This window comes from Kitasatospora sp. NPDC028961 (assembly GCF_055564815.1).
Window position 1 is genome coordinate 367,784 of the sequence record NZ_JBVHVO010000003.1, and the last position, 55,431, is coordinate 423,214.

General features: G+C 72.7%; 48 protein-coding genes, 1 tRNA gene and 4 pseudogenes (1 of these 53 running past the window's edge). 18 read left to right on the forward strand and 35 right to left on the reverse strand.

Features of this window, described 5'->3' with window-relative positions; all coding sequences use genetic code 11:
* Positions 1–244: 244 nt before the first annotated feature.
* Positions 245–595, reverse strand: coding sequence for a DoxX family protein (locus tag ACZ4UX_RS09095; protein ID WP_465706159.1), 351 nt, complete (start codon positions 593–595; stop codon positions 245–247).
* A gap of 92 nt (positions 596–687) precedes the next feature.
* On the opposite strand from ACZ4UX_RS09095, the gene ACZ4UX_RS09100 reads away from it, so the two are divergent.
* Positions 688–1,119, forward strand: coding sequence for a winged helix-turn-helix transcriptional regulator (locus tag ACZ4UX_RS09100; RefSeq protein WP_465706160.1), 432 nt, complete (start codon positions 688–690; stop codon positions 1,117–1,119).
* A gap of 200 nt (positions 1,120–1,319) precedes the next feature.
* Here ACZ4UX_RS09100 and ACZ4UX_RS09105 read toward each other — a convergent pair whose 3' ends face one another.
* Together ACZ4UX_RS09105 and ACZ4UX_RS09110 are read right to left on the reverse strand one after the other, a co-directional pair.
* Positions 1,320–1,652 (reverse strand): antibiotic biosynthesis monooxygenase family protein, encoded by a 333-nt coding sequence (locus ACZ4UX_RS09105; RefSeq protein ID WP_465706161.1) that lies wholly within the window; start codon positions 1,650–1,652, stop codon positions 1,320–1,322.
* Between the two features lie 246 nt (positions 1,653–1,898).
* A complete protein-coding gene (locus ACZ4UX_RS09110; protein ID WP_465706162.1) occupies positions 1,899–2,276 on the reverse strand; it encodes a cupin domain-containing protein in 378 nt (125 codons plus the stop codon).
* A 60-nt stretch (positions 2,277–2,336) separates the two neighbouring features.
* Here ACZ4UX_RS09110 and ACZ4UX_RS09115 point away from each other — a divergent pair, with 60 nt between their 5' ends.
* Complete coding sequence (locus ACZ4UX_RS09115; RefSeq protein WP_465706163.1) at positions 2,337–2,813, forward strand: MarR family winged helix-turn-helix transcriptional regulator; 477 nt, start codon at positions 2,337–2,339, stop codon at positions 2,811–2,813.
* Positions 2,814–2,878: 65 nt separating this feature from the next.
* On the opposite strand, the gene ACZ4UX_RS09120 is transcribed toward ACZ4UX_RS09115, so the two are convergent.
* Positions 2,879–4,945: an MDR family MFS transporter gene (locus ACZ4UX_RS09120; RefSeq protein WP_465706164.1), complete on the reverse strand. Its 2,067-nt coding sequence runs from the start codon at positions 4,943–4,945 to the stop codon at positions 2,879–2,881.
* A gap of 317 nt (positions 4,946–5,262) precedes the next feature.
* Here ACZ4UX_RS09120 and ACZ4UX_RS09125 point away from each other — a divergent pair, with 317 nt between their 5' ends.
* Positions 5,263–6,351 (forward strand): hypothetical protein, encoded by a 1,089-nt coding sequence (locus ACZ4UX_RS09125; RefSeq protein WP_465706165.1) that lies wholly within the window; start codon positions 5,263–5,265, stop codon positions 6,349–6,351.
* Positions 6,352–6,358: 7 nt separating this feature from the next.
* Here ACZ4UX_RS09125 and ACZ4UX_RS09130 read toward each other — a convergent pair whose 3' ends face one another.
* The 4 genes from ACZ4UX_RS09130 to ACZ4UX_RS09145 all read right to left on the reverse strand — a co-directional run bounded on the left by ACZ4UX_RS09130 (position 6,359) and on the right by ACZ4UX_RS09145 (position 11,012).
* Positions 6,359–6,946, reverse strand: coding sequence for a TMEM165/GDT1 family protein (locus ACZ4UX_RS09130; protein WP_465706166.1), 588 nt, complete (start codon positions 6,944–6,946; stop codon positions 6,359–6,361).
* A 210-nt stretch (positions 6,947–7,156) separates the two neighbouring features.
* The gene (locus tag ACZ4UX_RS09135; RefSeq protein WP_465706167.1) at positions 7,157–7,936 is read right to left on the reverse strand and encodes an ABC transporter permease; all 780 of its coding nucleotides are present in this window, start codon (positions 7,934–7,936) and stop codon (positions 7,157–7,159) included.
* A 3-nt stretch (positions 7,937–7,939) separates the two neighbouring features.
* Positions 7,940–9,565, reverse strand: coding sequence for a dolichyl-phosphate-mannose--protein mannosyltransferase (locus ACZ4UX_RS09140; protein WP_465706168.1), 1,626 nt, complete (start codon positions 9,563–9,565; stop codon positions 7,940–7,942).
* Between the two features lie 151 nt (positions 9,566–9,716).
* Positions 9,717–11,012 carry an MFS transporter gene (locus tag ACZ4UX_RS09145; protein WP_465706169.1) on the reverse strand — a complete coding sequence of 432 codons (1,296 nt, stop codon included), beginning with the start codon at positions 11,010–11,012 and terminating at the stop codon, positions 9,717–9,719.
* 158 nt (positions 11,013–11,170) lie between these two features.
* On the opposite strand from ACZ4UX_RS09145, the gene ACZ4UX_RS09150 reads away from it, so the two are divergent.
* Complete coding sequence (locus tag ACZ4UX_RS09150; RefSeq protein WP_329487432.1) at positions 11,171–11,731, forward strand: MarR family winged helix-turn-helix transcriptional regulator; 561 nt, start codon at positions 11,171–11,173, stop codon at positions 11,729–11,731.
* 206 nt (positions 11,732–11,937) lie between these two features.
* On the opposite strand, the gene ACZ4UX_RS09155 is transcribed toward ACZ4UX_RS09150, so the two are convergent.
* From ACZ4UX_RS09155 to ACZ4UX_RS09165, 3 genes are all read right to left on the reverse strand, one after another.
* Entirely contained in the window at positions 11,938–13,746 is a 1,809-nt protein-coding gene (locus ACZ4UX_RS09155; RefSeq protein ID WP_465706170.1) for a glycosyl hydrolase family 18 protein, read from the reverse strand.
* 298 nt (positions 13,747–14,044) lie between these two features.
* Positions 14,045–14,686: a hypothetical protein gene (locus tag ACZ4UX_RS09160; protein ID WP_465706171.1), complete on the reverse strand. Its 642-nt coding sequence runs from the start codon at positions 14,684–14,686 to the stop codon at positions 14,045–14,047.
* 223 nt (positions 14,687–14,909) lie between these two features.
* A complete protein-coding gene (locus ACZ4UX_RS09165; RefSeq protein WP_465706172.1) occupies positions 14,910–15,470 on the reverse strand; it encodes a DoxX family protein in 561 nt (186 codons plus the stop codon).
* A 117-nt stretch (positions 15,471–15,587) separates the two neighbouring features.
* On the opposite strand from ACZ4UX_RS09165, the gene ACZ4UX_RS09170 reads away from it, so the two are divergent.
* Complete coding sequence (locus ACZ4UX_RS09170) at positions 15,588–15,908, forward strand: barstar family protein (RefSeq protein ID WP_329487437.1); 321 nt, start codon at positions 15,588–15,590, stop codon at positions 15,906–15,908.
* 22 nt (positions 15,909–15,930) lie between these two features.
* Complete coding sequence (locus ACZ4UX_RS09175) at positions 15,931–16,566, forward strand: MarC family protein (protein ID WP_352289604.1); 636 nt, start codon at positions 15,931–15,933, stop codon at positions 16,564–16,566.
* Positions 16,567–16,591: 25 nt separating this feature from the next.
* Here ACZ4UX_RS09175 and ACZ4UX_RS09180 read toward each other — a convergent pair whose 3' ends face one another.
* Complete coding sequence (locus ACZ4UX_RS09180) at positions 16,592–17,026, reverse strand: Lrp/AsnC family transcriptional regulator (RefSeq protein WP_329487439.1); 435 nt, start codon at positions 17,024–17,026, stop codon at positions 16,592–16,594.
* Between the two features lie 234 nt (positions 17,027–17,260).
* On the opposite strand from ACZ4UX_RS09180, the gene ACZ4UX_RS09185 reads away from it, so the two are divergent.
* From ACZ4UX_RS09185 to ACZ4UX_RS09195, 3 genes are all read left to right on the forward strand, one after another.
* Positions 17,261–18,091: a tryptophan 2,3-dioxygenase gene (locus ACZ4UX_RS09185; protein ID WP_329487440.1), complete on the forward strand. Its 831-nt coding sequence runs from the start codon at positions 17,261–17,263 to the stop codon at positions 18,089–18,091.
* A 29-nt stretch (positions 18,092–18,120) separates the two neighbouring features.
* Complete coding sequence (gene kynU, locus ACZ4UX_RS09190; protein ID WP_465706173.1) at positions 18,121–19,344, forward strand: kynureninase; 1,224 nt, start codon at positions 18,121–18,123, stop codon at positions 19,342–19,344.
* 154 nt (positions 19,345–19,498) lie between these two features.
* Positions 19,499–19,996, forward strand: a complete 498-nt coding sequence (locus ACZ4UX_RS09195; protein ID WP_465706174.1) for a F0F1 ATP synthase subunit B family protein — start codon at positions 19,499–19,501, stop codon at positions 19,994–19,996.
* A 275-nt stretch (positions 19,997–20,271) separates the two neighbouring features.
* Here ACZ4UX_RS09195 and ACZ4UX_RS09200 read toward each other — a convergent pair whose 3' ends face one another.
* On the reverse strand, positions 20,272–21,759 hold the full coding sequence (locus ACZ4UX_RS09200; protein ID WP_465706175.1) for a choice-of-anchor A family protein: 1,488 nt from the start codon (positions 21,757–21,759) through the stop codon (positions 20,272–20,274).
* A 214-nt stretch (positions 21,760–21,973) separates the two neighbouring features.
* On the opposite strand from ACZ4UX_RS09200, the gene ACZ4UX_RS09205 reads away from it, so the two are divergent.
* Both ACZ4UX_RS09205 and ACZ4UX_RS09210 read left to right on the forward strand, forming a co-directional pair.
* On the forward strand, positions 21,974–22,684 hold the full coding sequence (locus ACZ4UX_RS09205; RefSeq protein WP_465706176.1) for a 4'-phosphopantetheinyl transferase family protein: 711 nt from the start codon (positions 21,974–21,976) through the stop codon (positions 22,682–22,684).
* Positions 22,685–22,847: 163 nt separating this feature from the next.
* Positions 22,848–23,330, forward strand: coding sequence for a DUF2269 family protein (locus ACZ4UX_RS09210; RefSeq protein WP_329487445.1), 483 nt, complete (start codon positions 22,848–22,850; stop codon positions 23,328–23,330).
* A 69-nt stretch (positions 23,331–23,399) separates the two neighbouring features.
* On the opposite strand, the gene ACZ4UX_RS09215 is transcribed toward ACZ4UX_RS09210, so the two are convergent.
* The gene (locus ACZ4UX_RS09215) at positions 23,400–24,392 is read right to left on the reverse strand and encodes an Lrp/AsnC family transcriptional regulator (RefSeq protein ID WP_465706177.1); all 993 of its coding nucleotides are present in this window, start codon (positions 24,390–24,392) and stop codon (positions 23,400–23,402) included.
* A gap of 119 nt (positions 24,393–24,511) precedes the next feature.
* On the opposite strand from ACZ4UX_RS09215, the gene ACZ4UX_RS09220 reads away from it, so the two are divergent.
* A complete protein-coding gene (locus ACZ4UX_RS09220; protein ID WP_465706178.1) occupies positions 24,512–25,321 on the forward strand; it encodes an inositol monophosphatase family protein in 810 nt (269 codons plus the stop codon).
* Positions 25,322–25,369: 48 nt separating this feature from the next.
* Here ACZ4UX_RS09220 and ACZ4UX_RS09225 read toward each other — a convergent pair whose 3' ends face one another.
* The 8 genes and pseudogenes from ACZ4UX_RS09225 to ACZ4UX_RS09260 all read right to left on the reverse strand — a co-directional run bounded on the left by ACZ4UX_RS09225 (position 25,370) and on the right by ACZ4UX_RS09260 (position 32,409).
* Positions 25,370–26,338 (reverse strand): amidohydrolase family protein, encoded by a 969-nt coding sequence (locus ACZ4UX_RS09225; RefSeq protein WP_465706179.1) that lies wholly within the window; start codon positions 26,336–26,338, stop codon positions 25,370–25,372.
* Entirely contained in the window at positions 26,335–26,505 is a 171-nt protein-coding gene (locus ACZ4UX_RS09230; RefSeq protein ID WP_465706180.1) for a hypothetical protein, read from the reverse strand. The genes ACZ4UX_RS09225 and ACZ4UX_RS09230 overlap by 4 nt, the downstream gene beginning before the upstream one ends.
* A 5-nt stretch (positions 26,506–26,510) precedes the next feature.
* Positions 26,511–26,598, reverse strand: a pseudogene (locus tag ACZ4UX_RS09235) (aminoglycoside O-phosphotransferase APH(3')-Va); the annotation flags it as partial.
* A gap of 75 nt (positions 26,599–26,673) precedes the next feature.
* Positions 26,674–28,089: pseudogene (locus ACZ4UX_RS09240) on the reverse strand (acyl-CoA dehydrogenase family protein); the annotation flags it as partial.
* Positions 28,073–28,702, reverse strand: a complete 630-nt coding sequence (locus ACZ4UX_RS09245) for a TetR/AcrR family transcriptional regulator (protein WP_352289629.1) — start codon at positions 28,700–28,702, stop codon at positions 28,073–28,075. The gene ACZ4UX_RS09245 and the pseudogene ACZ4UX_RS09240, both read right to left, overlap by 17 nt.
* A 250-nt stretch (positions 28,703–28,952) precedes the next feature.
* A complete protein-coding gene (locus ACZ4UX_RS09250; RefSeq protein ID WP_465706181.1) occupies positions 28,953–30,419 on the reverse strand; it encodes a S28 family serine protease in 1,467 nt (488 codons plus the stop codon).
* A 140-nt stretch (positions 30,420–30,559) separates the two neighbouring features.
* Positions 30,560–31,492 carry a S1 family peptidase gene (locus tag ACZ4UX_RS09255; protein WP_465706182.1) on the reverse strand — a complete coding sequence of 311 codons (933 nt, stop codon included), beginning with the start codon at positions 31,490–31,492 and terminating at the stop codon, positions 30,560–30,562.
* 287 nt (positions 31,493–31,779) lie between these two features.
* Positions 31,780–32,409, reverse strand: coding sequence for a TetR family transcriptional regulator (locus ACZ4UX_RS09260; RefSeq protein ID WP_465706183.1), 630 nt, complete (start codon positions 32,407–32,409; stop codon positions 31,780–31,782).
* A gap of 111 nt (positions 32,410–32,520) precedes the next feature.
* Between ACZ4UX_RS09260 and ACZ4UX_RS09265 the strand changes: the two genes are divergently transcribed.
* From ACZ4UX_RS09265 to ACZ4UX_RS09275, 3 genes are all read left to right on the forward strand, one after another.
* Positions 32,521–32,676: a hypothetical protein gene (locus tag ACZ4UX_RS09265; protein WP_329487454.1), complete on the forward strand. Its 156-nt coding sequence runs from the start codon at positions 32,521–32,523 to the stop codon at positions 32,674–32,676.
* Between the two features lie 41 nt (positions 32,677–32,717).
* On the forward strand, positions 32,718–33,005 hold the full coding sequence (locus ACZ4UX_RS09270; RefSeq protein WP_465706184.1) for a DUF4190 domain-containing protein: 288 nt from the start codon (positions 32,718–32,720) through the stop codon (positions 33,003–33,005).
* Positions 33,006–33,277: 272 nt separating this feature from the next.
* On the forward strand, positions 33,278–34,156 hold the full coding sequence (locus ACZ4UX_RS09275) for a metallophosphoesterase family protein (protein WP_329487456.1): 879 nt from the start codon (positions 33,278–33,280) through the stop codon (positions 34,154–34,156).
* 260 nt (positions 34,157–34,416) lie between these two features.
* Here ACZ4UX_RS09275 and ACZ4UX_RS09280 read toward each other — a convergent pair whose 3' ends face one another.
* The 9 genes and pseudogenes from ACZ4UX_RS09280 to ACZ4UX_RS09320 form a co-directional block, all read right to left on the reverse strand.
* Positions 34,417–36,999, reverse strand: coding sequence for an ABC transporter permease (locus ACZ4UX_RS09280; RefSeq protein ID WP_465706303.1), 2,583 nt, complete (start codon positions 36,997–36,999; stop codon positions 34,417–34,419).
* A gap of 5 nt (positions 37,000–37,004) precedes the next feature.
* Positions 37,005–37,760, reverse strand: a complete 756-nt coding sequence (locus ACZ4UX_RS09285; RefSeq protein ID WP_329487458.1) for an ABC transporter ATP-binding protein — start codon at positions 37,758–37,760, stop codon at positions 37,005–37,007.
* Positions 37,757–38,035, reverse strand: coding sequence for an SHOCT domain-containing protein (locus tag ACZ4UX_RS09290; protein ID WP_352289648.1), 279 nt, complete (start codon positions 38,033–38,035; stop codon positions 37,757–37,759). The genes ACZ4UX_RS09285 and ACZ4UX_RS09290 overlap by 4 nt, the downstream gene beginning before the upstream one ends.
* A gap of 288 nt (positions 38,036–38,323) precedes the next feature.
* Positions 38,324–39,001, reverse strand: coding sequence for a response regulator (locus tag ACZ4UX_RS09295; protein WP_465706185.1), 678 nt, complete (start codon positions 38,999–39,001; stop codon positions 38,324–38,326).
* Positions 38,998–40,239: a sensor histidine kinase gene (locus tag ACZ4UX_RS09300; RefSeq protein WP_465706304.1), complete on the reverse strand. Its 1,242-nt coding sequence runs from the start codon at positions 40,237–40,239 to the stop codon at positions 38,998–39,000. The genes ACZ4UX_RS09295 and ACZ4UX_RS09300 overlap by 4 nt, the downstream gene beginning before the upstream one ends.
* Positions 40,240–40,445: 206 nt before the next feature.
* On the reverse strand, positions 40,446–42,977 hold the full coding sequence (locus ACZ4UX_RS09305; protein WP_465706305.1) for an ATP-dependent Clp protease ATP-binding subunit: 2,532 nt from the start codon (positions 42,975–42,977) through the stop codon (positions 40,446–40,448).
* A gap of 93 nt (positions 42,978–43,070) precedes the next feature.
* Positions 43,071–43,817: a VIT1/CCC1 transporter family protein gene (locus ACZ4UX_RS09310; protein WP_329487463.1), complete on the reverse strand. Its 747-nt coding sequence runs from the start codon at positions 43,815–43,817 to the stop codon at positions 43,071–43,073.
* Positions 43,818–44,192: 375 nt separating this feature from the next.
* Positions 44,193–45,206: an ATP-binding protein gene (locus tag ACZ4UX_RS09315; RefSeq protein WP_465706306.1), complete on the reverse strand. Its 1,014-nt coding sequence runs from the start codon at positions 45,204–45,206 to the stop codon at positions 44,193–44,195.
* A gap of 3 nt (positions 45,207–45,209) precedes the next feature.
* Positions 45,210–45,536: pseudogene (locus ACZ4UX_RS09320) on the reverse strand (ATP-binding protein); the annotation flags it as partial.
* A gap of 975 nt (positions 45,537–46,511) precedes the next feature.
* Between ACZ4UX_RS09320 and ACZ4UX_RS09325 the strand changes: the two are divergent.
* Entirely contained in the window at positions 46,512–47,045 is a 534-nt protein-coding gene (locus ACZ4UX_RS09325; RefSeq protein WP_465706186.1) for a nuclease-related domain-containing protein, read from the forward strand.
* 1,521 nt (positions 47,046–48,566) lie between these two features.
* On the opposite strand, the gene ACZ4UX_RS09330 is transcribed toward ACZ4UX_RS09325, so the two are convergent.
* Positions 48,567–48,638: transfer RNA gene (locus tag ACZ4UX_RS09330), tRNA-Val, on the reverse strand.
* Between the two features lie 210 nt (positions 48,639–48,848).
* Between ACZ4UX_RS09330 and ACZ4UX_RS09335 the strand changes: the two genes are divergently transcribed.
* Together ACZ4UX_RS09335 and ACZ4UX_RS09340 are read left to right on the forward strand one after the other, a co-directional pair.
* Positions 48,849–50,168 (forward strand): hypothetical protein, encoded by a 1,320-nt coding sequence (locus ACZ4UX_RS09335; RefSeq protein WP_465706187.1) that lies wholly within the window; start codon positions 48,849–48,851, stop codon positions 50,166–50,168.
* 143 nt (positions 50,169–50,311) lie between these two features.
* The gene (locus ACZ4UX_RS09340) at positions 50,312–50,533 is read left to right on the forward strand and encodes an FmdB family zinc ribbon protein (protein ID WP_329487465.1); all 222 of its coding nucleotides are present in this window, start codon (positions 50,312–50,314) and stop codon (positions 50,531–50,533) included.
* 219 nt (positions 50,534–50,752) lie between these two features.
* Here the strand turns inward: ACZ4UX_RS09340 and ACZ4UX_RS09345 are convergent.
* From ACZ4UX_RS09345 to ACZ4UX_RS09355, 3 genes and pseudogenes are all read right to left on the reverse strand, one after another.
* Positions 50,753–51,589, reverse strand: a pseudogene (locus ACZ4UX_RS09345) (HAD family hydrolase); the annotation flags it as partial.
* A gap of 5 nt (positions 51,590–51,594) precedes the next feature.
* Positions 51,595–54,111 carry a phosphoribosyltransferase gene (locus ACZ4UX_RS09350; protein WP_465706188.1) on the reverse strand — a complete coding sequence of 839 codons (2,517 nt, stop codon included), beginning with the start codon at positions 54,109–54,111 and terminating at the stop codon, positions 51,595–51,597.
* A gap of 169 nt (positions 54,112–54,280) precedes the next feature.
* A protein-coding gene (locus tag ACZ4UX_RS09355; protein WP_465706189.1) for an HpcH/HpaI aldolase/citrate lyase family protein crosses the window boundary here: on the reverse strand, positions 54,281–55,431 show its 3' portion. 196 nt of this gene lie beyond the right edge of the window; the window shows 1,151 of its 1,347 coding nt (coding positions 197–1,347); the start codon falls outside the window, past its right edge; its stop codon occupies positions 54,281–54,283.

Below are 55,431 nucleotides of genomic sequence, written 5' to 3' on the forward strand. Positions count from 1 at the left end.
CCCCGCCCACCACCCACCTACCCGCCCCCCCCCCTCCCCTTCCCTCCCCCCCTCCCCCCCCCCCCCCCCCCCCCCCCCCCCCGGGTTTTCCCCCCCCCCCCCCCCCCCCCCCCCCCACCACCTCGATGGGCAGGGCGGCCGAAACCCGCGAGAAGGACCGGGGGCAATTCGGCCGAACTGTGACCAGGCGCTTGGCGGCCTGGAACGTGCCCCCACGGCCCCGACGGCAGCCCGCCGTCCGCTGTCAGAGGGTGGCGGCGCGCAGCACGACCAGGGCGACGGAGACGATGGTGAGGACCGCCGCCGGAGACGCGCCCCTGCGGTCGCCGACGCGCAGGTGGAAGGCGACCGCCCCGGCGAAGTAGAGCGTGAGGCCTATCGCGGCGGCGATCCCGACGGGTCCCCACCGGAGTCCGGCGATCGCCCCGGCCGCTCCCGCGATCTGAGCGCCGATCAGGAAGGCCATCATGCTCTGCGACAGTCCGAGTGTGGACATCTGCTCGGTGATGTGCCGCGTCCGCAGAGCCTTGGCCCCGGCCGATGCCAGGAGAAGCGCCGACATGACCACGGTGACGACGGCGAGTGAGACGAACATGGCTGAACCTCAATCATGCGATGCGAGTAAGAGGCGTGCGCACCTCCACGACGATAGGCGGCCGTCAGGTACCTCCAGGTAACCTTCGGGTCATGAGCCTGCGACCGGGAATCGCCTTCCTCGCCGACTGTCCCGCTCTCCTGGCCATGGAGATCATCGCCAGTAAGTGGTCCATGGTCACGCTCTTCGCGCTGACCGACGGCCCGTTGCGTCACGGCGAGTTGGTCGAGCTGAGCGGCGGCGTCTCGCGCAAGGTGCTGACCCAGACGTTGCGCCGGCTCCAGGCCAACGGGCTGGTCGAGCGGCGCGCGTACGCCGAGGCGCCGCCGCGCGTGGAGTACGGTCTGACCGATCTCGGGCGAACCCTGGAGGAGCCCATCAGGATGCTCACCGCATGGGCGCGGGAGAACGGCGAGGCGGTCGTCACCTTTCGGGAAGCAGCCGAGGCGGCCGGCGCCATCGAGGCGGATCGGGCAACCCCGACGCAGACCCCTCCTGTTGATGGGGAGCCGAACCGCTTCTGATCAAGCGAAGAGGCCGGACCTGGAGACCCTGGCGTCGCCTCGGGCAGCCTTCTCTCGGAACGGCGGCGAAGGGCAAGGCGCTCCTCGACAGCCCGTCCCGGTCAGCCGCCGCCCACCTCGCGGTCATCGCGGGCGGCTGAGAACGCGGTTCGGGCCCTCCCCCGCGAAACCCGTGCGAGGAGAGGGCCCGAGGGAAGCGATCAGCCCTTCGGGCCGGCCGACTGGACGACCTCGAAGGACCAGAGGGTCGAGCCGGAGGCCGCCGGGCGCTGCGGCGCCTCACCCTCGGCGGGCGGCGGGCCCTGGCGGTGGGCAGCCTGCATGGGGCCCTCCATCCAGGCCTTGAAGGACTCCTCGTCGGCCCACCGGGTGTAGACGAGGTAGCTGTCGGTGCCCTCGACCGGGCGGAGCAGTTCGAACCACTCGAAGCCGTCGGAGTTCTCCACGGAGCCCGCGCGGGAGGCGAAGCGCTTCTCCAGCACCTCGCGCTGCTCGGCGGGGACGGTCAGTACGTTGATCTTGACTACGCTCATGGCTCCATCCTGCCCCACAAGCGGGTGGCGGCAGGCGCGGAACGTCTCCCCGACCGAGCGGTGGCGCGTTCCGAAGTCGCGGCAGCCTGACCCCGAACCCGCGCAACAACGGGGCCTCCTGGGGCATGGTCGACCAGCTGGACCGCGGCGGCCACCTCCGCCCGGCCTGACCTCCGGCAGCCGCCGAACCTCCACTGGCCCCCGCACCGCTCCGGAAGGGGCGGTGCGGGGGCCAGTGCCCGTGGATCAGGCGATCCAGCCGGGGACGAAGGGCTCCTCCTCGGGCCGGCCGGCGACGGACACCCGGGCCCCGCCCGGCGCGGCGACCAGCGCGGTGACGGCGTCCCCGGCGGAGATCCGGCGCGCCACACCGGCGGGCAGCACGGCCGTGTCGCCGGCCGCCAGCGCGAAGGCGTCCTCACCCAGTTCGACGGACAGGGCGCCGGCCAGGACGGTCCAGACCTGCTCGACGTCGAAGACGTGCAGCGGGCCCTGGCCGCCGGCGGCCATCTCCACGCGCCACATCGCGAGCGCGCTGCCGCCCTGGGTGGGCGAGGCGAGGGTGGTCATGACGGCGTTGGGCGTCTCGGTACGACGGGCTTCGGTACGGCGGATGACGGACATGGGTGTGGCCCCCTAGAATGGTCAATGACGTTGTCTATATGGTCAATGAGGTTGTCTATCGTGTCAAGCGACTCCGCTCCCCCCGGCTTCGAGCTGCCGCTGCGGCTGCTGCTCGCCTTCCGCTTGATCATCGACGAGCTGCACGAGCGGATCGCCCATGAGGGCCACCCCGACCTGCGGCCGATGCACGGCTTCGTGTTCCAGGCGATCGGGCCGGACGGCACCACCGCCGTCGAACTCGGCCGCCGCCTCGGCGTCTCCAAGCAGGCCGCCGGCAAGACCGTCGAACAGCTCGAACAGCTCGGCTACGTCGAGCGCGGCAGCGACCCCGCCGACGCCCGCCGCAAGGTGGTCCGGCTCACCGCCCGGGGCGTGGACTGCCTGGTCCGGTCCGCCCGGATCTTCGACGAACTGCGCGCCCAGTGGTCCGACACCCTCGGTGAGGAGCGACTGCGCGCCCTGGAGACGGACCTGCGCGCCCTCGCCCCCGGCGACCCGTTCCGGCTCGACACGCCCCGGTGGTTCGGGACCCCCTGACGCACCACCAAGCCACCCCGAGGCACCCCCCGGCACGCCCGACGCACCACCGAGGCACCCACCCCCTACCCCGATCGCCGCTCCGCGGGCTCCGCCCCGGCCCGGTCCGGCCGGTCGCGCTCGTCCGCGCAGAGCGCGGCGGAGAGCTTGGTCAGCAGCTCCGCCAGGTCCGCGTACTGCTTCTCGTCCCAGTCCCCGAGCAGTTCGGAGAGCTGCTCACGGCGGGCCGCCACCAGCCGGACCGCCGCCGCCTCCCCCGGCTCGGTGAGCCGCAGCGGCAGGCCGCCGGTGCGCGCGGCCAGCCCCCGGTCCTCGACCTCCCGGGCGGCCTCCTCGACGACCGCGAGCGGCACGATCCGGCGCTCCGCCAGTTCGGCGGGCTCGGCCGACCCGTGGTGGTGCATCTGCAGCAGCAGCCAGCTGGAGGCCGGCTTGAGGTCGAGCCCGGCGCCCTCCGTGATCCGCCGGAACAGGTCGCGCCGGGCCTCCCGGGTGCTCAGCACCGAAAGGGAGCGGGCGATCTCGTCCAGCGAGGAGCGCTCCACCGGATTGAGGCCGATCGACTCGCTCAGGTCGGGAGCGGTCACCGTCGAGCGCAGCTTCTGCTCCCGCAGGAAGAGCGACAGCACGAAGGCGATCAGCGCCACCGGTACCGCGTACAGGAAGACCCGGGTGATCGACTCGGAGTACGCGTGGTAGATCGCGTCCTGCGTGGCGGCCGGCAGGGCGGCGATCACCCGGGGGTCGGAGGTGATCGCGCCGGGGTCGAAGCCGGCCGGCACCGGGACCCCGGAGGCGAGCGCGTCGGAGAGCCGACTGTTGAGCCCGGAGGCGAACACGGTGCCGAAGATGGAGACGCCGAACGACGCCCCGATCGACCGGAAGAAGGTGGCGCCGGCGGTGGCCACGCCCAGGTCCTGGTAGCCGACGGAGTTCTGCACGATCAGCACCAGCACCTGCATCACCAGGCCGAGGCCCAGGCCGAAGACCAGGAAGTAGCAGCTCATCTCGAAGGTGCTGCTGTGCTCGTCCAGGCCGGAGAGCAGTAGCAGGCCCACCGTGGTGACGGCCGTTCCGGCGATCGGGAAGGCCCGGTAGTGGCCGGTCCGGGCGACGATCTGGCCGGAGCCGATCGAGGTGAACAGCATCCCCAGCACCATCGGCAGCATGTGGATGCCGGACATGGTCGGCGAGACCTGCATGACCACCTGGAGGAACGTCGGCAGGTAGGTGAGCGCGCCGAACATCGCGAAGCCGACCACGAACGAGATCACCGCGACCAGGCTGAACGTCCGGGAGCGGAACAGCCGCAGCGGCAGCACCGGCTCGGCCGCGGTCCGCTCGACCAGGACGAAGGCGACCAGCAGGACGACGCCCAGCACGCCGAGCCCGACGATCTGCCAGGAGCTCCAGGCCCAGGTCGTCCCGCCGAGCGAGGTCATCAGCACCAGGCAGGTGGCCACCGAGGCGATCAGGACCGTGCCCAGGTAGTCGATCCGGTGCCGGCGCTTCACCTCCGTCCCGTGCAGGACGGCGGCGATCACCACCAGGGCGACCACCCCGACCGGCAGGTTGATGTAGAAGACCCAGCGCCAGCTGAGGTTGTCCACGAAGAGTCCGCCGAGCAGCGGTCCGAGCACGCTGGTGACGCCGAAGACCGCGCCGAACAGGCCCTGGTACTTGCCGCGGTCCCGGGGTGAGACCAGGTCACCGACGATCGCCTGGGAGAGCACCATCAACCCGCCCCCGCCGAGGCCCTGGAGGGCCCGGAAGGCGATCAGCTCGCCCATGTTCTGGGCGATGCCGCAGAGCACCGAGCCCACCAGGAAGATCACGATCGAGGCCTGGAAGAAGCGCTTCCGGCCGTACATGTCGCCGAGCTTGCCCCAGAGCGGGGTGGCCGCCGTGGAGGCCAGCATGTAGGCGGTGACCACCCAGGAGAGGTGTTCCAGGCCACCGAGGTCGCTGACGATGGTCGGCAGTGCGGTGGAGACGATGGTCTGGTCGAGCGCGGCCAGCAGCATCGCCAGCAGCAGCGCGCCGATCGGCACCCAGAGGTTCGGGGCGGTGACCTCCGGCGGCCCGGGCTCGCCGGCCGGGCTGCGGTCGGACGCGGCGATCGGATCCGTCATGGAGACTCCAGGGGTCGCGGATCCCGGTCGGCGGGGTCCGTGCGGATGATCACTCCCAGCCACCATGCTGTCAGAAATGCCCCGGTCTGCGCCGTTCAGTTGAGCCGAACGTAAGAACGGCGGCCATTCGGGGGATGTCGCCGACCGGCCGGCCGTTCATCGGGTCACAACCACCACCAACCGTCACAACACCCCCGCGGTGGCCCGGACGCCCCTGTCCACCCCTGGGACCGTCCTGCATAATCAGGCGCGTTCGCCCCCGGGGACACCCCTCCCGGGGCGGGCGGAAGACGATTCGAGACCGAGGAGGACCGGCGATGCCGGACCAGCACTGCCCGACGTGCGGCACCGCACGCTCCGCCGGGTGCCGGTGCCTCCCGGATCCGGGCCTGACCGAGACCGCCGTCCTCCCGCACCTCGAAGGCCCGCCGCTGGTCCGCCCGTACGTGCCGCAGGCCCTCGGCCCGATCGTGGACGCCCCGCCGGCCGGCGCCCCCGCGGACCCGTTCGCCACCACCGTGCTGCCGCCCGCCCAGGCCGCTGACGGCCCGCCGGCGCGACCGGCCGGACCGGACGCGGACGCCTACGCGACGACCGTGCTCCCACCGGTGATGTCGGTGCCGCCGCCGGGCCCCGGGCCGACGGTGGGACAGTCCCCGGCCGACGGCGCCGAGATCGGCTACTTCCCGTTCCACCCGGCGGCGCCCGACGCCCCGGGGCCGACCGGCGGCCGGGCCGCCCGGCGCACGGCGGAGCAGGCCGAGGAGGGCATGCCCGCCCGGCGCAAGGGCCTGCTGGCCGCGGCCGGCGCCGGGTTGCTGGTGCTCACCGTCGGCCTGGCGTACGCGGTGACGCCCTCCGCCGAGCCGGGCGACCGGGCGCAGCCGGCCCCCTCCACGACGCTGGCGCCCGTCCCGGTCGACCCGACCACCCCGGCGCCGAGCCCGAGCGCGCCGCCGTCCACCAGCGAGGCCCCGAGCCCGTCCCCGAGCAGGACGGCCAGACCGACCACGAGCCGGCCGGCGGCGCCGAGCGCCACGGCCGTGCCGAGCGCTCCGGTCCCGGCGGCTCCCCCGGCGCCGGCCCCCACCTCCACCGCGCCGACCCCGACGGCCACCGCCACGCCGACTCCGACGGCGACCACTCCGGCCCCGATACCGACGGTGCGGGTGCTGGAGCGCGGGATGACCGGGGCGGACGTCAAGGACATGCAGCTGCGACTCGCGGCCACCTCGTGCGGATTCGTCGACAAGTCGATCGCCACCAGCACCTTCGACTGGTGGACCGCGACCGTGCTCGGCGACTACCAGCGCAGCTTCAAGATCAAGGGCGAGACGGGTCCGAGCGGCGCCTTCTACGGGCCGAAGACCCGGGCCGCCCTGGAGAGCGACCCGGGTACCTGCTGACCCCCGGTCAGCCGGTGACCGCCTGGAAGATGCTGAACCCGGCCATCAGCACCATGATCCCGGCCGCCACCCGGATGATCATCTTCATCGGGACGTGCTTCAGCAGCTTCTGGCCGCCGAGGATGGCGATCCCGGCGACGGCGCAGAGCGCCAGCCAGGCGCCGAGGCCTACGGCGAGCGGGTCGGCGTACTTGGCCGCGAGGTTGGCGGTCATGATCTGGGTGAGGTCGCCGAACTCGGCGATCGCCACGACCACGAAGCTGGCCCCGGCGACCTTCCAGAAGCTGTTGGCGGACGGCTCCTTGGCGGCGTGGCCGTCCTCGTCGTCACCGCCGCCGTGGAAGAGCAGCATCGCGGCCCCGGCCAGGAACAGCAGGCCGGTGACGCCCTCCACCCAGCGGTGCGGGAGCAGCGCGAGCAGGTGCCCGGCGACCAGGGCGATGCCGACCTGGAGGGCGAAGGCGGCGGCGATGCCCGCGAAGACATAGCTCGCCCGGTACTTGGCGCCGAGCATCAGGCTGGCCAGGGCGGTCTTGTCCGGCAGTTCGGACAGGAAGACGATGCCGAAGGTGATCGCGGCTACGGTCAGGCTCATCGGGGGTTCGGTATCCCTCAGGGTCGGGCTGCCCGGCCTCGGCAGCTCCGTGAGGGGTCGCTCCGGCCCGACAGCGCTGGTCAGAACATCACAGCACTGCGGCCGAAGGTCTCGCCGGCATCCAGCTGACAGATGCCCCGGGCGCCGGGCCCCGAGGGGCCAGTATGTCGACGGTCCGGTGGAGGGCTACTCCCCTTCAACGCGCCAAGCCTACCCGACGGCGCCGGGCGGCGAGGCGCCCAGCAGCCCGCGGGCGACCAGCTCCAGCACCACGACGACCGCCACCGACTCCACCGCCAGCAGAGCGACCAGCACGAACAGCTGCACCGCGCCGGCCTGCACCGGGGAGGCGCCGCCGAGCAGCATGCCGACGAACGCCCCGGGCAGCGTGACCAGGCCCACCGTCCTGGTCTGGTCGAGGGCCGGGACGAGCGAGGTCGCGGCGGCCGTCCGGCAGATCTCCAGCCGGGCGTCGCGCTCCTCGAAGCCCAGCGCGAACGCCGCCTCCACCTCGCCGTGCCGCTGGCGCAGCTCGTCCAGGGCGCGCCGGCCGGCGAGCGAGGTCGCGGTGAGCGCGCCGCCGATCAGGATGCCCGCCACCGGGACGACCGAGAGGCCCTTCGGCGGCAGCAGCCCGACCCCCAGCAGCAGCCCGAGCACCGGCAGCACCCCGGCGCCGATCGGCACGGCCGCCCGGACCCACTGCGGGCCGGCGGTCAGCCGCCGCCCGGCGGTGCGCACCGCGACCGCGAACATCAGCAGCACGAACAGCGCCGACGACCAGAGCGAGCCGACCACCCAGGTGATCACCAGCGCGACGGCGGCCAGCTGCGCCGCCGCGCGCAGCCCGGCCCGCAGCACCGCGTGGCCGTGCCCGAGCAGGCCCCACCCGGCCACCGCCACGGCGGCGGCCAGCAGCACGGCGGCGACCACCCCCAGCAGGGGGGTGACCGGCAGCAGCTGGTTCCCCGCGGCCGCCGCGAGCGCCATGCCTCAGATCCAGCTGGTGAACCACATCCGGTCCTGCCAGGACGTCATGGGGATCACCTCCGCCGTGTAGAGCGGATAGAAGAAGGCGAAGCAGGCCACGATCGCCAGCACGATCAGCCCGGCCCCGGCCGCACCCACCCGGCGCCGCTCGGGCGAGCACCCGGCCGGGCCGAGCATCGCCCCGAGCATCTGCGCCACGGCCAGGCAGAGGAAGGGCACCAGCACCACCATGTAGAACGAGAAGACCGTCCGCTCCTGGTACTGGAACCACGGCAGGTAGACGCCGGCGACGCCGCAGAGCACCGCGCCCGAGCGCCAGTCCCGGCGGAAGAACCAGCGCCAGAGCAGGTAGGCCAGGGCGAAGCAGGCCGTCCACCAGAGCAGCGGGGTGCCGAGGCCGAGGATCTGCGCGGCGCAGCCGCCGGAGGCCGTGCAGCCCTGCTGCCCGTTCGGCACCTGCTCCCAGTACATGGAGACCGGGCGGCCCTGGACCAGCCAGCTGAACGGGTTCGACTGGTAGGTGTGCGGGGTGCTCAGGCCGGTGTTGAAGTCGTACATCTGGGCGTGGTAGTGCCAGAGGCTGCGCAGCGGCGCCGGCACCCAGCTCATCGGGACCTGCGGCAGCGGGACGCCGAGGAAGCTGTCGGCGGAGAGGCCGGCCCGGTCGTCGGCCCAGTGCCGGTCGTACCCGCCACCGGTGCGGCCGCCGGCGGCGAGCCAGCCGGCCCAGGAACCGACGTACACCACGAGGGCCGAGCCGACCATGGCGAGCAGGGCGGGCAGCGCGTCCCGGCGCAGCATCGAGCGCCAGGGGCGGCGGGCGCCGGCCCAGCGGCGGCCGGACTGGTCCCAGAGCACGGTGAGCAGGCCGAACGCGGCGAGCACCATGACGCCGTTCCACTTGACCGCGCAGGCGGCGCCGAGCGCGACCCCGGCGGCGATCCGCCAGGGGCGCGGGCCGAGGCGGATCCGGTCGCCGTCGGGCTGCGCGCCGTCGCGGGCGGACGCCAGCCGGGCCCGGGTGCGGTCGCGGTCGACCAGCAAGGAGCCGAAGGCGGCGAGCACGAAGAACATCTGGACGCCGTCCAGCAGGCCGACCCGGCTCATCACCAGCTGGAGCCCGTCGACGGCCATCAGCAGGGCGGCGGTGCAGCCGATCAGGGTGGAGCCGAACAGCCGGCGGCCGATCCGGGCCAGCATCAGCACGGTCACGGTGCCGAGCAGCGCGGTCATGAAACGCCAGCCGAAGGGGTGCAGGCCGAAGCCCCATTCGCCGAGCGAGATGACCCATTTGCCGAGTGGCGGGTGGGCGATGAACTCCGGCGCGGAGGTGAGTGGGATGCGCTGCGGCACCCCCAGGATGTCGGCGTTGGCGCTGTCCGGCCAGGTGCCCTCGTAGCCCTGTCGCAGCAGCGACCAGGCGTCCTTGGGGTAGTACGTCTCGTCGAAGACGAAGGCGTTGGGGTAGCCGAGGTTCCAGAACCGCAGCAGTCCGGCGAAGAGCGCCACGCCGATCGGCCCGAGCCAGCCGGCCCGGTCGGCCGCCCAGCGCGGCAGCCCCCGACGGGCCGGTACGGGGGCTGCGGGGGCCGCTGGTGCGGGTGGGTGCGTGAGCGCCGCTTGCGTCATAGCCTCGCCGATTTCGCCTGTCTCGCCTGTGCCGGTCGGAGCCGGACGGTCAACAGCCACTGACACTATGTGCCGGTGGTCACGAATCCAAGCGCGACGAGCGCCGTCCAGGTGACCCGGACGGCGCAGTCGTGGCATGTCAGGCCGGGCGTCACGCCGCGGTCTGGAGCTCCCGGACCGGGAGGGTCGTCCGGACGACGGCCGGGGCCGCGTTGTCCTGGACGGCGGTGAGGTACGGGCGCAGCCGCAGCGCCAGGACCACGATCAGCACGGTGGAGCCGGCCATCGCCGCCAGGTAGAGCGGCCAGGTGCCGGAGCCGACCAGCAGCACGCCGACGGCCGGGCCGACCGCGATCGCGACCTGCTTCACCAGGGCGTACCCGGAGTTGTAGGTGCCGAGCAGCCGGGCCGGGGCGAGATCGGCGACGATCGGGCCCAGGGTGGGGGCGAGCAGCGACTCGCCCACCCCGAACAGGGCGTAGATCGAGACGATCGCGACCGTGGCGGCCATGGTCTCGGTCCGGATCAGGCCGGCCACCAGGGCCATCGCCCAGGCACCCAGCCAGACCACGCCGGCCGCGGCCATCGCGGTGGTGCGCCGGCGGCGGGCGGTGATCCGCACCACGAACATCTGCAGCACGACGATGGTCAGCGCGTTGGCGCCGATGGCGATGCCCAGGGTGGAGGGCGCGGTGCCGACGGTGTCGGTGGCGAAGGCCGCGACACCGGACTCGAACTGGCCGTAGCAGGTGAAGAAGATCAGCCCGGCGAGCACGCAGAGCCGCAGCATCGCCTTGTCGGCGACCAGCGCGCGCAGGCCCTGGGGGCCCTTGGCCGCGCCCGGGACCAGGGCCGGGGACGCGTTCGGGATCCGGGCACTGCCGGTGACCAGGGCCAGGCCCAGGAAGGTGACGGCCTCGATGGTGAACAGCCGGGTCAGGCTGGCCGGGTCGGCGACGTCCACGATCTGGCCGCCGACCAGCGCGCCGATGCCCATGCCCAGGTTGATCAGGGTGAACTGCAGCGCGAAGGCGTGCGACCTGGTCGCGGCGGTCGAGCAGCGGACGATCATGGTGGCGAGCGCCGGCTGGCAGGTGGTGACACCCGCGCCGAACAGGAAGGACGAGACCAGCAGGGCCGGGGTGCCGGTGGCGTGGCCGAAGGCGAACGCGCCGGTGGCGGCGAGCGCGGCACCGGCGAGCAGCACCGGGCGCGGGCCGTACCGGTCGATGCCGCGGCCGGTGAACGGGAGCACCGCGAGCGCGGCCAGCGCGAAGACGGTGAACACCATCCCGGCGGCCAGCGAGCCCAGCCCCCGCACCTGGTCCACGTACACGAACATGTACGGCATCGTGAATCCGCTGCCGAACGCACTGAGCGCGTTGCCGATCTGGACGCGGCGCAGCGGGCCGCCCGCCCCATGACGCCGCTGCCTCTGCTGCTTCACCGTGCCGGTCACCGTGCACACCCCTTCGCTGGTTTCAATGAATACTCTTAAGGGCAGAAGATTTAAGAGCTAAAGTCTGCCGAGATAAAGTCTTAGCACCGGAAGACTGCGGAGTCAAAGGCTTAAGGTCTGCACCCCTACGTGCGACACTGGTCCGCATGACAGCAGACAAGCCCGCGCCGGCCGCCCCCGACGAGCTGGGCATCGCCGAGCAGGTGGCCGTCTACCAGCGGGAATTCCCCACCGTGGACCCGCAGGTGGAGACCATCGTGCAGACCCTCTCCCGGGTCGCCCGGCGGATGGGCGTCTCCTACAGCCGGCAGCTGACTGTGCTGGGAATCACCTCCGCCGAGTGGGAGGTGCTCAAGGCCCTGGTGGTCGCCGGGAACCCGTACCGGCTGGGACCGGGCGAGCTGGCCAAGCGGCTCGGGCTCACCCCGGCCGCGATGACCCACCGGATCGACCGGATGGTCGCCGAGGACCTCGTCACCCGGGAGCGGGACGAGACCAACCGGGTCCGGGTGATCATCGAGCTGACCGAGAACGGCCGCGACAAGTGGCTGGAGTCGATGCGGATGGCGGCCGTCTTCGAGGAGGAGCTGCTCCAGGACGTCGTCGGCGAGGACCGCACCGTGCTGTCCGCGATGCTGGCCCGGATGCTGCGCCGGATCGAGGAGAGCCAGCCCGACGCCCTCGGGCGCACGGACGACCTGGCCTGAGCCCGACGGGCCGGTGGGCCGGGCGGCCGGGCGGCCGGGCGGCCCGCCCCGGGCCCGGGAACGTGGAAAGTCCGGCCCGCCGGGGTGTCGTCCCCCGGCGGGCCGGACTCGTGGTGCGAGGGTCCGTCAGGGCCCTCAGATCTTCAGGTGCTCAGGTGCGCGGGCCCGCGGACGGCCGGGCGCCTGAACGGTGGAGCGGTACGGCCTCAGCAGGGGCCGTTGTCGGTCCAGACGCCCCACTGACCGGTGGTGGCGGGGTCCTCGCCCTTGGTCCACCACTTGTTGGTGTAGTAGTGACCCTTCCAGGAGACCTTGGTCGAGGTGGCGTAGGTGGCCGCCGCGTCCCAGCTCGGGGCGGCGGAGCAGCCGGCCGGAGAGGTCGGGGTGGTGGTCGGGGTCGGGGTCGTGGTGGGGGTGGCCGTCGCGGTCGGGGTCGGCGTGGGGGTCACCGTCTTGGTCGGGGTCGGGGTGGGGCTCGGCGCGGCCGGGCAGGCGGCGGCGGACCCGTTGGTGGCCTCGACCATCTTGTCGAACAGCGCGGTCTTGGTCCCCAGGTCGTACAGCGAGAAGGCGAAGGAGCCGCCGAGGCCGTTGCAGTGGGCGTAGTCGACCTTGGCCTGGATCGACCGGGTGTCCTCACCGCTCCAGAACGTGGAGCCGTCGTAGAAGTACGTGGTCTTCGCCGTGTCGTCCCAGAAGGTCCGGGCCGGGTTGTCGACGAAGCCCGCGAGCTCCTTGTACATCTGGATGCCGGGGACGTTGCCGGACATCGCCGCGCCGGTGGCCGGGCCGGTGGCGGGCTGGAAGAGACCGTTCTTGCCGTTGTTCTGGACGCCGGTCCAGCCGCGGTAGTAGAACGGCACACCCACGTTGATCTTCTTGGCGGGGAAGCCGCCCGGGATGCCGTAGTCGGTGTCACCGGCGGTGTACGCCTTGATCGCGGCATCGACCGAGTACTTGCCGTTGCCCGGCGCGGCCGGGGTCATCGGGTCGTCCGGGCCGGAGTAGATCGGGGCCTGGTGGTTGGTCGGGCCCTTGGCGTCCCAGGCACCGTGCATGTCGTAGGTCATGATGTCCAGGAACGTGAGGTACTGACCGATCTTGTCGGTCTCCACGTTCCGGATCTTGTCCTGGCCGGCGCCGACCGCCGCCGCCGTGGCGTAGGTCTTGCCGTCGGTCTTGCCCTGCGCGTCCAGCTGCTCGCGCAGCTCCTTCAGCAGCAGGGTGAAGTTCTGCTTGTCGCTCGGGCTGGAGATGTTGCCGGTGTGGCCGCCGCCGCCCGGGTACTCCCAGTCGATGTCGATGCCGTCGAAGATGCCGGCCGCCGAGCCCGGGCCGCCGTAGCCGGCGTCCGTCGGCAGGTTGCCCTTGATGAACATGTCGATGCAGGACGAGACCAGCTTCTTGCGGGAGGCGTCCGTGGCGGCCGCCGCCGAGAAGTACTTGGAGTACGTCCAACCGCCCAGCGAGATGAGGACCTTGAGGTTGGGGTTCTTCGCCTTCAGCTTCTTCAGCTGGTTGAAGTTGCCCGCGATCGGCTGGCCCCAGGCGTCGCCGACGCCGTCGACCGAGATGTCCGGGCCGAAGCTCTTCTGGTAGTCGGCGAACGCGTCGCCCGCACCGTCACCCGCGTTGGGGTTGTTGTCGTCCTGGCTCGCGGCCTTGGTGGCCTCGAAACAGTTCAGGTTGGTGGGGTTGATGTTCGCGAACGAGTAGATCAGGTAGTCCAGCTTCCCGGCGACGCCGGTGTCCTGGATCGTCTTCGGGTAGTACGCGTTCGCGTAGATCGACCACTGGTCGAAGTAGGCGACCTTGATGCCACCGCTGGTGGCGGGCGCGCCGGTGGAGTTGGTGACGGCCGCGCTGGCCGAGGCACCACCGGTGAGAGCGAGGCCCGCGCCGAGCAGCAGGGAGGCGGTCGTGCCGACCGCGAGGGCGGCCAGGCTCTTCGGGCGACGCCGGCGGCCGCCCTCCGGAGCCGGGGTCCCGGCCCTTTCGATACGTGAACGGAGCATGGGTGCGTGACTCCTGGTTGTGGGGGATCCGCCGCGCCTGGCGGGCTCGCACGGGGTGGGGCCGTACGACCAGGGCATGACAGAACGGGGGAAAGGGAATCGAGCGGGTACATGCCTGACGGACACCGGGATATGCCGAACCGGCGCCCGCGGCCACAGACCGCTGACGCCGGTTCAGGGGCTCCCTGCACCTGTGGATTAAAATGGACTAGACCAACTCGCCCGTCAAGGGGTGATGTTGAGGCTTGAGTCGCGCTTAAGGTTGGCCCCCGCCGGACCGGCCCCGCTGACCTGCGGATCAGTAACGGACGGCGTTGGCGACCACGACCTTCACCGAGCCGGAGAGGTCGCGGTTGCTCCGGGCGGTGGCCTGGGCGGTCTGCCCGGCGGCCACGTCCGGAACGGTCACCGCCGTCGCGTCCAGGACATTGCCGGAGTCGTCGGTGAAGTTGACCTGAATCACGTACCGGTTGGACTGCTGCTCGTGGTTGGCGACGGAGAGCGTCGCCTCGGCCTTGCCGTCCGAGCCGATCGTCACCCCGCTCACCGTCACGTCCCCCTTGGCGTCCAGCCCGCCCTTGACGTTCGCGACCGCCGAGGAGGCCGCCGCCTGCGCCGAGGCGGCCACCGACGCCACCGCGGAGGAGGCCGCCGAGGAGAGCCCGCTCGCGGCCGACTCCACGGCCGAGGCGGCGGCGGAGGCGGCGGCCGAGAGGCCCGACTGGACCGCACTGGCGGCCGAGGAGACGGCCTTGCTCGGCTCGCCGTCCGAGGAGCAGCCGGCCAGCGCCGCCGTGCCCAGGGCGGCCGCGGCCAGGACGCCGGCCACCGCCCGGCGGGGACGGCGCACCACCGCGGCGGTGACGTCCTGGGCGGTGGTGCGGGTCGGGTGGGTCGGGCCGGTCGGGCGGTTCGCCCGGGTCGGCGACTGGCGGTCCATGGGTCCTCGATTCTGCGCGTCGTCGTCCGCGCTGCTTCGTCTCCGCGCTGCGGCGGCTCTGCTCCGGCTCGGCGCCGGGCTGCCCGGCACACCTCACGCCCACCCTCCGAGGCCGTGTCCGGGCCCGCCAACAGGGGTGGGGCATCCGGGTGAGGGCCGCGGCGGGCCGCGACCGCGGGGTTCCGCGCACCGCCCCGGCGCGCGGAACCCCGGTGGGGCGGTTTCAGGACAGCCCCGAGCCCTCCTGCGTCTGCGCCTCCACGGCGGCCCGCTCCTCGCGCAGCCGCACCACGTGCCGGCGGCGGGCCACCACGCCGTACGCCGAGGCGGCGCTCGCGGCGAACGCCACCAGGCCCACCCAGGGTTGGTCGAAGGCGTGGCCGGTCAGGTGGTCGAGCGAGTACCGCCCCGGGCCCGCCAGGCCCAGCGCGAGCCCGGTCGCCCCCAGGAACGCCGGGTACTCGTAGCCGCCCGACGTCACGAAGAAGCCGGACGGGGCGTGCACCGCGACCGCGCCCGCCATGGTGCCGGCCACCACCGCGCCGGCCGCCGGGGTGGCCAGCCCGGCCACCAGCAGCGCGCCGCCGCCGGCCTCGCCGAGGCCGGCCGCCAGGGCGCTCTGCCGGGCCGGGTGGAAGCCCATGTGCTCCATCGCCTGGGTGGTGCCCTCCAGGCCGCCGCCACCGAACCAGCCGAACAGCTTCTGGGTGCCGTGCGCGATCAGCACCCCGCCGACGGCGCCGCGCAGGGCCAGCAGGCCGAGATCCTTACGGTTCAGACACATGTCGAGTCCTCGTTCCAGCGGAGGTGATCCGGCTTCCATAGGAGCCGAAAGGGCGGGCCGGCTCGACCCGGGGCCGCCATCCGGGCGAACATCGGAGCACCGAGGAATGGAGGAACAATGGCCACCGACCCGCCCGCGCCGCCGCCCGCGTACCAGCTGGACGGCCACGCGATCACCGACCGCGTCGCGTTCTACACCGCCCTGGGCGCCGCCCTGAACGGCCCCGGCGGCTACTACGGCAGCAACCTCGACGCGCTGGCCGACTGCCTGCACGGCGGCTTCGGGCCCGCTCCCCCGTTCACCCTGGTCTGGCGGGACGCCGGCACCGCCCGGCGGCACCTGACGGGCACCGTCGTCATCGGCGGGCGGCGGCTGAGCTACTTCGACGCGATCCTCGACACCCTGCGCACCGAGGGCGTGGCGGTCGAACTGCGCTGAGCGTCCCGATCATGCTTGGCCCATGTTCGTCTTCAACCTGAGCAGCGCGTTCATCGCCTTCTTCGCCGTCGTGGGCCCGCCGAAGGTCCTGCTGTCCTTCGCCCGGCTGGCCGCCACCCGCAGCACCCACGAACTGCGGCGGCTGGCGGCCTGGAGTTCCCTGATCACCGCCCTGATCGGCCTGGTGCTCGCCTACAGCGCGGACTTCGTGACCTCGCTGTTCCACATCAGCGACCAGTCGCTGCAACTGGCCGGCGGGACGATCTTCTTCGTCTACGCCGTCGCCCTGGTCCTCGGCATCCACCTCGGCGCCGGCACCGGCGAGGACGACGACCACCTGCCGAACCCGATGGTGGACGGCATCCGCGAACTGATGCTCCCGTACGTGGCCAGCCCGCTGGCGGTCACCGCGGTGCTGGTGGGCTCGCTCAGCAAGGACGACTGGGGCTGGCGGACCACCGTCGTCGGCGCCTACATCGCCGTGGTGGTGATCAACTACATCTGCGTGGCGGCGCTCGCCCCGCTGATGCGGCGCACCCACCGGACGTCGCTGGAGGTGCTCTCCCGGCTGCTCGGCCTGCTGCTGGCGGCGGTCGGCGTGGAGCTGTTCCTGAACGGCCTGGCGGGGCTGGGCCTGCACCTGCCCGAGGCGCACTGAGGGCGGCGCGGCGCCGGCGCGGGCGTCAGGGCGCGACCACCGGCCGCCAGGGCACCGGGCTGGAGAGGATCATCGAGCTGGCCGGCTGCCCGTAGCCGCCGAGGCGGTCGATCAGTGCCTCGAAGGCGGCCATCGCGGGTACCGCCACCAGCAGCACGCAGCAGGCCCCGCCGGTCACCCGGTGCAGCTGGAGGACCTCCGGCCACCGCGGCACCTCCGGGTCGCGCAGCACGCAGCGCGGGCCGTAGCACTGGAGCTGGACCAGCGCGGTGATCGGCAGCCCGGCCCGGGCGGGGTCGACGTGGGCGTGGTACCCGCTGATCACCCCCTCGGCCTCCAACCGGCGCACCCGTTCGGCGACGGCGGGTGCGGAGAGGCTCACCCGGCGGGAGAGTTCGTTGTACGAGAGCCGGGCATCGGCCTGCAGCTCGGCCAGCAGGCGGCGGTCGACGGCGTCCATGGCGGCTCCCGGAGAGGTTGATCGACTGGCTGGATCCCGCTCTTTTGCGATCGTAAAGGGAATCGGTGGGAAGACCTCTCGATCAGCAGGTCCGGCTGCGGTTGCCGTGCCCGGTGCCCATTCAAGTGGGGGCAGTGACCGCCGCACAATGGGGCCCCGGCCACTACGGACCAGCAGGCGGCCGCGTCACCGGTAGGGCGGCATCCGCCGGCCGGGTCATCAGGAGGGATCGGGATGGGGCACGACACGGTGGAGACACCCAACCTGTCGTTCGGTCGGGGCGGTGAGCCGGGTCGGGGCACCCCCTACGCCCGGTACGCGCGCCTCGAGGAGCTGCACAGCCTGCAGCAGCCGCGCAGCAAGGTGCCGGCCGAGCTGTCGTTCATCGTCACCACCCAGGTGATGGAGCTGCTCTTCGGCCTGCTCCGGCACGAGTGGACGCTGGCCCAGCAGGCCATGCGCGAGGACGACCTGCCGGCCGCGCTGGCCGCGCTGCGGCGCGGCACCCATGTGCAGGACGTCCTGGTGGAGTCCTGGGACCTGCTGGCGACCATGACCCCGCAGGAGTTCAACGCCTTCCGCTCGGTGTTCGGCGAGGCCTCCGGGTTCCAGTCCTCGGCCTTCCTGCACCTGGAGTTCCTGCTGGGCAACAAGAACGCCGGCCTGCTGCGGATGTACGACGAGATACCCGAGACGCGGGCCGAGCTGAGCGAGGCGCTGCGCGCCCCCGGTCTGTACGACGACGCCCTGGCGCTGCTCGCCCGGCGCGGACTGGCCGTGCCGCACGAGCCCTCCGAGCAGCGGCACCGGGCCGATCCGGCCGTGGAGGCCGCCTGGCGGCAGGTCTACGCCGACCCCGCGCACGCGGCGCTGCAGCCGCTCGCCGAGGCGCTGCTGGACGTCGCCGAGCGGGTCACCCGCTGGCGCCAGCGGCACCTGGCCGCGGTGAAGCGCGCGATGGGCGCCAAGCCCGGCTCGGGCGGCTCCAGCGGTCTCACCTGGCTGCGCAAGGCCGCCGAGCAGGACGTGTTCCCCGAGCTGTGGACCGTACGGGACGAGCTGTGAGCGAGAGAGTGGGCAGGACGTTGGGCATCATGACGCGCGAGGAGTGCGCGGCGCTGGACGCCGTCGACCCGCTGGCGGCGTTCCGCAAGGAGTTCGCCCTGCCCGAGGGCGTCGTCTACCTGGACGGGAACTCGCTCGGAGCACTGCCGGCCCGCACCCCGGAGCGGGTGCGGCAGGTCGTCGAGGAGGAGTGGGGCCGCGAGCTGATCCGCAGCTGGAACGAGGCCGGCTGGTTCGAGCAGCCCTACCGGCTCGGCCGGCGGATCGCGCCGCTGATCGGGGCCGGGACCGAGGAGGTCGTGGTCTGTGACACCACCTCGGTCAACCTGTTCAAGGTGCTGACGGCCGCGCTGCGGCTGCGCCCCGGCCGGCACACGGTGCTCGGCGACGGCGCGGCCTTCCCCACCGACCTCTACATCGCCGAGGGCGTGACCGGGCTGTTCGAGGGCGCGCGCAGCGTGCTGACCACCCCCGGGGAGCTCGACCGGCACCTGGACGCGGACGTCGCCGTCGTCGTCCTCTCGCACGTGGACTACCGCACCGGCGAGCTGCTGGACATGCCCGGGATCACCGCCCGGGTGCAGGCCGCGGGCGCCCTGATGATCTGGGACGTCTGCCACTCGGTGGGCGCCCTGCCGATCGAACTCGACGCGAGCAACGCGGACTTCGCGGTCGGCTGCACCTACAAGTACCTGAACGCCGGCCCCGGCGCGCCGGCCTTCCTGTACGTGGCCCGGCGCCACCTCGCGGCCGGCCCGCGGCAGCCGCTGAGCGGCTGGTTCGGCCACGCCCGCCCGTTCGCCTTCGAGCCCGGGTACGACCCGAGGGAGGGCATCGGGCGCTTCCTGACCAGCTCGCCCTCGCTGCTCGGCCAGGCCGCGCTGGGCACCAGCCTGGACATCTGGGAGCGCGCCGACCTGGACGCGGTACGGGCGAAGAGCCTGGCCCTGACCGACCTCTTCATCGCGCTGGTGGAGGGACTGGAGGGGATCGAGGTGGCCACCCCGCGCGAGCACGCCCGGCGCGGCAGCCAGGTCGCCCTGCGGCACGCCGACGGCTACCCGGTGGTGCAGGCGCTGATCGAGCGCGGGGTGATCGGGGACTTCCGCGCACCGGACCTCATGCGCTTCGGCTTCACCCCGCTGTACCTGTCGCACGTGGACGTCTGGGACGCCGCGCGGCAGCTGGCCGAGGTGCTGGAGACCGGCGAGTGGCGGGCGGAGCGGTTCGGCCGGCGCGGCGAGGTGACCTGACCGGAGCGGGGCCGGCTCAGGAGCGGGGCCGGCTCAGGAGCGGGGCCGGCTCAGGAGCCGGGTCCGCGGTTCGGCTGCGGTTCGGCGGCGGTTCGGCGGCAACCAGGGCGGGCAGCACCCTCTATGACGGGACATCAGATCATAGGGGGAGCAGATGAACTTCGAGCTCGGTCCGCTGAAGCCCGAACCCGGCCAACTGATCGTCGGCCTGATCTGCTTCCTCCTGATGGTCCGGGTGCTGGGCCGCCGGGTGCTGCCGCGGATCGAGCGGCTCCAGGCCGATCGCCGGGACGCCACCGAGGGCGGCCTGGAGCGGGCCGAGGCGCTCCACGCCGAGGCGGATCGCGTCTACGAGGCCTACCGGAACGAACTGGCGGACGCGCGGCACGAGGCGGCGCGGATCCGGCAGGAGGCCGCCGAACAGGGCGCGGCCGCCATCGCGGCGGCCCGCGAGGACGGGGTCCGGGAGCGCGACCGGCTGGTCGCCGAGGCCCACGCCCGGATCACCGTCGACCAGGCACTCGCGGCCGTCGCCCTCCGGCAGGACGTCGGCGAACTGGCGGTCGACCTGGCCGGCCGGATCGTCGGCGAGTCGCTGGCGGCCGTCGCCGCCGAGCGCGACACGGTGGAGCGCTTCTTCGACGAGCACTGAGCAGGTGCGGCGCACGCCCGTTCGCGCCGGCCGAACGGCCCCGCACCCGCCAGGGCGGGCCTGCCCGGGGCCGGTCGATCCGGTGGTCAGCTCAGGTCACCGCAGGTCACCGCAGGGCAGCTCCCGGACCGGGGCCCCGGCCGACGGGGCCGGTCGCGGGTCGGGCCGCCCGGTCGGATGACCGGGCGACCCGACGGAGCTCCGGCGCTCAGGCGCGTCGGTCCGGTGGGGCCTGCGGGTCTGGTGGATCTTGTGGATTCCGCAGTCCCTGCGAGCTAGCTGTGGCGTCCGCGTCGGCGGGCGACCAGGACGGCGAAGCCGCCGAGGCCGAGCACGGCGACACCGGCCAGGCCGAGCACGACCGGGCCGTCACCCGCGCCGGTCGACGGCAGCTGCCCGCCCCCGCCGGTCGACGAGCCGGGAGTCGGCAGATGGCTGGTCGGCCGGTGGCTACTGGGCCGGTGGCTGGTCGGATGCTCGCTCGGACCGGTCGGAGCGGGGCTCGACGACGTGGGGGCCGGGGTGCTGGACGTGGAGGTCGGCGACGTCGGGGAGGGTGAGGCCGAGGTCGGGGACGGCGAGGTGGAGGTAGGCGAGGGGCTGGGGGAGGTCGGCGACGGGCTCGGCGAGGTCGGCGAGGGGCTGGGCGTCACGGCGCAGTCCGGCAGGTCCCCGTCGAACGGGTAACCGTGGATCTCGTAGCCGCCGCTGCCGGTCTGGATCAGATTGCCCGCCAGGTAGACCCGGCCGTTCATGCCGGGCTGGGCGATCGTCGTGGTGCCGCCCGCGTTGCCCGCCATGACCGAGCCCTGGAACTGGGCGCTGCCGAGGATCCGCGCGTCGGTGGCGGTGGGGAAGTTCCACATCAGCCTGGAACGCATCTCGGTGGTCCGGTCCCCCGGGAGGCCGGTACCGGTGTAGGTGTTGATGACCGGGTCGGCCGCCAGCATGTTGACGACCACGGTGGCACCGGCCGGGACTCCGGTGAAGACCAGGCCGATCTGCCGGGTGGTCGAGCCCAGGTTCCCGGTGACGTTGAAGACCTGCTTCATGCTGGTCCCGTCCCCGGCGAAGGTGGCCTCGCTGCCGGTCACCGTGACCGTGCCGGTGGCGGTCGCCCTGGCGACGCAGGCGGAGACCTCCTCGATCTGGTTCAGCACCGAACGGTAGGGCGCGGCGGCGTCCGGATCCGCGATCGACCGGCCGGTGGGGTCGATGTCGACGGTGCCGGTGACCGTGCCCGCGTGGCGGAGGTTGCCGAAGGCCGCGCCCTTGGAGTCGCTGCCGCCGATGAGGATCCGGTTGCCGGTCTTGACGTCCACGGCGCCGCCGACGGTCACGAAGTCGCTGCCGTTGGGCGGCACCACCCGCGAACCGACCCCGACCACCCCCATGTTGAAGGCGCCGCCGCCCTGGCTCTTGTCGACGGTGAGGTCCCCCAAGGTGACGATCTTGCCCTCGACCTCGGCCGCCCGGCCGTTCACGGTGTAGTCGCCGCCGGTGAAGACGTTGATCGTGGCGTCCCGCCCGGCGAAGTCCCCGTTGTGCGGCGGCGTCGGCCAGACCGCCGGGCAGTCGGGCCCGGAGCACGCCCCCAGCGGCGGGGCCAGTGGTGCGGCCGAGCCCACCGTCAGCACCGCGGCCATCGGGAGCGCGGCGACGGCGGTCGCCACCGCCAGTCGGACCGCCCGGCGCCCGCGGACGGCCGACGGCCTCCGGTCGGCGGCCGTTCTGCGCTCCGGCGAACCCATGCCCTGATCCATCGACACATTCCTCCGCACAGAGAGAGCGGCGGGTCGCACAACCCGCCACGTTTCAGTTGATCCCATCTGATACACGACAGATCCGGTACATCACACACCAAATCGGACGAACCACACCCTACAGACCGTCAGGATCGATCCCAAGCAGTCCGGGCGGGCGCCGATCACGCCCGCGGGCGGCCACGGGCACGGGCGGCCCCGCTAGGTTGGGACCATGACTTCCGAGGACCAGGACCCGCAGGCTCCGCTCGCCGCCGTCTCGGCCAGCGCGGACGTCCTGCGGCACCCCGAAGCCGGCGACCGCCTGCTCACCGCCCTCGAACACGAACGCGCCGCGCGCTTCCGGCACGAGTCGGGGCGGGTCGACTTCACCGCCGCGCACATCCTGGTCCGACTCTGCGCCGCCCGGCTGCTCGGCGTACCGGCGACCGGGCTGACGCTGGCCCAGAACTGCCCCGACTGCGGCAAGGGCGACCACGGCCGGCCCTACCTGCCGGACCACCCGGACGTCCAGGTGAGCCTCTCGCACACCCGCGGCGTCGTCGCGGCCGCCGCCGGGTACCAGCCGGTCGGCGTCGACGTCGAGCTGACGGCCCGGAGCGGCTCGCTCCTCGACGTCGCCGCACGGGTGCTCAGCCCGGCCGAGCTGCGGCAGGTCGAGGCGCACCCGGAGCCCGGGCGGGCGTTCCTGCGCCTGTGGGTGCGCAAGGAGTCGCTGATCAAGCTCGGCCGGGCCAGCCTGGACACCCTGGCCGGCGTCGACCTCTCCGCACTGCCGCTCGACGTGCCGGCGGGCGAACCGCTGCACAGCCGCTACCAGGACCTCCACCTGCTCGACTGGGCGGACGTCCGCCAGGGAGCGGCCGTCTCGGTCGCCAGCACCGCCGCCCCCCGGGTCGTGGTGCTGACGCCGCCGGCCGGCTGACCCACGGGCCCGCCCGCCCCTGGAACCGTGGTCCCACCCGCGCGGCCGGGGCCCGGATAAGCGGTGTTAGCGTGCCTGCTCGGGGCTCGGAAACCGGACGCCCCGGCTGCCCGTGCCGCGTCCCCGGCGCGCAGCCCCCGTTGGATCAAAGGGTGTTCCCGCCATGGCCAAGTTCCTGCTGAGCCTGCACGTCCTCGCCTCGGTGCTGTTCATCGGCCCGGTGGCGGTGGCCGTCAGCATGTTCCCGCGCCGGGCCGCTGCCGCACTGGCCGGCGGACCGGAGCGGGCCGCCGAGGCCGGCACCCTGCGACTGCTGCACCGGATCACCCAGGTCTACGCGCTGCTGGGGATAGCCGTCCCGATCCTGGGCATCGGCGTCGCCCAGGTGATGGACGTGCTCGGGCAGTCCTGGCTGATCGTCTCCATGGTGCTCACCGCGCTGTCGGCGCTCGCGCTGCTGCTGTTCGTACTGCCCGCGCAGCAGGCCGCGGTGGACGCGCTCGACCTCGACGCCGGGGCACCGGAGCACGGCAAGGCCGTCCAGGGCCTGCGGCTGCTGCCGATGACGGCCGGGGTGTTCAACCTGCTCTGGGCCGTGGTCGTCGTCCTGATGGTCATCCGGCCGGGTTCGACCACCGGCGCCTGACCCGCGGCCGCCCCGCCAGGGGGATACCGGCGCGGGGGCGCTGTCGCGCGCCCGGCGCCGCGATCCGGTTCAGGGCCGTGGTCGCGGACGCTGTACCGGGACGCCCGCCCGCTTCACCGCGCGGGCGACGATCGCCGTCTCGGCCCGGTCGACGCCGAGCGGGCCGAGCGTTCCGGTGAGGAAGCGGTAGAGGCCGCCGTGGTCCGCGCAGACCAGGGTGGCCACCAGGTTCGCCGGACCACTGGTCGCGAACACCCCGTGCACCTGGGGGTGGCGGGCCAGCGCCGTACCGACCTCGGCGAGCCGGCCCGGCGGGACGTCCAACCAGAGGTTGGCGTCCACGGCCATGCCCAGCAGCCGTGGATCGACGGTGGCGTGGGTGCGCAGCAGACCGGCGCCGGCGAGCCGGTGCAACCGGCGGCGGACGGTCGACTCGGGAGCACCGACGGCTGCCGCCAGGGCGGCGTGGGACTGCCGGGCGTCCACGCCGAGGCGGGCGAGCAGCGCGTGGTCCAGCGCGTCGAGCGGGGGCTTCTCCGGGGCGGTCGCGACGGGCGGCGGGGTCAGGGCGGCCACCTCGGCCTCGTCCAGGTAGCCGGCCCGCCACTGCCCCGCGTCGGAGAAGGCGTGCAGCACCGCGTGCGCGGTGGTCTCGGTGACCGCCGCGGTGGCGGGCAACCGTCCGTACAGCAGCTGGTCCCGCCCACCGGCGTCGCCCAGCATCACCGCACCGATCTCCTGGCCGCCGAGCATGACGTCGACGAAGGGGACGTCCGGGCGGTCGGCCAGGGCCTGGGCGATGGTGTCGGCCTTGCCGCGCAGCACCCGGACGCGCAGCAGCAGCGCACCGACGGCGGCGTCCTCGACGTCGGGCATCCGGACCACCCGCAGCAGCCCGGTCTGCTGCAGCCGGGCCAGCCGGCGGGTGACCGTCCGCGCGGAGACGCCGAGCACCTCGGCGATCCGGCCGGTCTCGGCCCGGCCGTCGACCTGCAGCGCGCAGACCAGGCGGCGGTCCAGCGCGTCCAGCACGCTGTCCGGATCAGCAGTCGAGAGGTCCATGAAGTCCGATCTCCGCCGGAACCGCCCGGCCGTCCGTCCTGTTCGGCAGCACCGACGGTACCCCTGGTACCCGACGGCCGGGAGTTCCCCTCCCGGCCCGCGACCGATCGGAGGACGGCATGGACGAGGTACGGGCGCTCAGGGAGCTGCTGCCCGGGGTCGAGGCGGCGGTGCGGGAGGTCGGCGCGGAGCTGGCGGCAGCGCGGCCGGCTTGGCCCACCCCCGGGCGGACGCTCGGGGAACTGACCGTGCGCTTCGCCGAGTTGGACGACCCGGCCGCCGCCCGGCTGCGGGCCCGGCTGGGCGCGCTGCGTCCGCAGGCCGGCTGGGTGAGCGACGAACCGGCGGGCACGCTACCGGCCGAGGGCGAGTGGTGGCTCTGCGACGCGACCGACGGCGCCGTGCAGTACCTGCTCGGCCAGCAGCAGTGGGCGGTCACCGCCACGCTGGTCCGGGACGGCGTCGCGGTGCTGGCCGTGGTGCACACCCCCGAGCTCGGCGGGCGGACGTACCGCGCGGTCCGCGGCGGTGGCGCCGAACTGGACGGGCGGCCCGTCGCACCGGTGGAGCGCGACCCGGCGGTGGCCGTCGCCGGGACGGCGCAGCCGCCGCTGGTGGCCGCGGACCCGGTGGCGCTGCGCCGCGCGGGCGAGTCGCTCACGGCGGTGCTGGGCTCGGTCCTGGCGGTCCGCTGCCTCGGCCCGACCTCCTTGCAGGTCGCCCAGGTCGGCTCCGGACACCTGACGCTGTTCTGGGAGTACGGGGCGGACGCGGGCAACCTGCTGCCGGGCGCCCTGATCGCGGCCGAGGCGGGCGCGACGGTGACGGACGCCGCCGGGGCGGCCTGGACGCCCGGCTCGGACAGCTTCCTCGCCGCCGCGCCCGGGCTGCACCCGGCCCTGGTGGAGGTGCTGGGGACCGTGCGGTGACCGGGGCGTGGTGGGTGCCCGGCCGGGCCGGCCGGGCACCGGGCAGGGTCAGCCAGGGGTCAGCCCGAAGAGTGCGGCCGCGTTGTCGTGGCAGACCGCCCGCAGCCACTCCTCCCCCAGCCCAAGCCCGGCCAGCGCCTCCAGCTGGTGGACGTACCGGTACGGGATGTTGGGGAAGTCGCTGCCGAGCAGGACGCGGTCCTGGAGCGCGCGCAGGCGGGGCAGTTCGCTGCGCGGGAACGGGTCGTCGGCCTCGACGAAGTCGGTGAACGCCATGGTGGTGTCCAGCCGGACGGACGGGTGGCGCTCGGCGAGGTCGAGGAAGTCCCGGTACTCGGACATGCCGAGGTGGGCGACCACCAGGACCAGCCCCGGGTGCCGGTCCAGGACCTCGCCGATCGGGCCCGGGCCGGTGAACTTGCCCGCCACCGGCCCGGATCCGCAGTGGGTGACCACCGGCGTACCGGTCTCGGCCAGCAGCCCCCAGACCGCGTCCAGCCGGCGGTCCGTCGGGTCGTAGCCGCCGACCTGGAGGTGCGCCTTGAACACCCGCGCGCCGTCCTCGACCGCCCGCGCCACGTAGCCGGGCGCCTCGGGTTCGGCGAAGAAGGTCGCGGTGCGCAGGCAGTCCGGGGTGCGGGCGGCGAAGTCGGCGGCCCAGGCGTTCAGCCAGGCCGCCATCCCGGGCTTGTGCGGGTACAGCATGGAGGTGAACGCCCGGACGCCGAACTCCCTCAGCCGCTCGACCCGTTCGGCCTCGGCGACGCGGTAGGTGATCGGCCAGGGCCGGTTGACGAGCGGACCGGCCAGGTCGAAGTACGCCCACACCTTGTCGAGGACGTTCTTCGGCATGAAGTGGGTGTGCACGTCGATCAGGCCGGGGAGGCCGAGCGCCTGCCAGAAGCCGCGGACCGCAGCGGCCTCGTCCGCCTTGGTTGCCTTGTCTGCCTCGTTCGCCTCGATTATCTCGTTCGCCTCGGCGGTCTCGGCGGTCTCGGCCGCGTCGTCCGCGCTCATGCGGGCACCGGGCGGGCGCGGTCGATGATCGCCCCGGCGTCGAGGCCGGCGGGCAGGGTGCCGAAGGCCGCGCCGTGGTCGCCGCCGAGGCGGGAGGCGCAGAAGGCGTCGGCCACCGCCGGGTCGCCGTGGCGGACCAGCAGCGAACCCTGGAAGGCCAGCGCCATCGCCTCGACCAGCCGGCGCGTCCGGTACTCCAGATCGCTCAGATCGGTGAGCTGCTTTCGGAGTTCGGCGACGGCGGCGTCCAGCCGGCGGTCCGCGCCGGCGGCGGCGTCCAGCTCGCCGAGGAAGGCCTCGACGGTCTCCGGGTGCTTGGCCATGGCGCGCAGCGCGTCCAGGGCGGCGACGTTGCCGGAGCCCTCCCAGATCGAGACCAGCGGCGCCTCGCGGTAGAGCCGGGGCATCCCGGACTCTTCGACATAGCCGTTGCCGCCCAGGCACTCCAGTGCCTCGGCGGCGTGCGCCGGACCGCGCTTGCAGACCCAGTACTTGGCGACGGCCAGCCCCAGCCGGCGCACCAGCGCCTCGGTCCCGTCCCCGGCCAGCGCCCGGTCGGTGGCCTCGGCGAGGCGCATCGCCACGACGGTGGCCGCCTCGGACTCCACCACCAGGTCGGCGAGCACGTTGCGCATCAGCGGCTGGTCGACCAGCGCCTTGCCGAACGCCCGCCGGTGCAGGGCGTGCTGGACCGCCCGGGTGGCCCCCAGGCGCATGCCGGAGGCGGCGCCTACGGTGCAGTCGAGACGGGTCATGTTGACCATCTCGATGATGGTCCGGACCCCCCGGCCCTCCTCCCCCACCAGCCAGCCGACCGCGCCGTCGTACTCGAGCTCGGCGGAGGCGTTGGACTTGTTGCCCAGCTTGTCCTTGAGCCGCTGGAGGTGGAGGCGGTTGCGGGTGCCGTCCGGCAGGACGCGGGGCAGCATGAAGCAGCTGATCCCGCCAGGCGCCTGGGCGAGCGTCAGGAAGAGGTCCGACATCGGCGCCGAGGTGAACCACTTGTGGCCGGTCAGCCGGTAGGTGCCGTCCGCCTGCGGAGCGGCGGTGGTGGTGTTGGTGCGGACGTCCGATCCGCCCTGCTTCTCGGTCATCGACATGCCGGCGATCAGTCCGCGCTTGCCGTGCGGCTCGCGCAGCCCGAAGTCGTACTCGGTCGCGGCCAGCAGCGGCTCCAACTCGGCAGCCAGCGCCGGGTTCGCGCGCAGAGCGGGGACGGCGGCGTAGGTCATCGAGATCGGGCAGGTGTGACCGGCCTCGACCTGGCCCCAGACGAAGAACTTGGCGGCGCGGGCGGAGTGCACGCCCGGCCGGCCGTCCCGCCAGGGCGTCGCGTGCAGACCGTGGCCGACGGCTGTGCGCATCAGCTCGTGCCAGTACGGGTGGAACTCGACCTCGTCGATCCGGTGACCGAACCGGTCATGGGTGCGTAGCACGGGCGGGTTCTCGTTGGCCAACCGCCCCCAGTCGGCGGCCTGTTCGGAGCCGGCCAGCCGGCCGAGCTCGTGCAGCTCGGCCTCGGCCCAGCCCGCGCCGGCCCGGTGCAGGCCCGCGAGCAGGGTCGGGTCGGCGGCGGTGTCGTGCCCGTACGGCAGCGGCACCTGGTTGGTGACCTCGTGCGTCCGGGAGGGCGCGTACACCGGAGCGGGGGCCGCCGGAGTGGGTGCGGTCACGTCGGCTGCGGTCGTGTCGGGCGTGGTCGTGTCGGGTGCGGTCGTGTCAGGCGTGGTCGTGTCAGGCGTCGCTGTCATCGCGTCCTCCCAGGGCACGCAGGGTGAAGGAGACCAGGGCGGGGACCACCTCGGGCGGGGTGTCCCCGGAAACGGGTGCGTGGGCCGCGGCGAGCGGACCGGCCAGTGCCTCGCCCACCGCGCCGACCAGGGCGGCCGCGGTCAGCTCCGGGTCCTGCCGGGGCAGTTGGCCGGCCGCCACGGCGGTGGCGATCTCGGTGGCGATCACATCGCGGAACGCCCGCCGGAACACCAGCCGTTCGGCGTCCACGACGGCGTCGGCCGGCTCGACCAGCAGTACGTGGGCGAGCCTGGGCGCCCGCAGGGCGCGGGCGGCGAAGGTCTCGACCACGGCGGCGATCCGCCGCTTCGGGGTCTCGTGGCGGGCGACGGCCGAGGTCACCGCGGCGATCTCGCGGTTGACCACCCGGCGGAACAGCTCGACCGACAGCTCGGCCTTGTTGGCGAAGTGCTGGTAGAGGCTGCCGGTGGCGATCCCGGCGCGGTCCGCGACGGCGGCCATCGAGCAGCCGCCGTAGCCGCGCTCGGCGAGCAACCCGACCGCAGCCTGCAGAACTGCCTCGCGCTGGGCGTCCAGTCGGGCTTGTACGGCGGGGGTGCGTCGATAGGCCATGAAAGTATTGAAGCACCGATTCATTGCTTCGGGGAGGGGGCACGCGGCGTTCTCCGCGTCCGGCGGGGGGCCTGCGTCCGGGGAGGATTCCGGTGCGGCGGAGGTTCCGCAGCGGGCGGGGACGCCGAAGGGCCACCCGTCGCGATGGCGACGGGTGGCCCCGGTGGGTCGGTCGGCTCACGCGTGACACTCGGTGACGCGTGACGGCCGGCGACGCGTGACAGTCGTGGCGCGTGACAGCCGTGGCGCGTTACAGCCGGTGGTGCTCCAGCTTGAGGCCTTCCTCGTCCAGCGGCCCGAACGGCGGGATCTGGTGGGACTGCGCGAGGGACTTGGCGGCGGCCGGGTCGGCCAGGCCGGCCCACTCCAGCACCTTGGCGGTGGCCTGGACCGACTCGTCGGCCTTCAGCTTGCCGATGTTGGACCCGTGGTTGCCGCCGGCCACGGTGTAGACGTAGCTGTCCTCACTGCCCCGGCCCAGCCGGAACGGCTCGGCGCCCCACGGGTCGTTCTGGCCGTAGACGAAGATCATCCGCTCGGCGGAGTGCTTCACCCAGCGGTCGATGTCGCGCATCGCGGACGCGTCGAAGCGCATCGGGATGTTCTTCGGCACGTATGTGCGCGGCGAGTACAGCTCCTTGTAGTCGTAGTGCTGCAGGCCCTTCAGGTGCGAGACGTCGAAGGACGGCGAACCCAGCTGGGTGCCCGCCTGGTAGTAGTACGCGGTGTACTGGGCGAGCGACTGGTCGCTGTTGCCGGTGATGCCGGACTGGGTGTCGAACCACGCGTACAGCTGGTCGTCGGTGGCGGTGGCCGCCACCGGGACGTCGGCGCAGTCCGCCTCGGTGCTGTACTGCCAGAACGCCCAGACGACGTCGAGCACGCCCGCCTCGTAGGCCCGGTCGGCGCTGCCCGTGGTGGCGAAGGTGGAGCCGGCCGCCGCGTTGTCGGCCACGTAGCGGGCCTCCAGGCGGTCGCGGCGGACGAGCAGCTCGCGCTGCGCGGCGGCGAGCGTGGCCCGGCACTCCGGGGTGCCCACGGTCCGGAAGAACTCGGTGTAGGCGGAGTCCTCGCGGTTGTCGACGTCGTTCGGCGCGACGTACGCGATGGTGCCGTCCACGTCGTCCGGGAAGAAGCGGCGGTGGTAGGTCGAGGACATACCGCCCTTGCTGGCCCCGGTCGACAGCCACGCGCGGTGGTAGACGCGCTTCAGCGCGGTGATGATCCGGTGCGAGTCGGTGGCGGCCTGCTCGATGCCGGCTTTGGTCCAGTCGGCCGGCTCCGGGCGGGACGGCGAGAAGTAGCGGTACTCGATCGAGACCTGGTTGCCGTCGGTCAGCCGGGTCGGCTCGGTGCGCGAGGGGTTGGTGCCGAGCGTGTAGCCGTTGGTGTAGAAGACGGTCGGGCGGTCGTACCCCCGGTGCAGCACGCTCAGCCGCTGCTGGAAGGTGCCCAGCCAGGGCCGGAGGTGGTCGATCGGCTGGGTGTAGGTGAGCAGGAAGTAGCGGTGACCGGTGGTGGTCGGCTTCTCCTCGGTGACGGTCATCCCCGGGATCGCGGCCAGGCGGTCCTTGATGTCGGCCGCGGGGTTGTCCGCGGCCGAGACCGGGCCGGCCGACGCGTCGGCGCCGGCCGCCAGGGCGGGCGTCGCCAGACCGAGGCCGAGCAGCGGCATCAGCAGAACGGCGACCAGCAGCCTTCTGAGCTTGGTGGACATCAACTCTCCATCGGGTCAATGGAACTGTTCGACACTCTCCGGCAATCGGCGCCCGACTGCCGGACGATCGGCCGTCCGGTAGACGGCCGAGTGGGCCACCCGCGGGATCGCGGATGGCCCACCGGGGAAAGATGTGCTGATCAGGGGCGCGGCAGGGTGCAGCCGGCCCGGGTGAGGTCGAGGCGGTTCCCGGCGGCGAAGCAGGCCGGGATGCCGTAGGTCTCCTGGGCGTAGTTGATGCCCTGGCGGACGGTCACCACACCGTTCTGGTCGACCTCGCACGGGTTGTTGTCCGTGCAGCGCTCGCCGTCCTCGTTACCCGTGTTGTTCACGGCCACGACCTGGCCGGTGCTGGTGTCGATCACCGGGGAGCCGGAGGTACCGCCGATCGTGTTGCAGCTGGAGGTGTAACGGACCGAGTCCTTCCAGGTCCAGGAGCCCTCCTTGAGCCGGTAGACGAAGCCGTCGACCGAGCACGAGTAGGTCTTCTTCCAGTACCCGGAGACGACCTTGATGGAGGTGCCCTGCACCGGGTGGCTCGCGGAGATGGTCAGCGGGGCGATGCCGTAGCTCGACTGGATCGCGGCATAGGTGGTGTTCAGCTGGTAGATCGACACGTCGGTGTCGGTCATCGTGCCGTAGACCACCTTGTTCGCGCGCAGCGTGGCGACCTTGGAGCCGGTGCCGTTGAGCAGCGAGAACGTGCGGCTGGAGGACTGGTTGACGACCACCTGGCCGGGGCCGGGGAACCCGGTCTCCAGGCAGTGGCCGTTGGAGAGGATGAGCGCCGGGTCCGTCGCGGCGGAGGCCGGGAGCCGGACGAGCGAACCGGAACAGTTGCTGAGCGCCACCGTCCCGGCGAAGTTCACGGCAGCCCTGGCCTGCTGGTCCTGGGACGGGGCCTGGAGCAGGGGGTCGGCCAGGGTCTGGGCCGCGACCTGTGCCTCGGCCGCGGCCGCGGGGGCGGTCCGCGCGTCCGCGGGCGACGAGGCGACGGCGGCGGGGGCGCCGGCCAGGGCGGTCGCCCCGGCGAACAGGAGCGCGGCGAACGTGCCTATGAGCGGCTTCTTCATGAGAGACCTCTCGTTGTGGGGGTGCACCAAAACTGGCGCGGACATGACGAGTTGTCAAGAGTCCACCACGAGGGGAGGTCAGACGGAGGGAGGCCTCGGGGGCTGGGGAGCGGAGCGGCGGGAGTGGGGACCGGGGCGCGGAGCGGCGGGAGTGGGGCGCGACAGTGGGGCGCGGGACCGAGCCCGGCGCGCGGGCGATGCCGGGCCCGCGGGCGATGCCGGGCGCGCAGTCAGAGCCGGGCGGCGCGCCCTAAGTGGGACCGCGGCACCGCCGACCAGGGCTACCGTCAGCCACCCTGCCAGTGGCGGCGACCGAGGCTGATCAGGCGCAGCTGAAGGCGGGCGGTGGCGGCGATGTGCCGCTCGCGCGCCGGGTCCCCCTCCTGCGCCTCCAGGAGGGCGGCGGCCGTGGAGACCATGTGGTCGACGTACAGCTCGGCGAGCATCCGCAGATCCTCCTCACTCCACCCCTGCGACACAGGTTGGAACGCGAGCGCCGCACCCACCTCCGTGGCGAAGCGCCCGAGTTCGACGTCGATCGCCTCCCGCACCTGCCGCACTCCCCCGTGCCGCTCGCGCGCCAGGAAGCGGACGTGCGGCCGGTGGTCACGCACATGCTGCTCGATGACGTCCACCGTCCGGTCGATCAGCTCGTCAGACCCGCCCGCACCGGCGAGCACGGAACGGATCATCACATGGAGGCTGGCGAGCGACTCCTCGACCAGGGCCACCCCGAGGGCGGCGAGGTCCGGGAAGTGCCGGTAGAAGGCGGCCGGCGAGAGCCCCGCCTCCCGGGTGACCTCGCGGACGCCGACGCTCGCGAGGTTCTGATCGGCCAGCAGGTGCAGCCCCGCGTCCAGCAACGCGCGCCGACTCTGCTGCTTCTGGGCCTGTCTGGCCCCAACGGTGTGACTCACGCCATTCAGTAAACAATCGTTTGCCGAAAATGGCCAGCCCGCGTAGAGTGACAGAGGATTCAGCGAACACTTGTAAACCCAAGGCGGTGGAAGCCGCCGGAAGGGACCGCCATGATCCTGCTCACCGCCCTGGTCGCCATGGGCGTCCTCATCGGCGCCGCCGCGCACACCACGCTCCCGGTCTTCCTCACCGCCGCCGCTGCCATCGCCGCCTGGCTGCTCGCGTTCGGCGCCCGCGAGGGCATCGCCCGCCTGCGTCAGCGCTGACCCTCTCGCCACACCCCCGTCCCGGAAGGACACCCGCCGTCATGAACACCGCCACCGCCACCAGCACCGGCGCCGCTGTTCGGCGCCACCGCACCGCCGAGGCCGACAACCTGGCCGTCGCCTCCTTCCTGCTCGGCCTGCCGGGCCTGCTGCTCTTCAACATCGTTCTCGGCCCCCTCGCCATCACCCTCGGCACGCTCGCCCTCGTCCGGGGCACCCACCGCCGCGGGCGCGCCCTGCTCGGCATCGTCCTCGGCATCGCCGCGCTGGTCGTCCTCGCCGTCACCACCGCCACCAGCCACGGCGTGCTCTGGCAGATCGGCGACTGACCTCGGCGCCGGTCACGCCGCCCTGGCGGCCCAGCGGCCCAGTGGCTCCGGCGTCCTGGCGGCCCCCTCGGCCCTCGAACGCCCTGGACGCCCTGGACGCACTGGCCGCTCCGGTCACTCCGGTGACTCCGGTCACTCCGGTCACTCCGGTCACCCTCGTCCCAACGGCGGAACCGAGCCGCTCGAACGACTGATCCAGCCAACCTGCGGCGCGAAGCCCGTCCGTCCCCGTACTGTGGCGGCATCGGCCGGGTGACGACATGGGGGCTGGAGTGACGACCGAGTACCAGAGTGACGCGCAGTCGGGGCGGACGGGAGGCCCCGGACGGGCCGGCCGGCTGCTCGCCGTCAGCGATCTGCACGTCTCCTACCAGGAGAACCGCGACCTGGTGGCGAAGCTGCAACCCGACTCGCCCGACGACTGGCTGATCGTCGCCGGTGACATCGCCGAGATCAGCACCACCATCGAGTGGTCCCTGAGCCTGCTCGCCGAGCGCTTCGCCCGGGTCATCTGGGCCCCCGGCAACCATGAGCTCTGGACCCACCCCGACGACCCGGTGCAGCTGCGGGGTGTCGCCCGCTACGAGTACCTGGTGGACCTCTGCCGCCGACTCGGTGTCGTCACTCCCGAGGACCCGTACCCGGTCTGGGAGGGCGCCGGCGGACCGGTCGCCATCGCGCCGCTGTTCCTGCTGTACGACTACACCTTCCGGGCTCCCGGTACGACCACCAAGAAGGAGTCCCTGGAAGCCGCGTACAACAGCGGCGTGGTCTGCTCGGACGAGCGGATGCTCCACCCGGACCCGTTCCCCGACCGCGACTCCTGGTGCCGCGAGCGCGTCCGGCTCACCGAGAAGCGCCTGGCGGCCTGCGACCCGGAGCTGCCGCTGGTCCTGGTCAACCACTACCCGCTGGTCCGCCAGCCCACCGAGATCCTCTGGTACCCGGAGTTCGCCCAGTGGTGCGGCACCGAGCTGACGGCGGACTGGCACCGGCGCTTCAACACCGCCGCGATGATCTACGGGCACCTGCACATCCCTCGGGTGACCAACTACGACGGCGTCCGCTTCGAGGAGGTCTCGCTGGGCTACCCCCGCGAGTGGCGCCGCCGCGGCCTGCCGGACCCGTTGCTGCGTCAGGTGTTCCCCTAGCTCGACCGAGCGCCGGACCCGGCCGGGCTGGATCCGCCCGGCCGGGCACCGGGGCGACCCCGGTGCCCGCTGGACGGAACGCAGGTCGGGCCGGGGTGGCCGAGCCGGCGCCGGCTCGGACCGGTGGCCGGTGGGCCAGGTGGGCCGACGGCGCGTGACGCCCCGTCGGCTCACCCACCCTGCGCTCACCCGGCCGCCGCCCCGACGGCCGTCACCTCGTCGTCCTGTCACCCCGCGCCTCCGCATTCCGCGCCGCCTCCTCATTCCGTCGCGATCGCCCTGAGGATGTCGAGCCGCGCCGCCCGGCCTGCCGGGCGCAGGCCTGCGACCGCGCCCGCCGCCAGTCCGGCCACCAGCACCACCGCGAGCTGTCCCGGCGGGATCGCGAACGAGCCCGTCCCGGCACTGTCCGAGGCCCGCACCAGCGCCCAGCCGAGGAACGCCCCGAGACCGAGCCCGCCGACCGTCCCGAAGGCCGCCACCAGGACGGACTCCCAGCGCACCATGCCCCGCAGCTGCGCCCTGGTCTGGCCGACCGCCCGGAGCAGCCCCAGCTCCCTGGTCCGCTCGTGCACGGCGAGGGTCAGGGTGTTGGCGATGCCGAGCAGGGCGATCAGCACCGCCAGGGCCAACAGCGCGTAGACCACCGAGAGCATCATGTCGACCCCGCCGGCCGCGCTCGCCGCGTACTGCGCCCGGTCCTGCACCTGTGGGTTCCCGAAGGGGGCGGCGGCCTTCTCGACGGCGGCCCGGCCCGCAGCGAACGGCACGGAGGCCTTGAGCCCGACGGCGACCATGGTGTCCGCGTCCTGCCCGCGGTGCGGCGCCCAGGCCTGGCGGGTGATCAGGTAGTCCCCGGCCAGACCGCTCTCGTCGTACAGGGCGCGGACCGTGAAGGGGCCGCTCGCGCCGTCCGTGAAGGCGACGGTCACGCTCTGGCCGAGCCGCCAGCCGCGCTGCCCCGCCTCGCTGCGAGCCACCGCCAGGCCGTCGGTGCCGAGCGCGTCGAGGGCGCCGTCGACGCGGCCGAGGTCGACGATCCCGGCCAGTCGCGCCGGGTCGGTGACGTCCAGTACCCGCCCGTGACCGTCGATCCGCGCCACGCCCCGGCCGAGGCCCACCGTCTGCCGTACCTCCGGCAGTTGGGCGAGCGCGTCCGCCAGCTTGGGGCTGACCCCGCTGCCGCCCGCACCGAAGGAGGGCGCGGTGACGGCGAGGTCACCGGCGAAGGACGAGCTCACCGTGGAATCCAGGGTGGCCTTGACCGAGGCGCCGAACACCGTGAACAGCGTGACCACCGCGACGCCGATCATCAGGGCACTCGCCGTCGCCGCCGTGCGGCGCGGGTTGCGGGCCGCGTTGCGCCGGGCGAGCGTGCCGGAAACCCCGCGCAGCCGTGGCAGCGGCGCGCCCAGCGCCCGGACGGCGAGTGCCGCGGCGACCGGACCGAGCACCACCACACCGGCCAGGACGGCCAGCCCACCCCCGGCGGTCAGGGCGACCGACGGCCCGTCCGTCGCGCCGAGAACGGTGACCGGGACACCTGCCGCGACCAGCAGCCCGCCGAGCCCGACCCGGGCCCTGCCGGACCACCCCTCGGCCGCCCGGTCCACTCCCGTCTCACGCAGCGCCGCCAGCGGCGCGGTGCGCCCGGCCCGGACGGCCGGCAGGAGCGCCGAGCCCACCGCGACCAGGGTGCCCACGAGCAGCGGCAGTACGACCGCGGCCGTACTGATCACCATGCCGCCCGTCGGCAGCGAGAAGCCGAGTGCCGAGAACAGTGCCTTGAGCCCTGCGGCCACGCCGATCCCGGCGAGCAGCCCACCGAGCGAGGCGAGCACACCGACGACCAGCGCCTCCGCCAGGGTCGCCCCCAGCACTTGGCCCCGCACCGCCCCGAGCGCCCGCAGCAGGGCGTTCTCCCTCGTCCGCTGGGCGACCACGATCGCGAAGGTGTTGTGGATGGTGAAGGTCGCGACCAGCAGGGCGATCCCGGCGAAGACCAGCAGCAGGGTGGTGAACATCGTCAGGAACCGCCCCGAGACCATCGCGGTGCTCTCCTGGGTGGCCGCCGTACCGGTGATCGCCTCCACCCCGCCGGGCAGCTCCGGGGCGATCCTCCTCACCAGCTCCTGCTGGGAGATCCCGTCCGCCGCCCGGACCTGGATCGAGCCGGCCTGACCGGCGCCCTTGGGGGTGAGGTGGCGTTCGGCGTCGGCCAGGGTCAGTGCGGTGAACGTGCTCGGACCCATCCCGTCCGCGCTGTCCCCGAAGGTGGCGATGCCGACGACGGTGACGGTCACCGGGTCGGGGGTGCGCAGCACGGTGGTGGAGCCGATGTGCAGCCCGCCGGCCTTCGCCGCACCGCGGTTGACCACGGCCTCGCCGGGCGCCTGCGGCGGGTGTCCCTCGGCGAGCCGATAGGGGTTGAGCCGGCTGTCGGTGAGCCAGTTCCCGGCCAGGGTCGGCGGCCCCTGCCCGCCGACCGGCTTGCCGTCACTGCCGACCAGCTGGCCGGCGCCCTGGACCGACGCCTCGGCGGCGGCCACCCCCGGGACGGCCCGCAGCCGTTCGGTGAGCGCCGTGTCGACGGGTGCCCGGACACCTCCGGGTGTCCCGGGGGAGTCCAGGACGTCGGCGCTGCGGACCACCACGTCGGTACCGGCGTTGGCGTCGGCGAACAGCGTGTCGAAGTTGGAGCGCAGGGTGTCGCCGAGCACCATCGTCCCGGCCAGGAAGGCGACCCCGAGCAGGATCGAGAGGAAGGTGCCGACCAGGCGCCGCTTGTGCGCTCCCAGGGAGCGCACACTGAGCCGGGCGGCAGCGGTCGCGGCGGCCGTCATGGAACTCATGACCGCCCCCGTTCGAAGGCCTTCATCCGGTCCAGCACCCGGTCGGCGCTCGGCTGTTCCATCCGGTCGACCAGCCGGCCGTCGGCGAGGAACAGGGCCTGGTCGGCGTAGCCGGCCGCGGTCGGGTCGTGGGTGACCATGACGACGGCCTGCCCCATCTCGTCGACCGCCCGACGCAGCAGGCCGAGCACCTCGCCGCCGGTGCGGGAGTCGAGGTTGCCGGTCGGCTCGTCGGCGAAGACCACCTGGGGCCGCCCGGCGAGCGCCCGGGCCACGGCGACGCGCTGCTGCTGGCCGCCGGAGAGTTCGCTCGGGCGGTGGTGCAGCCGGTCGCCGAGGCCGACGATGTCGATCAGCGCGTCCAGCCAGCCCCGGTCGGGTGCGGCGCCGGCCAGGTCGAGCGGGAGGGTGATGTTCTCCCGGACGGTCAGTGTGGGTACCAGGTTGAACGCCTGGAAGACGAAGCCGATCCGCTCCCGGCGCAGCAGGGTGAGGCGCCGGTCGCCGAGCGGGCCGAGCTCGGTACCGCCGATGTAGGCCCGGCCCGCGGTGAGGGTGTCCAGGCCCGCCGCGCAGTGCATCAGGGTGGACTTGCCCGAACCGGACGGCCCCATGATCGCGGTGAACCCCCCGGCCGGGAAGTCGACCGTGACGTGGTCCAGCGCCCGGACCACGGTGTCGCCGACGCCGTAGACCTTCACGGCGTCGACGACCCGCGCGGCGGTGTCGCGTACGACATCGAGTGTGCTCACTTCCCCGCGCCCCCTCGGCCCTGCTCGCGCCCGCGCCGGCTCTCGGTGAGGACGGCCCGCTTGGCGCGGTACTCCTCTGCGTCGATGGCGCCCTCGGCGTACCGGCGGCCGAGGACGGCCAGCGGGTGGTCCGCCCCGCCGCCGCAGCCGCGGCGCCAGACCGTCCGGCGCAGCACGACGATCACAAGGAACACCACGGCGGCCCAGGCGAGCGGGATCAGCAGGATCCAGGGGCCGGGCCAATGCCCGTCGTGGTCGGCCAGCAGCGTGTACATGGTGGTTCATCTCCTCGGCGGTGGGCTTCAGCCGCTTCGGGGTGCGTCCCGAAACACCTAGAGCGTCCCGCCGGGGAGCCTGCTCCCGCGTCCTCCGGGCAGCGGCCGTTGAAGTACTCCCGCGGGAGTACGGACGGCCCGGCAGCCGTGCGTGGGAAGTAGCGGACAGGCACGGGGAAGGGGTGTACGACGTGCCGGCCCCGGGCGTGCGGGACGGCCCGGGGCGTACGAGAAGGCCCGGGCCGGGACGTCGTCCAGGCCCGGGCCCCCGCCCGCCGGAAGCCGCCCTCAGCCCAGCCAGCCGGGCCGGACCAGCCCCGACTCGTAGGCCAGCACGACGAGTTGCGCCCGGTCCCGCACACCGAGCTTCACCATCGCCCGGCTGACGTGCGTCTTGGCGGTCAGCGGGCTGACCACCAGCCTGCGGGCGATGTCCGCGTTGGACAGCCCCAGACCCACCAGCGCCAGCACCTCCCGCTCCCGCTCGGTGAGCGCCGAGACGTCCGAGAGCCCCGCCGGGGTCTGCTCCGGCGCCTTGGAGCGGGCGGCGAACTCGCCGATCAGACGGCGCGTCACCCCCGGCGAGAGCAGCGCGTCCCCCGCGGCCGCGACCCGGACGGCACGCAGCAGCTCGGCCGGCTCGGTGTCCTTGACCAGGAAGCCGGCCGCCCCCGATCGCAGGGCCTCGGAGACGTACTCGTCCAGCTCGAAGGTGGTCAGCACGACCACCCGCACCTCGGTCAGGGCCGGATCGGCGGCGATCCGCCGGGTCGCCTCCAGCCCGTCCGTGCGGGGCATCCGGATGTCCATCAGGACGACGTCCGGGCGGAGTTCGCGGGCGAGCCGGACGGCGGCGTCGCCGTCGTCCGCCTCACCGACCACCGTCAGGTCGTCCTGTTGGTCGAGCAGCGCCCGGAAGCCCGCCCGCACCAGCAACTGGTCGTCCGCCAGCAGTACCCGGATCACTCGTCCTCCGCCCCGGTCGTGGGCAGCGTCGCCCGGACCCGGAATCCGCCGGCGCCCAACGGCCCCGCCGTGATGGTGCCGCCGAACGCGGCGGCCCGCTCCCGCATGCCGATGAGTCCGCTGCCGGTGCCACCCGCGTCGCCGATCGCGGCCGGACCGGGGTCGTCGACCGTGACGACCAGCGCGGTCGGGTCCGACCAGTCCAGACCGACCGTGGCCCGCCGGGCCACCGAGTGCCGGATCACGTTGGTCAACGCCTCCTGGACGATCCGGAACGCCGTGAGGTCGACGCCGGCGGCCGGTGCGCGGCGGTCACCCGTCTCGCGCACCTCGACGGCCAGCCCGGCCCGCTGCGCCTGCTCGGTCAGCTCGTCGAGCCGGGCCAGCCCGGGCGCCGGACCGCGCGGCGCGGCCGTACCCGGCCCGCGCAGCGTCCCCAGCACCTGGCGGACCTCGCCGAGGGCCTCCTTGCTGGTCGCCTTGATCGTCGTGAGCGCCGTACGGGCCTGCTCCGGCCTGCTGTCGATCAGTTCCAGCGCGACCCCGGCCTGGACCGTGATCAGCGACAGGCTGTGCGCCAGGATGTCGTGCAACTCGCGCGCCATCCGCAGCCGTTCCTCGTCGGCCCGGCGCTGCTCCTGCTGCTGGCGGTACTCGCGGTGGGCGGCGAGCTGCTCCCGCCGGAACCGGACGATCTCGGCCACCGACAGCACCAGCAGCAGCCAGGCCACCAGCCCGAGCTCCTGCCACCAGGCGATCTGCTGCGGCTCCGTGCGCAACCAGTCGGCCGGCACCACGAAGGTGATCAGCACATGGGCGAGGTAGACCCCGCCGAGGCCCGCCCAGGCGGCCTGCCGGTGCCCGGAGGCGACCGCCACGCAGCAGGCGATCACCCAGCTGGCGAAGACCGGCCCGTACGGATAGCCGGCGGCCAGGTAGAGCACCGTGACGGCCGAGCTCCCCGCCACCGCCGCCACCGGCCACCGACGTCGCAGCACCAGCAACGCCGGCCCGAGGAGCAGCAGCAGGTAGCCGAACGGGTCCAGCTGGACCCGCCCGCTCTGGTGGCCGGCAGCCGCCGTGGACCCCACCACCTGCACCGCCGCGACGACCAGCGCGGTGGCGACCGGCCAGCCGGCCTTCGCTGCCCGCACCCACGGCGGGCGCCAGGGCTCGGCCTGCCCGCCCTCGGACACGGCGGACCCCGGCCCGGGATGCTCTCCCGCCCCGGGGGGCATTCCCGACACGGGCGGCTCCTCGGACGACGGCCCGGGGTGCGCCCGCGACGGCTTGGGTGTAGGCGGCGTCATGCCCGGAAGGCTAGACCCCGGGCCCGGCCCACCGCGTCACCCCGGGGTGGCGTTCGGGCGTACTCCCGCGGGAGTACGCCCGAACCTCGCTGACCGGTCCGACCTGGTCCGCACCGGCAAAGTCGACCGCACCGCTACTGCTGCGGATCGGCGGCCTTCGCCCAGGCGTCCTCCGCCGTCGCCGAGGGCTCCGGCCTGGCCAGCGCCACCACCAGCTCGCCCGCATCCACCTCCGCGATCAGCGTGTCCCCCTCCTGCACCGTGCCGTCCAGCAGCAGGTTGGAGATCCGGTTGTCCAGCTCGGACTGGATGGTGCGGCGCAGCGGCCGCGCCCCGAACTCCGGCTGGTAGCCCCGGTTGACCAGCCACTCCTTGGCCCCGTCGGTGATCTCCAGGTCGATGTTCTGCGCCTTCAGCCGGCGCCGGCTCCGCTCCAGCATCAGGTCGACCACCTTGAGGAGGTCCTTGCGGGTGAGCGCGTGGAAGACGATCACCTCGTCGATCCGGTTGAGGAACTCCGGACGGAAGTGCGTCCGCAGGTCCCCCATCAGGTCGTCCCTGATCTCGTCCACGTCGCCCGCGTGCTCCAGGATCCGCTGGGAGCCGATGTTGCTGGTCATGATCACCACGGTGTTGCGGAAGTCGACCGTACGCCCCTGGGCGTCCGTCAGCCGCCCGTCGTCCAGCACCTGGAGCAGCAGGTTGAAGACGTCCGGATGCGCCTTCTCCACCTCGTCGAAGAGCAGCACGCTGTACGGCTTGCGGCGGACCGCCTCGGTGAGCTGCCCCGCCTCGTCGTAGCCGACGTACCCGGGCGGCGAGCCGACCAGCCGGGAGACGGTGTGCTTCTCCTGGAACTCGCTCATGTCGAAGCGGATCATGCGGTCCGGGTCACCGAACAGCAGCTCGGCCAGCGCCTTCGCGAGTTCGGTCTTGCCGACGCCGGTCGGCCCGAGGAACAGGAAGGACCCGGTCGGCCGCTCCGGGTCGCCCATCCCGGCCCGGCCGCGCCGCACTGCCTGGGCGACCGCCGTGACGGCCTGGTCCTGCCCGATCACCTTCCGGTGCAGGTGCTCCTCCAGCTGGAGCAGCCGCTCGCGCTCGGTCGCGTTCAGCTCCGCGACCGGGATGCCCGTCCGGCCCGAGAGCACCTGCGCGATGTCCTCCGCGGTGACCGCGACGACCTCCTCGCGCGACTCCCTGACCGCGGCCAGCTCGTCCTCGGTCTGCCGCAGCTCGGTCTTGAGGTTGGCGGCCCGCACGAACTCCTCGTCCGCGACGGCCTCCTCCAGTTCCCGGCGCAGCTTGGTGATCCGGTCCTGCACCGGCATCGCCTCGGTGGAGCCGCTCAGGCTGCGCAGCCGCACCCGCGCACCGGCCTGGTCCAGCAGGTCGATCGCCTTGTCGGGCAGGAAGCGGTCGCTCACGTACCGGTCGGAGAGGCTCGCGGCGGCGTCCAGCGCCTCGTCGGTGAACCGCACCTGGTGGTGCGCCTCGTAGGCGTCACGCAGCCCGTGCAGGATCTCGACCGTCTCCTCGACGCTCGGCTCCGGCACCAGCACCGGCTGGAAGCGGCGCTCCAACGCGGCGTCCTTCTCCACGTGCTTGCGGTACTCGTCAAGCGTGGTGGCGCCCACCACGCTCAGTTCGCCGCGGGCCAGCGCCGGCTTGAGGATGTTGCCCGCGTCCATCGAACCCTCGCCGCCACCGCCCGCGCCGACCACGGTGTGCAGCTCGTCCAGGAAGAGGATCACGCTCTTCTCGGCCGCCGTGACCTCGTCGATCACGCTCTTCAGCCGTTCCTCGAACTCGCCCCGGTACTTGGAACCCGCCACCAGCCCGGTGAGGTCGAGGGCGACCACCCGCTTCTCGCGCAGGCTCTGCGGCACGTCCCCGGAGACGATCCGCTGCGCCAGACCCTCCACGATGGCGGTCTTGCCGACGCCGGGTTCGCCGATCAGCACCGGGTTGTTCTTGGTCCGGCGGGAGAGGATCTCGACGGTCTGCTCGATCTCCTCGGCCCGGCCGACCACCGGATCCAGCCTGCCCGCCCGCGCCTCCTCGGTCAGGTCCCGGCCGTACTCGTCCAGGGTGGGCGTCTGGCTCGGGCGCGCGCCGGTGCTGCTGCGCTCACCACCCGTCCCGCGCCCTTCCATCACCGTGCGCAGCGCCTCCGGCGAGGGCGCCGCGTTGCGCAGCGCCGTGCCGGCGCCGGAGCGCTCCTCGTCCAGCAGCGCGCCGAGGATGTGCTCCGGCCCGATGTACGACGCGCCGGCCTCTTGGGAACGGGCGTGCGCGGCGAGCAGCGCGCGCTTGGCGGACGGCGTGAGCGCCGGGCGGCCGCCCGGCGTCTGCGCCCCGCCCCCGGAGGGCAGTTCCCTGCCCAGGTCCTCGGCGAGCTGCTCGGGGTCGATGCCGGCACGCTCCAGCATCCGCCGCGAGGCCTCCACCTTGGTGGCGGCCCAGACCAGGTGAGCGGTGTCGAGGTCGCTGCTCCCGTCCTCGGTGGCGCGTTGCGCGGCGAGCGCCAGCAGCTCCTGCGAGGACTCGCTCAGCAGCCGCCCGATCGGCACCCGCTGCACGGCGGGCGGGGAGGCCGTCGGACTCATGCCGAAGAACCGGCTGAGCAGGTCGGAGAACGGATCGCTCGATCCGAACGGGGGCATGGTCACCGTGGTTCACCTCTCCCAAGCAGTCTGCGCTCACACAAACACAGCCTCCCTGTCCCCGCACCCGCTCGGACGCCGGTCAGGTGCCGGTCAGCCGCCCGTCACCCGGTCGAGCAGGACACCGCCGCTGTAGGTGACCACCATCGCCAGCGAGCCGCCCGCCACGTTCCGCAGCACCGCCCGCAGCGGCCCGGCGCCGCCCAGCCGGGCGCTCACCCAGCCCGACGCGGTGAGCGCCAGCAGGACGGCCGCCACCGTCACGCCCAGCCGCCAGGACTCCGGCGGCAACAGCACGGCGAGCAACGGCACCAGCGCCCCCAGCGTGAACGCGGCGGCGCTCGCGAACGCCGCCTGCCAGGGGTTGGTGAGCGCCTCCGGGTCGATCCCCAGCTCGGTGTGGGCGTGCGCCGCCAGCGCGTCCCGCTCGGTGAGCTCCACGGCCACCCGACGGGCCAGGCCGTCATCGAGCCCGGCGCCCCGGAAGAAGTCGGTCAACTCGTCCAGCTCACCCTCCGGATCCTCCGCCAGCTCGCGCCGCTCCTTCGCCAACGCGGCCTGCTCGGTGTCCCGTTGCGTGCTGACCGAGACGTACTCCCCGGCCGCCATCGACATCGCCCCGGCCAGCAGACCCGCCACCCCCGCCACCACCAGCGCCGTCCGCGAACCCGACGCCCCGGCGACACCGGTCACGATTCCCGCCGTCGAGACCACACCGTCATTGGCCCCGAGCACGGCCGCCCGCAACCAGTTCAGCCGCGACGACAGCTCAGCCCGACTCTCACCCTGCGCCGGCCCGTCAGCCTCCCCGGCCACCTCGGCCGAAGTCTGTCCGCCCATCAGCGATCACCTCCGATCATGCCCCGGGGCTACCCGCTCCCCCGATGATCAATCCGCCCACCCGCCCCCTCCCCGCAAACGCCTGCGGCCCAGACCAGAACAACCGTCCCGACCTGGGCCCCAGCCTCGGTCTCACATCTCCAGGCAGTGTGCGCGGACGGTTTCAAACCGCCGTCGTCTGCTTCGTAAGGATTGGCGTGGTGCATTCGCCCTGACCTGCACCCCGCCCGGCCTGCCCGTTCCCCGGTCACCGCACCGCCAGCGCCCGCGACTGACCGCCACGTACCGCCCGATCTGGCACAACAGTGGCATGGCCAGGTGAACCTCTCAACCACCGGTCAATTGAACCGTACGCCCGCGCCAATGCCCCACGCCTTACTCGCCGGCAGCGCGAGTGGCCTCCCTTTCCGTAGGCCTCCACGCTGCCTGTGAGCGGATCCGATCAGGCACCGGCTCGATCACCCCGGCATTACGAAGCTTATAGAAGACTTGCTTTACGCGATTCTCCGACGCGATGCCCGTGAGCGATCTAGCCGTCTTATTGGAGATCTCTGAGCTATTCCTCAAATACTCCATAATTAGTTCCTCAGGGCGAGCCAGTGGAGTGTGCGCAAGAACCACGACGAACGCATTGTCCTCGACAACAAATTGAGGCTCTTTGAGCTTTGCCGCCTTCATTGCGCTCATCACCGTATCCAACCCCTCGCCAATGTCTTTGTTTGGGGGATCGGGATACTTATTAAGGAGTCGCACAATGCTCGGATTTCGCGCAAAGCGATCAGTGAGAATGTTGGCAGACGTCATGTGCCCCGGGAGTCGACCGGGGCTCCGAACTTCTACACGGTTATCAAAGATTGAGATTAGAATATCATCAGAAACATTATAGTCGCGATGAATCACGGCATTCACAATGATTTCTTTCAGTGCCTCCGGTGGGTACTTGACCGGCGACATCATGCCATCCGTCCCCAGAATTGGCACAGCCTCAATGATTTCAGCGACAGCATCGAGCGTACGCTCGATCAACAGTCGCGCCGGGCCATCGATCGTAAGAGGCGTACCCTTGAGGAATTTTCGATCCGGCACCGCCTCCCCGCTCTCATACCGCGCGATCTTGACAGAGCACCGCTTAGGAACGACAGCCGCCGGCTCTTCGGAATAAAGAATCGCAGCAGCAACCGTGGCCAGACCATCCGACTTTGTTACCAGCCTCTGGCGCTTGAGAAACTTCTCAGCCGTTGCCGCCGGACTGTAGCCCTGCAAGAAATTCTGAAGCTCGGACTCCTCAGCAATTTCATCAAGGCTGTAGTCCTTCAAGGGCTGATCCTCGTAGGAGCGAGCCCCCTTGGAGAGCGCCAGATCTGCGATCTTGGTGCCGGTCAGCTTCATGGATTGGGCACCCTTCCGCTGATAGACCTCATCCTTCGAGGTCTTGTGCACATCGGCGCTTTTCTGGATAGTCACCAGACAACACGTGCCGCGGCTCTCTTCTCCTTCGATCCACAGGTACTCAAGGTCGTATGGGATCGGTGGGTCGACCTCCCCAACTAGATTCTGGTGAACCCAGTTGGCATCCTCGATGGAGGGAAATCCTTTCCAGCGATCAATTCCGACGAACCGCTTCGGATCTTCAATCCCTACGATAAACTCCCCGCCTTCGGCATTCGCCAACGCCGAGGAGATCTCCTGGACATTTCGCCCCCCACTCTCTGCACTCTTAAAGTCCCAAAATGCGACTCTTGGCGATTTGCAAGGGAAAGTGCTTCATCTAGTGAGAGAAACCGCTCTTCCATGTCCCCTCCGAGGATCAGCCAGTCAGCTTCGATCTCGTTTCGTCGGCGATTCAGACGCCGCGTTAGATAAGCACCCTACTCCAACCGGTGGGCAGCGATACATGTTACGAAGCAGTAGGTCAGCTGAGAGGCGGTGGAGAGGTTTTGACCGGAGTCCTGTCAGCTCTGGGGCCGAGCGTGATCGGGGAGCCGTAAACCGTTGCGACTCGGTCAGGGCTTCTGAGCCTGACCGCAATTGGGCCGAGTGGGCTCCAGTCTTGCCCGACGCGGCTCCCGGAGCGGGGAGAAGACAGGAGCGGCGACGAGCGACTGGGCCCCGCGCCGGCGCGCCGTGCGCGCCGTGATGAAGTAGCGAAAGTCGAAACAGTTCCCCTCCCCTACTCTTTGACTCTCACCAACCGGCCGACCTCGCTTGGCTGGTGGCCTTCTTGCCAAGGTGCACGCCCCCATGCTGATCTCGTGTCAGTGCCGGAGCCGAGGGGGCAAAGTGGCGGAACTGACGGTCAAGCCGTGGCGGCGGCCGGGCAAGGATCGGCTATACGTCAACCTGCCTGGACCCCATGGGCAAGCGGTCGCGTGACTGGACTTTCTGACTGGGGTCGTCACGAGCGCCGATGCCGCTCATGCAGCATCGGCGCTCGATCGGATCAGGGACTGGTGCCGGACGTACGGCCGGTCGATTCCGCCGCTGACAGTGGTCTACAAGATCTCCTCGCCACCCTCTCCGACGCCCGTTCCCCCTCGCCCCGCCTCGCCTCCCGCGGTCGCGCCCGCACTGCCGGCGGCGCTGCCCACACTGCCACCGCTCACTGCCGAGGAGGACCTCGCTTCGAATCGCCCGGGCGAGGGAGTCCGGGACATGATCCGGGCTGATGAGAGCAAGAGGACATGGCTGGTGCGCATGGCAGCCAAGCTCTCCGGCGACGACCTGACCCGCTCCGAACTGAGCAAGGGACTCGATGGAGAGAGACTGGTCGGTGGGCTGCTCGACGGCCTGCGGGCGCACGGCTGGTACGTGTTGCATGCCGTACCGCTGCCGAGTGGTGCGGACACCGACCACGTGGTGATCGGACCGCCCGGGGTGTTCACGGTGAACACCAAGCACCACCCCGACGCCACGGTCTGGGTCGGGGACAAGCGGCTCACGGTCAACCGCAACAGCTACCCGTACATCGAGAAGTCCAGCTTCGAAGGCAACAAGACAGCAGAACTCCTGCACCGCTGGTGCGGCCTCGCTGTTCCGGTGCACCCCGTCATCGCCGTCGTGGGCGCTCGGACGCTGACGCACAAGGGAAAGCCCGATGTCGATGTGCTGGACGGCGCCCAGATCGTAGCTGCCCTCGGCTCTCACCCTCCCGTACTCGAACCGCACCGTGCAGCAGCAGTCTTCGACATCGCGCGTCGGCGGAGCGTCTGGACCCAGCTCGGTCGTTGAGTGAGGCGGCGGCCAGTCGGTCGGCAAACAGGTGCTGGCCATCGTGGGTCCGTGTGCTCGGAGCCGTGGCGCTTCGGAGGGCGTCCAAGATGCGTACGGCGAAGACCTCGCCAGCACGGCCCCTCGACCTCGGCCGGGGTGAGCTAGTCGACCGCAATCGACTCGTCGGACAGTTGCTCGGTGCCACCTTCAGGGCGGCAGCGGAAGAGGCTTCCGGCCGGTGGCCCTCCCGGCCGAGATCGTCGACGACCTGGCCCACCACCTCGACCGGTACGCCAGCCCCGGCCAAGACGGGCACCTGTCATCGGCCCCCGCGGCGGCAAGCTCCGGCGGAGCAACTTCCGGGACGACTGGATCCGGCCCAGGACCGCCGCCGGGGTGAGTGAGGATGCCCACTTCCACGACCTCCGCGACACCGGAAACATCCTCACCTCGCAGAACGGCGCCTTCAGTGACAGGGGCCGGTTCGCGAGGTCCTCAGTCCGAACTGGCCCTCGGTGCCGCCAGCCCGGGCAGCGCGTTTCATCACGCTGGGGCCCGGCTGGCTGTGGGATCAGGTGCAAGCTTTCCGATCTCATTACATCGGGCATTGACGAGCACTAGGGTGCCGCCATGGCTTTCGACACCAGCGCCCTGCGAAAGACGAGCGAGGTACCCGCATTCCCCTACCAAGAGCCATCCACGATCTTCGTCTCAGTCTCAGCCGCAGGGCTGGTTCGACAAGCCCACATGCTTAACGGGAAGGCAGAGATGCTGAGAAGGCACCAAGCAGGTGACCTTCTCGTAGCAATTCGCCCAGGTCATCCCTACATTGAGTCGTTTGTGATTGACAACCCTGCCAGGGTGGCGTCGATGCTGAAGCCCTTCAAGAGCGGCCAGCGGAGCAAGATCACCCCGACCAGGTTGCCTGAGATTTCGGCATCCCGATGTTCGGGCTGCGGCAACCTGCCCCGCAAGGGTCGACCGCTGTGTCGCCGTTGCGACACCAGCCCTAAGCAGGCCCAGAACCGCGGCGGCGGAAGCCGGCGAGCCTCAACCTGCTTCCGCTGTCGCGCGGACCTTGTCCCCGGTGGCTCCCTTGCAAGGGCGGACAACGGCAAGTCTGTACATGCGGCCTGCGCAAAGCCATGGGAGAGGGTTCTGCGCCAAGCCCGGCAGGTCAACAGACGAGCACAGGACATGCGTGAGACGACGGCAACCACAGCTAGGAAAGCCGACAACACGGGTTGGACTCCCGGAAGCGGTGGGACCATAGTCGCCGAGGCTCTCGCAAACCCGGATAACTCACGGTCTCACAAACCCAATACCTGGCGGCGATAGTTCCCCGACAGCGCGCCCATCGTCACGACCCACAGGCAGGACAGCGCCGCCGTAGCGATAGCGCAGCTCGTGCGATCACGTGTCCACGGCTTGGTGGTCCGGCAACCTCGGTGGTGGCTTCTGGCCCGGGGGTGGCAAGGGAGGAGTAGGCGCCCCGAAACGACCGAAGGCCGGTTCGCACGGAACCGGCCTTCGTGGCTGTGGGCGCGGACGGTTTCGAACCGCCGACATCTGCTTTGTAAGAGCAGCGCTCTACCACTGAGCTACGCGCCCCCCGTCGCGGCCCGGTGGGGGCACGACGACTGCCTAGAGTACCTGGTCCCGGGGGGTGGTGTGGTGCGGGTGCTCGGGGAGTGGGACGGGTGGGGGTGCCGGTGTGGTGGGGCGATCGGGAACAATGGGCAGTGGATCAGCGGTCGGAACAGGGAGCGCGCAGTGAGGGTGGCCGACGGGAGTGGGTGGGGGCGGCGGCCGGGGAGTGCGGTGGCCGAGGCCCTGGTGTTGCCGCTGGTGATCGCGGGCGCGCTGGGCGCCGCCGGGGCGGCGTCGTTCGGTACGGGCGGGGGCTGGTGGGGCCGGCGCGGCGGCGAGGGGGTGCGGGCGGACGCGAAGGCGGCCCGGGACGCGGCGCAGCAGGCGTTCTACGAGTTGGACTCCACCCAGCGCGAGGTGCGGCTGGCGGTGGAGACGGTGCGCGCGGCGGAGGACGGCGCGACGGCGCAGCGGGCGGCGGCGGATTTCGAGGCGATCTCCGGCCGGGTGGACCAGGTGACCGTGAACTACCTGGCGGCGCTGGACGCGCACGATCTGGATGCCGAGGAGCTGGAGTCCGGTGCCGCGGCGCGGGCCCGGCACCAGTTGCAGGACGTGAAGGGGCAGCTCGGGTCGGCGCAGGCTGAGCTGGACGGCTTCCTGCAGCGGTTGCAGCCGGTGCTGCAGCACGCCGAGTCGCAGCTGATGCGGGTGACCCCGGCGGTGGAGGGGGCGAAGCGGTCGTTGCTGACCGCGACCACCACGCTGGAGGCGGTGCGCGGCGCGGGGCTGAGGGCGGACGACCTGGCGGCCCGGTTGGCGGAGCTGAGCCCGGAGTTGGGCCGGCTGAACGAGGGCGCGGGCCGGCACGGGGTGGCGGCGACGCTGCAGCGCGCGGAGCGGGTGAAGGAGCGGGCCGACGCGATCACGGCGGACGCGGAGCACCTGCCGGAGCGGGCCCGGGAGATCGACCGGCGGGTGGCCAGCCTGCGGACCCGGATCCAGGCGCTGGAGACCAAGGCCGGCACGGTGGAGCCGGCCCTGAGCGAGCTGCGGCGGCGGTTCGCCACGGCGTGCTGGCAGGACCTCCAGCGGGTGCCGGACCAGGTGGCGGAGGCGGGGCGGGCAGCGGAGCAGAAGCTCGCCGAGGCGGCGCGGGCGCGCGACGAGCAGCGCTGGCCGGACGCGACCGGCGCGCTCGGCACCGTGCGCGCGCTGCTGGACACCGCGGACGGCTCGGTGGTCGCCGTGAACGAGCGGCTGCGGCAGCTGAACGAGGTGCAGCACGATCCGAACCGGGAGATCGAGCGGACCCGCTTCGCGCTCCGGGACGCCCAGCGGCTCGCGATGGCGGGGCGGCAGGCGCCGGACCCGCGGCACGCGGCTCCGCTGGACGCGGCGGTCGCCCGGCTGGACCGGGCGGTCGAGGGACTGGAGACGGCCGGCCGGCACCCCGACTACTGGCACTTCCTGACCGAGCTGGCGGCGGTGCGGGAGACGGCGGCGCAGGTGGTGGAGCTGATCCGCGAGGACCTGGGCGGCCACCGGTAGCGCGAGCCGCCCCCGGCCACCCCGCCGGTGGCCCGGCAGCCCCGGCAGCCCCGGCGACCTTGGCGGCCCCGCCGACCTCGGTGCCCCCCACGGATCGTGCAGGCCCCCTGCACCGCCGGCCCGCGCCGGGCTACCCTGCGGGTATGCCACGCTACGACTTCCGCTGCCGCTCCTGCGGGGCCACCTTCGAACTCCGCCGCACGATGGCGCAGGCCAACGATCCCGCGGTCTGCCCGCAGGGGCACGAGGACACCGTGAAGCTGCTGTCGGCCGTCGCCGTCACCGGCGGCGCGTCCGGCGGCGCCGCGCAGCAGGCCCCGTCCGGTGGCGGGGGCGGCTGCTGCGGCGGCGGTTGCTGCGGCTGACCTGAGCGCGGAACGGCCGGCGGGCACGGGGAGCGGCTGACCTGAGCGCGGAACGGCCGGCGGCGCCGGGCCTCAGCCCTTGGCCACGGACTCCAGCGAGCCGGCCTCCGGCCCGCCGTCCGAGTCGGCGCTCCGCGAGACCTCCGCACCGACGGTCCGCAGGCCCGCCGCACCGACGGCCCGCGGAACCTCCGGGCCCGCAGCCGCACTCACACCCACGCCTGCCCCGCCCCGGACACGGGCCAGGAACTGACGGATGATCTCCTCCCCCGCCGCCACGCCCACCTGGTCGAGCGCGGTGACCCCGGGGGCCGTCCAGCCGCTGTCGGCGAGTTCGCCGTGCCCGGGGCGCCAGGCCGCGTCGGCGGCCAGCAGCAGGTCCGCGTCGAGCAGCGAGTCGCCGGCGGCCAGCACGGTGGCGCCGCCGACGCGCCGCTCGACCTCGGCCAGCGCCGCGCTCTTGCTCAGCGGCGCCGGGACGGCGTAGACCTTGCGGCCCTGCAGCGAGACCGTCCACCCGCGCTCGGCGCACCAGCCGGTGACTTCGTCGAGCCAGCCGGCCGGCAGCTCGGCGCGTTCGACGACCAGGTAGGCGAAGAGCTCGTCGGCGACCCGGCGCTTGTGCGTCCACTCCGGGTCCGCGCAGAGCGCCAGGTGTTCGACCACCTCGGCCAGCGGCACCGACGCGGTGGCCAGCCGGCCGGCCACCTCGGCCTGCCAGTCCTCGTCCGGGACGCCGTCGACGAGCAGCCGGCCGCCGTTGCTGCAGATCGCGTAGGCGGGGATCCAGCCGGGCGTCGGGCCGGGCAGGTTGACCCGTTCGTACTGCGTCCTGGTCCGGGTGGTGGCGGGGACGAGCAGGGCTTCGCGGGCGAGTTCGACGAGCAGCCCGGCGGCCTGCTCGGTCATGAACGAGAGCGCCTTGCCGTCGTGCACCTCGACGGAGAGCAACCGCGGTGCGAGCCGGTCGGGCACGTCCAGGGCGAGGGCGCGGTTGCTGTAGATCAGGGTGCGGTCGAGGTCGCTCGCGACCAGGAAACCACTGGGGCTGCTCATCGGGTTCAGGACTCCTTCACCAGGACGGCCGTGCCGGAGGCGCCGGTCGCTCCCCGGCTGTAGCGGGGGTGGATCAGGCCGACGCACGAGTACGGCAGGTCGTCGACCTCCTCGACGGGGATGCCGCGCTGGGCGGCGAGCAGACGGACGTGGTCGAGGTCGGCGCCGGTGCCGCGGCGGGCCAGCACCCGCCAGGGGACGCGGCGCAGCATGACCCGGGTGGTCTCGCCGACGCCGGGCTTCACCAGGTTGACGTTGTCGATGCCGTACTCGGTGCTGATCCGCTCGACGGCGGCCCAGCCGGCCCAGTCGGGGGTGCGGTCCTCGGCGGCGAGCCGGTCGGCCGCCGTCCGCACCTCGTCCAGGACCTCGGCGAAGTGGTCGGCGACGGTGTCCAGGAAGGCGCCGGAGACGTCCCCACCGGCCAGTTCGGTGTAGTGCTTCGCGCCGTGGAAGTCGTCCGGGCCGATCAGGTCGGTGCGCAGCACGGTGCGGGAGACCAGGCCGGAGACGGTCGAGTTGAGGCAGGCGGAGGGGATGAGGAAGTCGTCCCGGGTGCCGTAGGTGCGCACGCAGCGGCCCGGGTCGGCCAGGACGGCCAGTTCGGGGTCGAAGGCGGTGCCGGCCAGGGCCTCGGCGAGTTCGCGGGTGATCGCGCCCTTGCCGGTCCAGCCGTCCACGAACACCACGTCGGGGGCATGGTGGTGGGCGTCCAGGTAGCGGACGGCGACCGGGTCCAGGCCGCGGCCGCGGATGATCGAGACGGCGTAGTGCGGGGTGTCCAGGCCGTGCGCGAAGGCCAGCCAGCGGCGGATCAGGACGCCCACCGGGGTGCCGGCCCGGGCCAGCGAGGCGAGCACCAGGCCGCGGCCGCGCTCGCGGAGCAGCGTCTCCGCGACGGTGCCGACGGCGAGCGCGATCCGGCGGGCGGAGATCCGCAGGGCCTGGTGGAACAGCTCCTGGTACTCGGGGCTGGGCTGGTACTCCACCGGCAGGGACTCCGCGTAGTGGGCGCCGCCGTTCTGGACGGCCTCCTCGCGCTCCTCGGTCGGGGCCTCCAGCGGGACGTCGGAGAGGTCCTTGAGCAGCCAGGAGACCTCGTCGGCGCGGTAGGAGGAGAACTCCGGGCCGTGCAGTGGCGCGGGCAGCGCGCTCCGCTGCGGCCGGACGGCCGGGGCCGGCCGGTGCGAGGGCAGCACGGCGAGCACCACCCGGTCGGTGACCTGCCGCAGCTGGGCGAGCAGGGAGCGTTCGCCGTCGTGCAGTTCGGGGGTGTCGGCCACGTCGTCGACCACCAGCACCACCGCGTCGAAGCGGCGGGCCGGGTCGGCGCCGGGGGCGACGTTGTACACGAAGCGCTCGCGCGAACCGCCGTCCTGCGGATCGTCGTGGGCGGGGAAGGAGAGCCGGGTGCGGATGGCGTAGCCCGGGTCGTCCACCGCGAGGACGGGCGAGCGGGTGGTGGTGGAGTAGCGGACCCGCTCCTCGCCGTCGGGGAGGTGGTCCGCGAGGGCGCCGGCGAGGCGCAGCGGCGCGTACATCAGCTCCTCGCAGCCGAGGACCAGCACCCGGCCGGAGCCGGCCGCGCCGAACTCCCGGCCCTCGGCCGCCGCCGGGCCCTCTCCCGCCGCTGGGACGGTGTCGCCCGGCTCCAGCGCGGCGGCCAGCTGGGCCGCCAACTGCGGTAGCACCTCTTCGAGTTGCGCCCGGTGCGCGGCGCTGAAGCCGTGCCGCCCGCCGTCCGGCAGGCCCGCGGGCCAGTCGAGGGCGACCCGGACCAGCGGGGCGGGGGCGGCCGGGGGCGGCTCCGGCGCGGGGCCGACCTCGGCGATCAGCGCGGCGGCGCGGGCGAGGATGTCGGCCGGCAGCTCGACGCCGCCGCCGGCCGCGGCGACTAGGTCGAGCCGGGTGCCGAGTTCGGCGGCGGTGTCGACCAGTCGGCGGCGGTCGCTCTCGTCGCGCAGGTCGACCAGGGCGACCACGACGTAGTGGGCGCGCGGGTGGCGCGCGTGCAGCTCGCGGATGGTGTTGAGCACGGTGTTGCCGGTGGAGAACTCGTCGTCCACCAGGACCAGCGGGCCGTCACCGGCCAGCAGCGCGGGGTCGGCGGGCAGCAGCAGGTGGGAGGTGGCGTGCGAGTGCTCCTCCTCGAAGCCGCCGACCGGGGTCAGCCCCGCCACCGGGCGGCGCGTGGAGTGCAGGTAGGGGGCGTCCAGGCCGTCGGCGACGCTATGGCCCAGGCCGGTGGCGGTCTCGGCGTAGCCGAGCACGACGGCACGGGCGGCCGCCTCCTCGCCCAGCAGCTCGCGCACCAGGCGGCCGAGGTCGAGACCGGCACCGTGCACCACGGACGGGCGCTGCGGGACGTGCTTGCCGAGCACGGTGGAGACCAGCAGGTGGGCGCGCTTGGGGTTCTCGCGCAGGGCGAGGCCGACCAGGTCGGGGAGGCGGTCCGAGCCGGTCAGACCGACGCCCGCCCGGTCGGCCACCCAGCGACCGGTCCACTCTTGCTGTGCTGTCACTACTGGTCCTGCCTTCGATGGTGCGAGTCGTGCGGTCGGTGCGAGAAGTCCGCGAGGTACGAGAGGTACGAGAGGTACGGGTAGTGCGAGTAGCGCGGGCGGTACGAGAAGCGGGAGAGGTACGAGAAGCGGAAGAGACCCGAGAGCCACGAGCCCCGAGCCCCCGCGGTCAGCCGCAGAGGCAGGCCGAGAGCAGCTCCGCGAAGCTGACGTCCTCCCTCGCCACCCCGAACACCTCGGCGCGCAGCATCACCCGCTCGGCCCAGGCCCGGTGCGGCTTGGCCTCGTTCATCTTGTTGGTGTACGCCGAACGCAGCACCCCGCCGCCGCCGCGCTCCTGGTCCAGGATGTCCCGCGCGTCGCTGTACTCCTCATGGGTGACCACGGAGAGCGCGTGCACGGCGGGGACGTGGCTGGGGTGGATGCAGGTCTTGCCGAGCAGTCCGTTGGCCCGGTCGAGCTCGATCTCGCGGATCAGGCCGTCCAGGTCGTGGTCGATGATCCGCTGGCGCACGGCCACCCCGGAGGGCTCCGCCTCGGCGAACGGGGTGCGGCGCAGCTGCGGCTTGAACATCCGCTCCTGGACGGGGAAGTACTCCCAGACCGGACCGGTCACGGTGAACCCGGTGCCGTCGGCCCGGCCGAGCACGTTGACCACGTCCCCGATCACCGACGCGACCAGCGCGACGTCGTACGCGGTCAGGTCGGGCGAGCGGCGCAGGCCGTACGCGGAGCAGAGGTCGGTGACTCCGAGCCGGACGGCGAGGACGCGCTCGCGGTGCTTGTCGAGGAGCCGGGCGATGCCGAACAGCTGCTCGCGGCGGGTCTCCAGGTGGGCCAGTTCGGGGGACTCCAGGACGGGCATGGCGAACAGCCTGCGGCCGGTGGCCGCCTCGGCGCCGGCGAGCGCCTCCAGGAACTCGCCGCCGCTCTCGTCGGTGAACTTCGGCAGGACGAAACCGGTGAGCAGCCCGATCGCCGGGCCGAGCCGGCCGGCGAGGTCGGTGATCTGGGAGGCGGCTCGGACCCTGATGAAGAGGAGGGGCAGATCCTGTGTGCGAGCGGTGGAGGTTTCGGCGGCCTCGACCGGCTCGGACGTCACTCCCCGCACCTCCCCGAGCCACCCGCCGGGCATCTCCGGGCGCACCTCGCCGCGCGCCCGCAGGTCGTCGCGGACCGCCGCCTCCCCGGCCGCGCCGGGTGCCCAGCCCCGCGACGGAAGCCCGCCGTGCGGCTCCTCGAAGAGCTCGCCGAGCTGCACCACCAGGTTGGCCTCGGCCGCGGTGACCTCGTGGTCGGCGATCGCGTCCTCCAGGCAGA

Bases quoted from the DNA above. Each gene is read 5' to 3' on its own strand.
- ACZ4UX_RS09095 (WP_465706159.1), bottom strand. From the start codon at position 595: ATGTTCGTCTCACTCGCCGTCGTCACCGTGGTCATGTCGGCGCTTCTC.
- ACZ4UX_RS09100 (WP_465706160.1), top strand. From the start codon at position 688: ATGAGCCTGCGACCGGGAATCGCCTTCCTCGCCGACTGTCCCGCTCTC.
- ACZ4UX_RS09105 (WP_465706161.1), bottom strand. From the start codon at position 1,652: ATGAGCGTAGTCAAGATCAACGTACTGACCGTCCCCGCCGAGCAGCGC.
- ACZ4UX_RS09110 (WP_465706162.1), bottom strand. From the start codon at position 2,276: ATGTCCGTCATCCGCCGTACCGAAGCCCGTCGTACCGAGACGCCCAAC.
- ACZ4UX_RS09120 (WP_465706164.1), bottom strand. From the start codon at position 4,945: ATGACGGATCCGATCGCCGCGTCCGACCGCAGCCCGGCCGGCGAGCCC.
- ACZ4UX_RS09125 (WP_465706165.1), top strand. From the start codon at position 5,263: ATGCCGGACCAGCACTGCCCGACGTGCGGCACCGCACGCTCCGCCGGG.
- ACZ4UX_RS09130 (WP_465706166.1), bottom strand. From the start codon at position 6,946: ATGAGCCTGACCGTAGCCGCGATCACCTTCGGCATCGTCTTCCTGTCC.
- ACZ4UX_RS09135 (WP_465706167.1), bottom strand. From the start codon at position 7,936: ATGGCGCTCGCGGCGGCCGCGGGGAACCAGCTGCTGCCGGTCACCCCC.
- ACZ4UX_RS09140 (WP_465706168.1), bottom strand. From the start codon at position 9,565: ATGACGCAAGCGGCGCTCACGCACCCACCCGCACCAGCGGCCCCCGCA.
- ACZ4UX_RS09150 (WP_329487432.1), top strand. From the start codon at position 11,171: ATGACAGCAGACAAGCCCGCGCCGGCCGCCCCCGACGAGCTGGGCATC.
- ACZ4UX_RS09155 (WP_465706170.1), bottom strand. From the start codon at position 13,746: ATGCTCCGTTCACGTATCGAAAGGGCCGGGACCCCGGCTCCGGAGGGC.
- ACZ4UX_RS09160 (WP_465706171.1), bottom strand. From the start codon at position 14,686: ATGGACCGCCAGTCGCCGACCCGGGCGAACCGCCCGACCGGCCCGACC.
- ACZ4UX_RS09165 (WP_465706172.1), bottom strand. From the start codon at position 15,470: ATGTGTCTGAACCGTAAGGATCTCGGCCTGCTGGCCCTGCGCGGCGCC.
- ACZ4UX_RS09170 (WP_329487437.1), top strand. From the start codon at position 15,588: ATGGCCACCGACCCGCCCGCGCCGCCGCCCGCGTACCAGCTGGACGGC.
- ACZ4UX_RS09175 (WP_352289604.1), top strand. From the start codon at position 15,931: ATGTTCGTCTTCAACCTGAGCAGCGCGTTCATCGCCTTCTTCGCCGTC.
- ACZ4UX_RS09180 (WP_329487439.1), bottom strand. From the start codon at position 17,026: ATGGACGCCGTCGACCGCCGCCTGCTGGCCGAGCTGCAGGCCGATGCC.
- ACZ4UX_RS09185 (WP_329487440.1), top strand. From the start codon at position 17,261: ATGGGGCACGACACGGTGGAGACACCCAACCTGTCGTTCGGTCGGGGC.
- kynU (WP_465706173.1), top strand. From the start codon at position 18,121: ATGACGCGCGAGGAGTGCGCGGCGCTGGACGCCGTCGACCCGCTGGCG.
- ACZ4UX_RS09195 (WP_465706174.1), top strand. From the start codon at position 19,499: ATGAACTTCGAGCTCGGTCCGCTGAAGCCCGAACCCGGCCAACTGATC.
- ACZ4UX_RS09200 (WP_465706175.1), bottom strand. From the start codon at position 21,759: ATGGATCAGGGCATGGGTTCGCCGGAGCGCAGAACGGCCGCCGACCGG.
- ACZ4UX_RS09205 (WP_465706176.1), top strand. From the start codon at position 21,974: ATGACTTCCGAGGACCAGGACCCGCAGGCTCCGCTCGCCGCCGTCTCG.
- ACZ4UX_RS09210 (WP_329487445.1), top strand. From the start codon at position 22,848: ATGGCCAAGTTCCTGCTGAGCCTGCACGTCCTCGCCTCGGTGCTGTTC.
- ACZ4UX_RS09215 (WP_465706177.1), bottom strand. From the start codon at position 24,392: ATGGACCTCTCGACTGCTGATCCGGACAGCGTGCTGGACGCGCTGGAC.
- ACZ4UX_RS09220 (WP_465706178.1), top strand. From the start codon at position 24,512: ATGGACGAGGTACGGGCGCTCAGGGAGCTGCTGCCCGGGGTCGAGGCG.
- ACZ4UX_RS09225 (WP_465706179.1), bottom strand. From the start codon at position 26,338: ATGAGCGCGGACGACGCGGCCGAGACCGCCGAGACCGCCGAGGCGAAC.
- ACZ4UX_RS09230 (WP_465706180.1), bottom strand. From the start codon at position 26,505: ATGGCGCTGGCCTTCCAGGGTTCGCTGCTGGTCCGCCACGGCGACCCG.
- ACZ4UX_RS09245 (WP_352289629.1), bottom strand. From the start codon at position 28,702: ATGGCCTATCGACGCACCCCCGCCGTACAAGCCCGACTGGACGCCCAG.
- ACZ4UX_RS09250 (WP_465706181.1), bottom strand. From the start codon at position 30,419: ATGTCCACCAAGCTCAGAAGGCTGCTGGTCGCCGTTCTGCTGATGCCG.
- ACZ4UX_RS09255 (WP_465706182.1), bottom strand. From the start codon at position 31,492: ATGAAGAAGCCGCTCATAGGCACGTTCGCCGCGCTCCTGTTCGCCGGG.
- ACZ4UX_RS09265 (WP_329487454.1), top strand. From the start codon at position 32,521: ATGATCCTGCTCACCGCCCTGGTCGCCATGGGCGTCCTCATCGGCGCC.
- ACZ4UX_RS09270 (WP_465706184.1), top strand. From the start codon at position 32,718: ATGAACACCGCCACCGCCACCAGCACCGGCGCCGCTGTTCGGCGCCAC.
- ACZ4UX_RS09280 (WP_465706303.1), bottom strand. From the start codon at position 36,999: ATGACGGCCGCCGCGACCGCTGCCGCCCGGCTCAGTGTGCGCTCCCTG.
- ACZ4UX_RS09290 (WP_352289648.1), bottom strand. From the start codon at position 38,035: ATGTACACGCTGCTGGCCGACCACGACGGGCATTGGCCCGGCCCCTGG.
- ACZ4UX_RS09300 (WP_465706304.1), bottom strand. From the start codon at position 40,239: ATGCCCCCCGGGGCGGGAGAGCATCCCGGGCCGGGGTCCGCCGTGTCC.
- ACZ4UX_RS09305 (WP_465706305.1), bottom strand. From the start codon at position 42,977: ATGCCCCCGTTCGGATCGAGCGATCCGTTCTCCGACCTGCTCAGCCGG.
- ACZ4UX_RS09310 (WP_329487463.1), bottom strand. From the start codon at position 43,817: ATGGGCGGACAGACTTCGGCCGAGGTGGCCGGGGAGGCTGACGGGCCG.
- ACZ4UX_RS09315 (WP_465706306.1), bottom strand. From the start codon at position 45,206: ATGAAGCTGACCGGCACCAAGATCGCAGATCTGGCGCTCTCCAAGGGG.
- ACZ4UX_RS09325 (WP_465706186.1), top strand. From the start codon at position 46,512: ATGGCAGCCAAGCTCTCCGGCGACGACCTGACCCGCTCCGAACTGAGC.
- ACZ4UX_RS09340 (WP_329487465.1), top strand. From the start codon at position 50,312: ATGCCACGCTACGACTTCCGCTGCCGCTCCTGCGGGGCCACCTTCGAA.